Genomic DNA, 45,305 nt, shown 5'->3' with positions numbered 1-45,305 from the left:
ATACAAGGGTGGGCAAAGCGGAGCGTGCCCACGCGCCTGTCGCCGCCTCTCAGAGATCGTAGCACGGCGCAAGGGCGCCTTTGCCCAGCCTACGGCACCTGCGTCCGGGGCACGAGCACCAACGCTACCGCACCACGCCCGACGTGAATCCCGCCTTCCTTCGCGGTGGCTTGATTTCCTTTTTCAGGAAGCAACGCGCCTCGCGCCCGGTGTAGCCGGGGCGGGCATAGGTGAAGGCGCGGCATTTGTTGTCGGCGGTGCAGGCGGCCTTGCAGGCCTCTTCGCCCTCGCCGTCCTTGAGCTCGAAATTGCGCAGATCGCCACCGGGGCGGTCGATCGAGGTCTCCACGCCCTCGACCCGCGGCTCGATCACGCCGGCGCCGCGCACGCCCGAGATGCAGCAACTTCCAGGCACCCGCGCCGGCACGGTGTTCTTCAGCCAGCACACCGCCGCACCGCCTTCGACGTCGGGATAGCTGAAGCTCCACGAGCGGCAGCGGCGGTCGCGCTCGCACAGCAACGCACAATCCTCAGGATCGCCTGACGCAACCGGCGTGCTGAAATAGTCGCCGCCGGGCCGGTCGAACGCAGTCTGGGCGCGCGCCGGCACACTCGCGCATGCGAGCGAAAGCAGCGCGGCGCATGCCACGACTTTTGCCAAGACCTTTGCCATGACGGCGCCGGACAGGCGGCCCTTCCCCATCGGAACAGCTTTCGAGTTATTGACGACGCTCGGGTTTTTTCAGCCGGTCATTTGATCGCCGCAAACCTGTATGGGCGATGAACGGCTGAATCCCCGACCGGGGGCTGACCGGCTTAAAGCGCGATGCGATGAGGATGAATCGTCATCGCGCTTTAGGTTGTTGTTTAAGCATGATCTTTTCGGAAAACCGCTGCGCACTTTTCCGGATCAGGCTTTAGAACGCGTATTCCGCGTAGGCCGGTTCCACCGAGCCCTTCCAGGGACCGTTGAACTTCTCCAACATTTCCTCGGCCGGCGTCCGGCCGGAATCGATGATGCGATCGAGCGGCTCCAGATGCCGCGTTTCGTCGCGGCCGAGCTGGTCGATCTGGCCGCGCCGGCGCAGGCCGGCATGTGCCAGAACGAGGCATTCCTTGGCGATCTCGAACAGATAACGGTTCTTGATCCGCGCCTTGAAGCCGAAGCGCGTCACGTCGTCGCGCAGGGCCTGACGCTCGGGCGCGCTCCAGTGCTTGACGATCTCCCAGGCCGCATCGAGCGCGACGTCGTCATAGAGCAGTCCAACCCAGAACGCCGGCAGCGCCGGCAACCGGCCCCACGGGCCGCCGTCGGAGCCGCGCATCTCGAGATAGCGCTTGAGCCGCACTTCCGGGAAGATCGTCGAGAGATGGTTGGCCCAGTCCGACAGCGTCGGACGCTCGCCGGGAAGGTTGTTGTTGCGGCCGTCGAAGAACGCGCGGAACGAGGAGCCCGACACGTCGATGTATTCCTCGCCGCGCTTGACGAAATACATGGGTACGTCGAGCGCGTAGTCGACATAGCGCTCGAACCCCATGCCGTCCTCGAATGCCCACGGCATCATGCCCGACCGCGCATTGTCGGTGTCGCGCCAGATCTCGGAGCGGAAGGAGAGGAAGCCGTTCGGCTTGCCTTCGGTGAACGGCGAATTGGCGAACAAGGCGGTTGCGACCGGCTGAAGCGCGAGCGAAACACGGAGCTTCTTGACCATGTCGGCTTCTGAGGAGAAGTCGAGATTGGTCTGCACCGTGCAGGTCCGGTACATCATGTCGAGGCCGTACTGGCCGACCTTCGGCATGTAGTTGGTCATGATCTTGTAGCGGCCCTTGGGCATCACCGGGATATCGGCGCGCGACCAGGACGGCGTCATGCCGAGACCGAGGAAGCCGATGCCGAGCGGCGTTGCGATCTCGCGCACCTGCGCAAGATGCGCCATCAGCTCGCTCTGGGTCTGGTGCACGTTCTCGACCGGCGCGCCGGAGAGCTCGAACTGTCCGCCGGGCTCGAGCGAGATCGCTCCGCCCCCGGTGACGTCGTAGAGGCCGATGATGTTGCCCTTCTCCATGATCGGCTCCCAGCCGAGCAGGAGCTTCATGCCTTCGAGCAACGCACCGATGCCGCGCGCGCCTTCGTAAGGCACCGGGCGGTGGCCTTCGAGCGTGAACGGCGTCTTCTCGTGCTCGGTGCCCATGCGGAATTCGGACGGATCCTTGCAGCCTTCCTCGAACCACGAAACGAGCTCGTCGCGCGATTGCAGCGGCGTCATATCGATCTGGTCTCGCGCCATATCAAACTCTAATCAAAAGGGCGCTTCGATCGAACGCGCGCGGGTGGCGGGGATGGTCCGCGAACCCACCGGGCGCACGGACGAGATGGTGTGCCGCGCGATCATCGCGACGGCGAGGTTTCGTTGACGTTGGCTGCGGGCGGCAGTTTCATCTCGCCGCACGAGCAGCCCAGGCGGTCGAGCAGACCGCTGAGCTTGACGGCATCTGCGTCGGACAGTTTCGAACCGACATATTTCTCGATCGCAGCCGAATAGGCGCTCCACATCCGCTTCTGCAACTCGCGGCCGGCTTCCGTGATCTCGACGAACTGGCCGCGCTTGTCGATCTTGCATTCGCGCCGCGAGGCGAGGCCCTCGTCGACCAGGCGGTCGATCAGGCGCGAGGTGGAATATTGCGGGATCAGCATCTGCCGTTCGAGTTCCACCGGCCTCAGCTCGCCCGACGGCGCCCGCGACAATTCGAGCAGCGCGTCATACCATGCCAGCGGCGGGAAGCCGGCCTTCTTCAGGTCCTGCTCGACGCAATCGAGCACGCGGCTCTGCACCCGCATCAAGCGGATCCAGGCGGAAGTCGCCTCGGTCGATGGTTTGCGTTTCATGGTCCCGCTCAAGCTCGTCGCCCGTCTCTTACCCCATTTGATGCAGCTGCATCAATCTTGACTATTACAAGCAATTGCATGTAGTCGTTCTTTCGGCCGAACCAAGCGTCAAGAGGAGGAAATTCCATGAAACTGTACTATTCGCCCGGTGCCTGCTCGCTGTCCCCCCACATCGCGCTCCTGGAAGCCGGCCTGCCCTATGAGCTGGTCAAGGTCGATATCCGGGCCAAGAAGCTCGAAAATGGTGAGGACTATCTGAAGCTGAATCCCAAGGGTCAGGTCCCTGCCCTGGGCCTCGACAGCGGTGAGATCGTGACCGAAGGCCCGGTGATTGTCCAGATGATCGCCGATCAGGCTGCGGCCAAGGCGCTGGCGCCCGCCCACGGCAGTTCCGAGCGCTACAAGCTGCTCGAATGGCTGAACTTCCTCACCTCCGAGGTGCACAAGAGCTTTGGCCCGATGTTCGCGCCAGCGCTGAACGACGAGGCCAAGGCTTTCTTCAGGGATCGCGTCATGGGCAAGCTGAAATATATCGACAGCCAGCTCGCCGGCCGCGACTACCTCATGGGCAAGCAGTTCACGGTCGCCGACGGCTATCTGTTCACGATGCTGACCTGGGGCGACCGGATGAAGTTCGACCTCTCAGGCATGCCGAACCTTGCCGCCTACAAGGCCCGCGTCGCGGCGCGGCCGCAGGTGCAGGAAGCGCTGAAGAAGGAAGGCCTCGTGCAGGCGAAATAAGACCAGCGCACGACAATCGAGACGACGAAGAGCCGGATTGGCGATCCGGCTCCTTTTGCTTGGAAGCCCGGACGTTCGCGAGGTCCTGGGTATCAATTTTACGAGCATTGTCGGAGTTAACAATAACTCCGCCTTGTGTGTGCGGCAGAGATCACCATCGTTGTGAGAGCAATCCAGTTGGCTCAACTTCAGCCATGTACCGCGATGCGGCCTGAACTGGGAAGCTCTCGTGACAACCGTACTCCTCCTCTTGCTCGCGAGCACGATCACCGGCTTGGCGGCGGGACTGTTCTTCCGAGTCTGGAGTCTGTTGCTGGTCTCGCCGGCGACCGCGATCCTCGTCGCAACGGTCCTTCAGGCCTCGGGCTTCGGATTTTGGACGGGCATTCCCATCGTCGTCGGCTGCCTGATTGCCGGCCAGGTCGCCTATTTGGCGGCGACCCTCTTTGTGCACAGAGGCGAGCTCTCAATGCAGGACGACGTCGACGGCGACCCAGGCAAGCACGGCCATCGCCATGTCGATGAAGAGAACGAGTAGCGCCAGGCCGACCCAGGAGGGGATTTTTCTGCGCCGCCGGAGGAGCCTGCGGCGCGGCCACGGCTGCCCCAGCCGCAAGAAGGGGGCGTATCTCACGGCAACGCCGGCTGCGCTGTCTTGAAACACCGTGGGGATCATTGCGGGACACCTTCAATGCTAACGAGCCATCCGATGGATCGTCAGCAAGAGCGGTGCCAGGGCGGAGCGAGCGCGGCTGGGCGGGATTTGGAGCGGCGTTTTCTCGGCATTGGGCGACAGCAAATAGAAAGGCCGGATCGATGATCCGGCCTTTTGTTTCTGCGTAGCCCGACCCCGTCAGGCCGCCGCCTTCTTCGGCGCGAAGCGGCCGTAGAAGGTCTCGCCCTTCGCCGCCATCTCCTCGAGCAGCTTCGGCGGGGTGAAGCGCGAGCCGTACTTCGCTTCCAGCTTGTGGCACAGCTCGACGAACTTCTTGGTGCCCATGAAGTCGATATAGGACAGCGTGCCGCCGGTGAACGGCGCGAAACCGAAGCCGAGGATGGAGCCGACATCGGCCTCGCGCGGATCGGTGATGACGTGGTCCTCGACCGTGCGCGCGGCTTCCACCGCCTGCACCACCAGGAAGCGCTGCTTCAGCTCCTCGATGTCGAGCGTGTCAGGATCGAGCTGCTTCGGCTGCAAGGCCGAGAGGCCCGGCCACAGGCTCTTCTGGCCCTTGCCCTTTTCAGGGTAGTCGTAGAAGCCCTTGCTGTTCTTGCGGCCGAGCCGGCCCTGCTTCTCGACCAACTCCACCATCAGCTTCTTCTGATCGGGATTGATGGCGTTGGGGCCGAGATCGGCTTCCGTCGCCTTCATGATCTTGAGGCCGAGATCGAGCGCGACTTCGTCGGAGAGCGAGAGCGGGCCGACCGGCATGCCGGCCATCTTGGCGCAATTCTCGATCATCGCGGGCGGCACGCCCTCAAGGAACATCTCGTTGCCTTCGGCGACGTAGCGGCCGACGCAGCGATTGGCGAAGAAGCCTCTGGAGTCGTTGACCACGATCGGCGTCTTGCCGATCTGCCGGACGTAGTCGAGCGCGGTCGCGAGCGCGAGGTCGCCGGTGTTCTTGCCCTTGATGATCTCGACCAGCATCATCTTCTCGACCGGCGAGAAGAAGTGGATGCCGACGAACTTGCCTTGGTCCTTGAAGCTCTCGGCCAGGGAGGTGATCGGCAGCGTCGAGGTGTTCGACGCGAAGATCACCTCCGGCTTCATGTGCTCCTGCGCCTTGGCGAAGGTATCAGCCTTGACCTTGCGGTCCTCGAACACGGCCTCGATGACGAGGTCGACGTCCTTCAGCGCCGCATAGTCCGCGGTCGACGTGATGCGCGCGAGCAGCGCTTCGGCGTCCGCGGGCTTGGCGCGGCCCTTCTTGATCTGCTCCTCGATCACCTTCTGCGCGTGCGCCTTGCCCTTGTCGGCGCTCTCCTGGTCGCGGTCGATCAGCACGACGTCGAGGCCGGCGCGGGCCGAGACGTAGCCGACGCTGGCGCCCATGAAGCCGGCGCCGATCACGGCGATCTTCTTCACCTTGGTCGCGGGCACGTCCTTCGGGCGGCGCGCGCCCTTGTTGAGCTCCTGCATCGACAGGAACAGGCTGCGGATCATCGCGGCCGCTTCCTTCGAACGCAGCACCGAGGTGAAGTAGCGCGATTCGACGCGGAGCGCGGCGTCGATCGGCAACTGCAGGCCCTCATAGACGCAGCTCATGATGGCGCGTGCAGCCGGATAATTGTCATAGGTCTCGCGGCGATAGATCGCGTTGCCGGCCGGGAACATCATCATGCCGGCCTTGGAGAACACCGGGCCGCCGGGCAGCTTGAAGCCCTTCTCGTCCCAGGGCGCAACCGCCTTGCCGCCGCCCTTGATCCAGTCCTTCGCGGCCTTGACGAGGTCGGCGGCCGGAACGATGGCGTGGATCAGGTTCAGCGCCTTGGCCTTCTCGATCGTGACCGGGTCGCCCTTGAGCAGGATCGTCATCGCGTCCTGCGGCGGCACCAGGCGCGGCACGCGCTGGGTGCCGCCGGCGCCCGGGAACAGGCCGACCTTGACCTCGGGCAGGCCGAGGCGGGTCTTGGGATTCTCCGCGGCGACGCGATAGTGACAGCACAGCGTGATTTCGAAGCCACCGCCGAGCGCGAGCCCGTTGATCGCGGCTGCCCACGGCTTGCCTGACGTCTCGATCGAGCGCAGCACCAGCGAGAAGCGCCGGCTCTGGTCGAACAGCATCTGGTTCGCGGCGGTCTCGCCCTGCTCCTTGAACACCTTGGCGTAAGCCTGGTTCATGCCTTCGAGCATCGACAGGTCGGCGCCGGCGCAGAAGGCTTCCTTGGCGGAGGTGATCACGACGCCCTTCACCGCGGCATCCGCGGTGGTCGCCTTGACGATCGCATCGAGCTCGTTGGTCGAGGTCTCGTCGAGCACGTTCATCGAACGGCCCGGGATGTCCCAGGTGACGAGCGCGATGCCGTCTGCGTCGGTCTCAACCTTGAAGTTCTTGTAAGTCATGTTGGTTGCTCCTCGGTGCCGCAGCCGATCTCAGGCGCGGCGGTTGACTTGAGATCTCGTAGGGTGGGTTAGCGAAGCGTAACCCACCACGGTCTTTCGCTGCGGAGACAGAAGAGGTGGGTTACGCCTTCGGTTAACCCACCCTACGGACCTACACCCGCTCGATGATGGTCGCGGTGCCCATGCCGCCGCCGATGCACAGCGTGACGAGGGCGGTGGACTTGTTGGTGCGCTCGAGCTCGTCGAGCACGGTGCCGAGGATCATCGCACCGGTGGCGCCGAGCGGATGGCCGAGCGCGATGGCGCCGCCATTGACGTTGATCTTGGCGTTGTCGATGTCGAAGGCCTGGATGTAGCGCAGCACCACGGAGGCGAAGGCTTCGTTGAGCTCGAACAGGTCGATGTCCGACTTCTTCATGCCGGAGCGCGCGAACAGCTTTTCGGTGACGTCCACCGGACCGGTCAGCATCATCGCCGGCTCGGAGCCGATGTTGGCGAACGCGCGAATTTTGGCACGCGGCTTCAGGCCGTATTTCGCACCCGCCTCCTTGCTGCCGAGCAGCACGGCGCCGGCGCCATCGACGATGCCCGAGGAGTTACCGGCGTGGTGCACGTAATTGACGCGCTCGATCTCGGGGTGCGACTGCAGCGCGACACCGTCGAAACCGCCCATCTGCGCCATCATCGTGAAGGACGGCTGCAGCTGCGCCAGCGACTGCATCGTCGTCGAGGGACGCATATGCTCGTCCTTGGCCAGGATGGTGAGGCCGTTGATGTCCTTCACCGGGACGATCGACTTGTCGAAGCGGCCTTCCTCCCAGGACTTCGCCGCGCGCTGCTGGCTCTGCACCGCATAGGCGTCGACGTCGTCGCGCGAGAAGCCATACTTCGTGGCGATCAGATCGGCCGAGACGCCCTGCGGCATGAAATAGGCCGGCACCGCCATCGAGGGATCCATCGGCCAGGCACCGCCGGAGGCGCCGATGCCGACGCGGCTCATCGATTCCGCGCCGCCGCCGATCACGAGCTCATGCTGACCGCTCATCACCTGCGCGGCAGCGAAGTTCACGGCATCGAGGCCGGAGGCGCAGAAGCGGCTGATCTGCACGCCGGGCACGGCTTCGCCGAGGCCGGCCTTCAGCGCCGCGAAACGCGCGATGTCGCTGCCGGCTTCGCCGACCGGATCGACCACGCCGAGGATGACGTCGTCGACGGAATCCTGCGGCAGGTTGTTGCGGTCCTTCAGCGCCTTCAGCGGCACGGTGGCGAGCGCGAGCGCAGTCACCTCGTGCAACGAACCGTCAGCCTTGCCGCGGCCGCGGGGGGTGCGGACGTGATCGTAGATATAGGCATCTGCCATGGGAGCCTCCTGATTGCAGTTATGTTGGTGGCGACCGCGGCGCGGTCGCAATCATTGGTGAAGCGGGAAGCCTCAGAACGCTTCCGCCGGCAATTCCATGATGGTGGCGCAGCCGGCCTGGATGCGCGCGAGATTGGCGGCGGTCTCCGGCAGCATCCGCTCCATGAAGAAACGGCCGGTGACGAGCTTGGTGGAGAGATAGGGCGTTGCCCCGCTCTCGGCAATCTTGGCATTCGTCACCTTCGCCATCTTCGCCCACATGTAGCCGAGCGCGACGAAGCCGAACAGATGCAGGTAATCGGTTGCGGCGGCGCCGGCATTATCCGGCTTCGCCATCGCGTTCTGCATCAGCCAGGTGGTGGCCTGCTGGAGATGGCCGAGCGAGGCCGAGAGCGGGGCGATGAAGGGCTTGAGGGCCTCGTCGCCGCCGTTCTCCTTGGCGAAGGCCATGACCTCGCCGAAGAAGGCCATGATGGCGCGGCCGCCGTCGCGCGGCAGCTTGCGGCCGACGAGGTCGAGCGCCTGGATGCCGTTGGCACCTTCATAGATCATCGCGATGCGCGCATCGCGCACGAACTGCTCCATGCCCTGCTCGGCGATGTAGCCGTGGCCGCCATACATCTGCTGCGCCTGCACCGCGTTGGCGAAGCCATAGTCGGTGAGGAAGCCCTTCAGCACCGGCGTCATCAGGCCCATGTGGTCGTCGGCGGCCTGGCGGTCCTTGGGGTCTTCGGAGCGGTGGGCGACGTCGCTCTTCAGCGCGGTCCACATCACGAAGGCACGCGCGGCCTCGTTGAAGGCGCGGATCGAGAGCAGCGTGCGGCGCACGTCGGGATGCACGATGATCGGGTCGGCCTGCTTGTCCGGCGCCTTGACGCCGGTGAGCGAGCGGCCCTGGATGCGCTCGCGGGCATAGGCGACCGCGTTCTGATAGGCGACCTCGGATTGCGCGAGGCCCTGAACTGCGACGCCGAGCCGGGCCTCGTTCATCATCACGAACATGCCCTGCATGCCCTTGTTCTCTTCGCCGATCAGCCAGCCGGTGGCGCTGTCGTAGTTCATCACGCAGGTCGAATTGCCGTGGATGCCCATCTTGTGCTCGATCGAGCCGCAGACGACGCCGTTGCGGGCACCGACTGAGCCGTCCGGATTCACAAGGAACTTGGGCACCACGAACAGCGACACGCCCTTGATGCCGGCGGGTGCGCCCTCGATGCGGGCGAGCACGAGGTGGATGATGTTGGAGGCGAGGTCGTGCTCGCCGGCCGAGATGAAGATCTTGGTGCCGGTGATCTTGAAGCTGCCGTCGGCCTGGCGCACCGCCTTGGTGCGGAGCATGCCGAGATCGGTGCCGCAATGCGGCTCGGTCAGGTTCATGGTGCCGGTCCATTCGCCCGCCACCATCTTCGGCACGTAGGTCTTCTTCTGCTCGGGCGAACCATGAACGATCAGCGCCGCGGTCGCGCCCATGGTGAGGCCGCCATACATCGAGAACGCCATGTTGGCCGAGATCTGGAATTCGTTGACGGCCTGGCTCAGCGTCACCGGCAGGCCCTGCCCGCCGAACTCGGTCGGCGCCGACAGACCAAGCCAGCCGCCCTCGACGACCTGCTTGAACGCGTCCTTAAAGCCCTTCGGCGTGGTGACGCTGCCATCGTCGGCACGCTTGCAGCCCTCGAGATCGCCGACGCGATTCAGCGGCTGCAACACCTCTTCGGCGAGCTTGGCGGCTTCACCCAAAATGGCTTCGCGCACGTCGCTCGACGCATCGGAGAAGCCGGCGAGGTTGTCGTAGCGGTCGATCTGGAAGACGTCGTTGAGCAGGAAGTTCACGTCTTCGACGGGGGCTTTGTAGATCGGCATTGCGGTCTCCCGGCATGGGCTTGAAGTGGTGGAATTCTCTGAACGGTCCTGCGGCGCAGCTTTGCCCGCGAGCTTAGCGGGTTCTGCAACCTCAGGGCAGGGTCATGATTGGGCGGCAAGCTGCTCCGCCATCAGGCGGTGCAGCATGTTGATCGCCTTGAGCGGCCGCACCATCACCTTGAAATGCGTGATGCGTCCCTCGGCATCGAAGCTGATGATGTCGACACCGTTGATCTCGATGCCGTCGATCATGGTCTTGAATTCGAGCACGGCGCCGCGCTCGCGCGTCCACTCACCGACATAGGTGAAGCCGGGACCGCCGAGCACCTTCTCGGCGCTGGAAAGGTATTTGAATGTGATGTCGCGCCCGCGCTGCGGCGAATGCACGACGGGACTTTCGAAGACGGCGTCGGGATGAAGCAAGTCCCAAAGTGCGGTGCGGTCGTGGGACTTCATGTAGCCGTACCAGGAGTCGAGGCCGGTCATTCTCGGGTGCCTCCCTAAAGGCCTTGGCAAAAATCGCGAAAACAACCCCATGCACAGTAGCAAGGTGGCTGATTTCGCTGGGTTTTCGGCTCGGGCCTTTGGCCTGCTTTTGAGCCGCCTCATATGCACATTGACGCATATGCGCCAATGCGCATAAAGTCAAGCCGATTGGTTCGGGTCGAAGAGAAGAAGGAGGCCGGTCATGGCACTGGGCGACGCAATCCTCGCATGCCTGACGGAACGGCCCATGACGGGCTACGAGCTCGCCAAGACATTCGACTCCTCGATCGGCTTCTTCTGGAAGGCCGACCACCAGCAAATCTACCGCGAGCTCTCCAAGCTGCGCGACCGCGGCCACATCCAGGGCCGCGAGGTCGTGCAATCGGGCAAGCCCAACAAGCTGGTTTATACGCTCACTCCGGAGGGTCGAACAGCGCTGCGGCACTGGGCCGCGCGGCCGAGCACGCCCGCCTCGACCAAGGACGACCTCCTGGTCCGCCTCCATGCGCTCGACAGCATCGACATCGAGCCCCTGCGCACCGATCTGATGGCCCGCCTGGAGCACCACCGCGACCGCCACGCCAATTACGAACGCATCCTCAAGAAGCGTTTTCCGGACGGCACGGCGGAGGGCCGGCTGGACCTCGGAAACCTGCTCCTGCTCCGCTTAGGGGCCCGGCACGAGCAGATGGTCGCCGACTTCTGCGAAGAGACGCTCGAGGCGCTCTCGGCGATGACCGGCAAGGCCACGGTGGTGCCGCTGGAAGAGGGCAAGCGCGAGAAGAACTAGGGCTGAGCGGCATAGGCGGCGGCTGTTCACCTCTCCCGCTTGCGGGAGAGGGAGCGCCCTTGTTCCGTGGCTGGCATCCCCCGCCCAACTTTAAGACACCGGCGACGCGTTCCTTAACCCGTTATTTACCGTAACGGACAAAAGTCGGTTTTCGAGGCAGACGACCCGCGCCAAATCCGATTGTCTTTGCAACCGGCACGCGAGGGAAGGCTGGAGGCGCCGGGTGGGGCGCCGGAGTCGGAACCGGACAGAGTCATGAATTCGCGCGTATCGTGGAGTGTTGACGGCATCGATCCATCCGTCCGGGAGCGGGCCGAAGCTGCTGCGCGTCGTGCCGGCATGTCACTCAACGATTGGCTGAACTCCACCCTCGGCGAGACTGCGCCCCCGAACTTTCGCGAACCTTACGACCAGCGTCCGCAAGCCCCGAACGTTCCAACCCGGGGACCGAGTCAGGAAAGCCGCGAAGTCGCCGACATCCACCAGCGGCTCGACGCGATCACCCAGCAGATCGAACGGATCTCCAAGCCCGCGCAGCGCCAAGACTCTTCACGACAGGATCCGTCGCGACAGGATTCGTCGCGGCAGGACCCTTCGCGGCCAGACGTCGCGCGCGAGCAGGGCGTTGCGCGCCAGCTCAACGATGCGATCTCGCGGCTCGACGCGCGGCTGTCGCAAATCTCCCGGCCGCAGCAGCCTCAACCGCAGCAGCCGGCGGCTCCGCGCCCCGCGCCGGCCGAGGCACGCCAGCGCCAGGCCGATGCGGTCGAGCGCGCGGCAGCGCAGGTCTATCGCAATTCCCCGCCCCTCAGCCCCGCTTCGTTCGACGTCGCCGTCGCCGAGATCACCGCGCGGCAGAGCGAGCTCGACGGCTTTACGCCGCGGCAAATGCCGCCGCGCGCCGCGCCCTCGATCGCGCCCAATGCTGCTCCCTGGGCCGCTCCTGCCGCACCTCCGATGGCGCCACCCGCGCCTGCCTATGCTCCGCCGCCACCGCAGCCGGGGCCGGATTTTTCTGCGCTCGAGCGCCATCTGCTCAAGATCACGAGCCAGATCGAGTCGCTGCAGCGCCCCGACAATACCGAGCAGGCGATCAACGCGTTCCGCGGCGAGCTTGCCGAGATCCGCGCCGCCATCACCGAGGCGATGCCGCGGCGCGCGATCGAATCGATCGAGAACGAGATCCGCTCGCTGCACCGCCGGATCGACGAGACGCGTTCCAACGGCACCGACGGCCAGGTCCTGTCCGGCATCGAGCACGCGCTGTCCGACATCAAGCAGGTGCTGCGCACGCTGACGCCGGCCGAGCAACTCACAGGTTATGACGAGGCAATCCGAAATCTCGGCGCCAAGCTCGACCTGATCCTGCGCGCCAATGACGATCCCTCGACGGTGCGCCAGCTCGAAGGCGCGATCACCGCGCTGCGCGGCATCGTCTCCAACGTCGCGTCCAACGAAGCGCTGGCACGCCTGTCCGAAGATGTGCAGCTGCTGTCGTCCAAGGTCGATCAGGTCACCCGCGCCTCTGGCCAGGGCGACAGCTTCGCGGTGCTGGAGCAGCGCATTGCGGCGCTCACCGCGGCGCTGGAAACGCGCGAGCGGCCGCAAGCCACCGAGAGCACCGAGCACCTGGAATCCGCGATCCGCGCGCTGTCGGACCGCTTCGACCGCATGCAGGTCGGCAACGATTCGGCCTCGACCTTTGCGCATCTCGAACAGCGCGTCTCGTATCTGCTGGAGCGGATCGAAGCCGCCGCCGATCCCCGCAACGGCAATTTGAGCCGCGTCGAGGACGGGCTGCACGACATCCTGCGCCACCTCGAGCGGCAGCAGGCGACTTACTCTGCGCTGGCGGAGAGCCGCAGCTCCGCAGCCCCGGCCGATTCCGGAATGGTCGATCTGGTCAAGCGCGAGCTGTCCGACATCCGATTCAGCCAGGCCGAGACCAACCGCAGCACCCAGGACTCGCTCGACGCCGTCCATAGCGCGCTCGGCCATGTCGTCGATCGCCTCTCCATGATCGAGGGCGATCTGCGCGCGGTGCGCACCGCGCCGCCGGCCCCTGCGCCGCAGCCGATGCCCGCGCCGATGCCGATGGCCGCCCCCATGGAGCCCGCGCCGCCGATGGCGCGTGAGCCGCGGCCGCAAGCCCAGCAGCAGCCGAAATACGATCCGAAGCCGGAGTTGCCGAACCCCGCCGCGCAGCAACAGGCCCACGCGCAGCAACAGGCCCAAGGCGCCTTCGCCCAAGCCGCCTTCTCCGCCGCGCCGCGCGAATTCCATGCCGCTGCCCCTGCCGCGCCGCCGCCGGTGCCGTCGGCACCACCGGTGCCGCCGCGCGCGATCAGCGAGATCCTGGAGCCGCACACGGCGCCCGCGCGCTCCGCGCTCGCGCCGGAATTGCCGCCGGATCATCCGCTCGAGCCGGGCACACGGCCGGGTGGACGCGTCGCCACGCCGTCGGAGCGCATCGCCGCCTCCGAGAGCGCGATCAGCGACATTCCCGCTGCTGCGAAAGAGCCGGTCTCATCGTCGAGCTTCATCGCGGCCGCGCGCCGCGCCGCGCAGGCCGCCGCCGCGCAGCCGGAAAAGCCGGCCCGCGGTGCCAAGGGTAGTGCGAAGGCCGGGGCCGATCGCGGCAAGGACAAGGGCAAGGACGGCAGCTCGACCATCACCTCGAAGATCCGCTCGCTGCTGGTCGGCGCGAGCGTGGTCGTGATCGTGCTCGGCACCTTCAAGATGGCGATGAACCTGCTCGAGGGCAGCCCGCCGCCGGCGCCGCAGGCCATGGACAATACGTTGAGCCAGCCCGCGCCGCAGGCCCCGCCGCCGCCCGTGATCGAGAACAAGCCCGCCACGCCCGAGCAGGTCACGCCATCGATGACCTCGCCGACGCCGATCGGACGGCAATCCCAGAACAACCCCGCGCCGGCTGCTCCCGCGCCCGGCCCGGCCAGCTCGGCCTCGGTTGAGATTCCGCCGGCGCCCGCCGCATCCGTGCCGCCGCCTGCCGCGAGCAGCGACGTCACCGGCGCGCTGTCGGGCACGAGCCGCGCCAAGTTCGGCATGATCCAGGTGCCGCCGAGCGAAAAGCTGCCTGACGGCATCGGCGGCCCGGGCCTGCGCACCGCCGCGATGAAGGGCGATGCGACCGCGGCCTACGAGGTCGGCTTGCGCTTTGCCGAAGGCAAGGGTGTTGCCACCAATTACGACGAAGCGGCCAAATGGTACGACCGCGCGGCGCAGGCCGGCGTGGTGCCCGCGACCTTCCGCCTCGGCACGCTCTACGAAAAGGGGCTCGGCGTGAAGAAGGACGCCGACATCGCCCGCCGCTACTACACCCAGGCCGCCGAGCGCGGCAACGCCAAGGCGATGCACAATCTCGCAGTGCTCGACGCCGATGGCGGCGGACGCGGCGCCAACTACAAGAGCGCGGCGCAATGGTTCCGCAAGGCCGCCGATCGCGGCGTCGCCGACAGCCAGTTCAACCTCGGCATCCTCTATGCCCGCGGCATCGGCGTCGAACAGAACCTCGCCGAATCCTACAAATGGTTCAGCCTCGCAGCTGCGCAGGGTGACGCGGACGCCTCCGGCAAGCGCGACGACGTCGCCAAGCGCCTCGACCCGCAATCGCTCGCCGCCGCCAAGCTCGCGATCCAGACCTTCAGCGCCGAGCCGCAACCCGACGACGCCGTCAACGTTCCGGCTCCGAATGGCGGCTGGGACAGCGCGCCGCAGGCGAATGCAAAGCCGGCGCCGAAGCAAGTCGCGACCAAGCGCTCGGCCTCGGCGGCGCATTAAGGGCGGTTTAGTACGCTTTCTCTGTCGTCGCCCGGCTTGACCGGGCGACCCAGTATTCCAGAGACGCCGGTTGGATACGGAGACGCTGCGGCGTACTGGATGCCCCGGTCAAGCCGGGGCATGACAGCGGCGAATGTTGGCGGAATCCTCGCCTCACAGCGAAGCAGCGATCTGATCCCTCTTAGCTCATTCACCACGCCCGAAATTCCCCCTCCGCCCGCCAGCAAATTCCGCTATTGAGGGGCGCGGCAATCGTTCCGACCTTCCCGCGAGCATTCCGCCTTCGTCGATCCGTCTCGCCGGTGCGTGATTCAATGCAGCTCTATCTTCCGATCGCCGATCTTCCCGTCAACGTCTTCCTGGTGCTGGCGATGGGCGCCGCGGTCGGCTTCGTCTCGGGCATGTTCGGAATCGGCGGCGGCTTCCTGATGACGCCGCTGCTGATCTTCATCGGCATCACGCCGGCGGTCGCGGTCGCCTCGGTCACGAGCCATATCGCGGCCTCCTCCTTTTCCGGCGCGCTGTCTTACTGGCGACGGCGCGCGATCGATCCGGCGCTGGCGAGCGTCCTGCTCTGCGGCGGCGTGACCGGCACGGCGCTCGGCGTGTGGACCTTCACGCAGCTTCGCGCGCTCGGCCAGCTCGATCTGATGATCGCGCTGTCCTACGTGGTGCTGCTCAGCACCGTCGGCAGCCTGATGTTCTCGGAAGGCCTGCGCGCACTGATGCGGACCCGGCGCGGCGCGCTGCCGCCACGCCGCACCCACAACTGGATTCACGGCCTGCCGCTGAAGATGCGCTTCAAGCGCTCCAAGATCTATCTCTCTGTCATCCCCGTGGTGATCGTCGGCATCATGATCGGCTTCATCGGCGCCATCATGGGCATCGGCGGCGGCTTCATCCTGGTGCCGATCATGATCTATCTGCTGAGGGTGCCGACCTCGACGGTGATCGGGACCTCGATGGTCCTGACGCTCGTCACGATGCTGTTCGCGACCATGCTGCACGCGGTGACCAATCACCTCGTCGACGCCGTGCTGGCGCTGATCCTGATGGTCGGCGGCGTCACCGGCGCGCAGTTCGGCGTCCGCGCTGGGCAGAAGATCCGCGGCGAGCAGCTGCGGCTGCTGCTCGGCCTTCTGATCCTCTCGGTCGGAATCCGCTTCGCGATCGAGCTGGTGATCCGCCCGGAGGATCTCTTCACCATCCGCGAGCTGGGAGTGGGCGGATGATGCGCGCAGCTCTCGCACTCCTGCTCGTCCTGCTGCTCGGATCCGCCGCGCGCGCCGAGCGGCTGATCGTCTCGGTCTCCAACCATCGCGTCACGGTGACACCGAACTATTCCGGCGAGGAGCTGGTGCTGTTCGGCTCGGTCGAGAAGGACGCGACGACGCCCGCCGATCGCACCGCCTATGATCTCGTCGTCACCGTGATGGGCCCACGCGCCGACATGATGACGCGGCGCAAGGAGCGCACCTTCGGCATCTGGATCAACACCGATTACCGGCAGTTCCTGCAGGTGCCGAGCTATCTGGCGCTGTTCGCCAACCGCTCCTTCGACGCGATCACGTCGCCCGAGATCGCGCGGCGGCAGCAGATCGGGCTGAACAACGTGCTGCTGACGCAGCGGGTCGGCGGCGATTATGCCGACGTGGTGCCGAACGACGCGTTCCGCTCGGCCTTCATCCGCCTGCGCACCCAGCGCGGGCTCTATCGCGAGGATCCGAGCGCGGTGACGTTCCTGACGCCGACCCTGTTCCGCACCGGCATTCCGCTGCCGGCGGAGGTGCCGATCGGCACCTACGAAGTCGAGATCAGACTGTTTGCGAACGGCGCGTTCATCGGCAAGACCGAGACCGCGTTCGAGATCGTCAAGGTCGGCTTCGAACAGTTCGTCGCCACCACCGCGCGGCAGAACGGGCTGATCTACGGCCTCGTCACCGCCGCGATGGCGCTGATGACGGGGTGGATGGCGTCGATCGTGTTTCGGAAGGATTAGCCGCTGTCATAGCGGGGCGCGCCACGCTCTCCGCTCGCCGTCGCCCGGCTTGCCGTCTTCGCCAGAGCTTCGCCGGCCCAACACCGAAGAGGCCGGCGTTAGGCGCCTCGCTCTCACAGCAACCGCTGCGGCGTACTGGATGCCCCGGTCAAGCCGGGGCATGACAGTTGAGATTGTGGTGGCTTCCTCACGCCGCCTTCGCCGGCCGCGTCACCAGATAGATGCCGAGCGCGACCGGGATGATCCCGAGCAGATCGCGCGCCTCGACGTGCTCGCCGAGCACGAGATACGCGAACAGCATGCCGAGCGGCGGCATCAGGAAATGATAGGCGCTGGCGGCGGTGGCGCCGCACACTTTCAGGAGATGGAACCAGAGCCAGTAGGCGAGGATCGAGCCGCCCAGCACGAGGAACGCAAAGGCGCCGATCAGGCCCGGCGTATAGTCGATCGCGTGGATGTCGGCGAAACTGAACGCGACCGGCGTCAGCACGATGCCGGCGCTTAGGTTTTGCACGCCATTGCCGATCCACAGGCTTCCCTTCGGCGCGAGCAGCTTGAACAGGATGGTGCCGGCGACGATCGAGGCGAGCGAAGCCAGCGTGAAGACGATGCCGTGCAGGGAATCCGTGCCGACCGACAGCCGATGCCAGACGATCAGCGTCACGCCGGTGATGCCGAGAAAGAGGCCGCCGGCCTTGCGCCACGTCATGCCTTCGCCGAGCAGCAGGGCTGCGAGCGCCGCGGTGAAGACCGGATTGGCCGAGACGATCAGGCCGCCGAGGCCGGCCGAGACCGATTGCAGGCCGGTGTAGCCAAGGCCGAGATAAAGCGCGTTGTTGGCGATGCCGAGCACGGCGAAGATCGCGGCATCGCGCCACGACAACGACCAGTCGCCGCGGATCAGCGTGGCACCCAGAATCAAGATGCCGGCGAGCGAGAAGCGCGCGGCGAGCAGGATCAGCGGCGGGCAATGGGTGACGCCGATCTTGCCGGCGACGAAGGCGTAGCTCCAGAGCAGGCAGAACAGACCGATGGCGAGCGGCAGCGTGTTGAAGCGGGTGCGGGGGGCCGGAATCGAGCGGGCGAGCGACATGGGGGCATTCTCCTGAGCCTCGATCTAGGGACCCCGCTTGTCATTTGGAAATTAAATGATTAACTCGCGTCCAGTTGATTTTCGAATGGAGGCGGTCATGCTCGATCTCGAGCTGCTGCGCAGTTTCGTCTCGGTGGTCGAGGCCGGCGGCTTCACCCGCGCCGGCGAACGCGTCCACCGCACGCAGTCGACCGTCAGCCAGCAGATCAAGCGGCTGGAGGACGACGTCGGCCAGGTGCTGCTGCATCGCGACGGCAAGACTGTGCGCCCGACCGAGGCCGGCGAGCGGCTGCTCTCTTATGCGCGGCGCTTGCTCTCGCTCGCCGAGGAGGCCCGCGACGTGCTGCGCCAGCCTGACGGCGAAGGCGCGATCCGACTCGGCATCCCCGAGGATTTTGCGGCGTACCGACTGACCAAATTACTCGGCGCCTTCTCGCGCTCGCATCCCGGCCTTCGGCTCGACGTGCGCGCCGACCAGAGCAAGCACCTGGCGCGCGACCTCGAACGCGGCGAGCTCGACCTTGCGCTGTTCAAGCGTGCGGCCGGCGAGAAGGGCGCCATCGCGGTGTGGCCGGAGCGGGTGCACTGGGTCACGAGCAAGAGCCATCCGATCAATGTTCACGCCGCGTCCGTGCCGCTGATCGGTTTTCCGACCGGCTGCCTCTACCGTGCCGGCGCCATCCACGCGCTGGAAAGCGTCGGCCGCGCCTGGCACATGGCCTATTCCTCGTCGAGCCTCTCCGGCATCCAGGCCGCGGTCGCCGCCGGCATGGGCCTCAGCATCCTGTCGGAGATGTCGATCCAGTCCGACCACCGCGTGCTGACGGCGAAGGACGGCTTTGCGCCGATCGACAAGACCGAGGTCGCGCTGATGGCCTCGCCCGATGCAAGCCCGGCAACGCTGCGGCTTGCAGATCGTCTCGCCGAGTTTTGCGATGCGGTGCAGGCCAAGGCGGCTTGAAGGCGGCCCAGATTCGCGAGCGTTGCGGCCCGCCGCTCAGTTCGCCGCCGACATCAGCCTGTCGCCGCACGCATTCGCATGAAACTTGCCGCCGCATTGGCGCTTGATGGCGGCACAGCGGGCCGCCGGCGAGGCGTTCTGCGGGACCGTGAAGCCGCAGCTGAGACCATCGGCGCTGCGACCGGGCTTGCCGGCGGCAAAGGCGGCACTGAGCGTGCTGATGCAGACGACGAGCAGGGCCGCTGCGGCGATTTCGATCAGCAGTCGCGTCAGCAGTCTCATGGGAATGTTCCTCCACACTGATGGCTGAATTGATCCGCAATCTAGCACTGAATCCCGGTTTCTCCGTGCTCGCCCGGGTTCCCAAATCGGCCCGTTCCTTGCATAAATTTACGCCAGCGCAGTGCAAGGCCGCACCGGCGGCAGTTCCGGTGCAGGGGCAAGACGCGTAGGGTGAGTGGTGTTCGTTCGACCAGGAAGTGACGGCTTTGCAAGATCAATCGTTCCAGCCCAGTTTTCCCGCCCCCGGCCAGCCGATCGACGAACTCGCGCTGGCTGAGATCAAGGGCACGATCCTGGCGAAGCTGCGCCTTGCCATCGGCAAGGACGCGGGCATGGCGACCAAGCACGACTGGTACCAGGCCGCAGCGCTGGCGCTGCGCGACCGCGTCGTGCATCGCTGGCTCACGGCCGAGAAGCACAGCTACGACGCCGGGCGCAAGCGCGTCTATTATCTCTCGCTCGAATTCCTGATCGGCCGTCTCTTCACCGACGGGCTCAACAACATGGGCCTGCTCAAGATCTTCGAGGTCGCGCTCGGCGATCTCGGCGTGTCGCTGCCGGAGCTGCGCAAATGCGAGCCGGACGCCGCGCTCGGCAACGGCGGCCTCGGGCGCCTCGCCGCCTGCTTCATGGAGAGCATGGCGACGCTGTCGATCCCCGCGATCGGCTACGGCATCCGTTACGATTACGGCCTGTTTCGCCAGATCATCAATCAGGGCTGGCAGCAGGAATATCCGGACGAATGGCTGAGCTTCGGCAATCCCTGGGAATTGCAGCGGCCCGAGGTGATCTACGACATCAATTTCGGCGGCGGCGTCGAGCATGTCGACGACAAGGGGCGCGACCGCGCCATCTGGCATCCGGGCGAAACCGTGCAGGCGATCGCCTATGACACGCCGATCGTCGGCTGGCGCGGCCAGCACGTCAACGCGCTGCGCCTGTGGTCGGCGCGCTCGCCCGATCCGTTGAAGTTGGATGCCTTCAACAAGGGCGACTATGTCAGCGCCACCGCCGAACAGTCGCGCGCGGAAGCGATCTGCAAATTCCTCTATCCGAACGACGAGAGCCCGGCGGGCCGCGAGCTGCGCCTGCGCCAGGAATATTTTTTCGTCTCGGCCTCGCTGCAGGATCTCATCAAGCGCCATCTTGCGTCCGACGGCCAGCTGCGCAGCCTGTCGAGCAAGGTCGCGGTGCAGCTCAACGACACCCATCCGAGCCTTGCCGTCACCGAGCTGATGCGCATCCTCGTCGATTTGCACAATTTCCGCTGGGACGAGGCCTGGAAGATCACGGTCGCCACGCTCTCCTACACCAACCACACGCTGCTGCCCGAGGCGCTGGAGACCTGGCCGGTCGAGCTGTTCGAGCGGCTGTTGCCGCGGCATCTGGAGATCATCTACCGCATCAACGTGCAGCATCTGGCGCTTGCGGAGGCGCGCTGTCCCGGCGACATCGACTTCCGCGCCTCGGTCTCGCTGATCGACGAGAAGAGCGGGCGCCGCGTGCGCATGGGTCAGCTCGCCTTCGTCGGCTCGCACCGCATCAACGGCGTCTCGGGGATGCATTCGGACCTGATGCGCGAGACCGTATTCCACGACCTCAACCATCTCTATCCCGGCCGCATCACCAACAAGACCAACGGCATCACCTTCCGCCGCTGGCTGATGCTGGCGAACCCGAAGCTGACCGACCTGCTGCGCGAGACCTGCGGCGAGGCCGTGCTCGACGATCCGACCCAGCTCTCGCTGATCGAAGCCCGCGCCAGCGACGTCGAATTCCAGAAGAAGTTCCGCAGCGTCAAGCTTCACAACAAGACGGCGCTGGCACGCCTGATCGGCGAGCGGCTCGGCATCAAGGTCGACCCGAGCGCGCTGTTCGACGTGCAGATCAAGCGCATCCACGAATACAAGCGCCAGCTGCTCAACGTCATCGAGACCGTCGCGCTGTACCAGGCGATCAAGGACGATCCCACCGGCAATTGGGTGCCGCGGGTGAAGATCTTCGCGGGCAAGGCGGCGGCGAGCTACCGCTACGCCAAGCTGATCATCAAGCTGATCAACGACGTCGCGGAGGTCGTCAACAACGATCCCGCGATCGGGGGCAAGCTCAAGGTGGTGTTCCTGCCCGACTACAATGTCAGTCTCGCCGAAGTGATCATTCCCGCGGCCGACCTGTCGGAGCAGATCTCGACCGCCGGCATGGAGGCCTCCGGCACCGGCAACATGAAGCTGGCGCTGAACGGCGCCATCACCATCGGCACGCTCGACGGCGCCAATATCGAGATCCGCGACCATGTCGGCGCCGAGAACATCGCGATCTTCGGCATGGAGGCCGGCGACGTCATGATCCGGCGCAAGCAGGGGCTGGACGCCTCCGACCTGATCCTCAATTCGCCGAAACTGCAGCGCGCCATCAATGCGATCGGCACCGGCGAGTTCTCGCCCGGCGACCCCGGACGTTTCGAGTCGATCGCGCACGCGCTGCGCTATCTCGACCATTACATGGTCAGCGCCGATTTCGATTCCTATTACGAGGCGCAGCGCAGCGTCGATGCGCGCTGGCTGGTCTCGCCGGCCTGGACCCGTGCCTCCATCCTCAACGTCGCGCGCATGGCCTGGTTCTCCTCGGATCGCACCATCCGCGAATACGCCGAGGAGATCTGGAACGTGCCGGTGAACCCGACCACGCCGCTGCTGCCGAACCTGCGCGACGCCGCGGGCTGATTTTTCCGCGGCGTGGAAGTGCGGTTACTCGATACGTAATTGCGCATCCGGGCAATGGCTGTGATATGACGACCGTCATTCCGGGGCGGCTCACAGAGCCGAACCCGGAATCTCGAGCTTCCGGGTTCGATGCTGCGCATCGCTCCGGAATGACAGACGGAAACACACATGCACGCCAAGCTCCCGCACCCCTTCGACGACGCCACCCGCGTCACGGCCGGCGACTCCAGCTGGCAGGGGCACACCAGCGACGATTACTGGGCCTTTGTCGGCCCGTTCGGCGGCGTCACCGCCGCGACCATTTTGCGCGCGCTGATCGACCACCCGGAACGCGCCGGTGACCCGCTGGCGCTGACCGTCAACTACTGCGCGCCGATCGCCAAGGGGCCGTTCGATCTCGACGTGCGGCTGGTGAAGGCCAACCGCTCCAGCCAGCACTGGAGCGTCGAACTGTCGCAAGGTGGCGGCGAGGTCGCGACGCTCGCCACCGCCGTGTTCGCCGAGCGCCGTCCGTCCTGGGAGCACCGGGTGGCGCAATATCCCGATGCAAAGCCGTTCGAAGCGACGCTGCCGTTCCCGAAGATCGCGGCGACCTGGGCCAACCAGTACGAATTCCGCTTCGTCGAGGGCGAGATGCGGATCGGCCCGCCGACGGCGGACCTCGCCAGCACCTATTCGAAGCTCTGGATCAGCGATCGCGAGCCACGCAAGCTCGACATGCCCTCACTGATGTCGATGTCGGACGCCTTCTTCGGCCGCATCTTCCACGCGCGGCGCGAACTGGTGCCGTTCGGCACGGTGTCGCTGACGACGTATTTTCACACCGACAGCGAGGAGCTCGCGGCTGAGGACATCACGCGCGTGCTGGCGACGGCCGATTCGAAGATCATGCACAAGAGCTACGCCGACCAGAACGCCGAGCTGTGGTCGCCGAACGGCCGGCTGCTCGCGACCACGACGCAGATCGCCTATTTCAAGGCGTAGGATTTCGCTCCGCTGTCGTCCCTGCGAACGCAGGGAGCCATAACCACAGGGAGTGGTTTGGCGAAGACTCGTGATGGTCATTCTTTGCCGATACTCGCACTGCGCTCTCTCGATAGATCACGCGGTATGGGTCCCTGCGTTCGCAGGGACGACGGCGAGGGTGTGGTAAGCGGCGTGGCCACAAACAGAAAGGGCGGCCTCGCGGCCGCCCTTTTGCATTAAAGGCGAGAGCGCTTACTCTGCCGCGAGCTTCACGTCCGGCGCGGCGGCGCGCACTTCGGCATCCACCTGAGCCTCGAACTTGGCGAAGTTCTTCTGGAACATGCCGACCAGCGCGCGGGCGGTCTTGTCGAACTCGTCCTTGTCCTTCCAGGTGTTGACCGGGTTGAGGATCTCGGCGGGCACGCCGGGCAGCGCGGTCGGGACCGCGAAGCCGAAATACTTGTCGGTGCGGAATTCGACGTTGCGAAGCGAGCCGTCGAGCGCGGCGGTGAGCAGCGCACGCGTCACCTTGATCGGCATGCGGCTGCCTGTGCCGTACTTGCCGCCGGTCCAGCCCGTGTTGACCAGCCAGCAATCGGCATTGTGCTGGGCGATGAGGTCGCGCAGCATGTTGCCGTAGACGGACGGATCGAGCGGCAGGAAGGGCGAGCCGAAGCAGGTCGAGAATTCCGGCTGCGGCTCATTGCCGAGACCGCGCTCGGTGCCGGCGACCTTGGCGGTGTAGCCGGACAGGAAGTGATACATCGCCTGCGCCGGCGAGAGCTTCGCGATCGGCGGCAGCACGCCGAAGGCGTCGGCGGCGAGCATCACCACGTTCTTCGGCTGCGGCGCGCGGCCGGTGCGCGAGGCGTTGGGGATGAAGTCGAGCGGATAGGCCGAACGGGTGTTCTCGGTCTTGGAGCCGTCGTCGAAATCCACCACGCGGGTGTCCTCGTCGAGCACGCAGTTCTCGAGCACCGCGCCGAAGCGCGTGCTCGCTGCATAGATCTGCGGCTCGGCTTCCTGCGACAGCTTGATGCACTTGGCATAGCAGCCGCCTTCGAAGTTGAAGACGCCGTTCGGGCCCCAGCCGTGCTCGTCGTCGCCGATCAGCGTGCGGTTCGGATCGGCCGACAGCGTGGTCTTGCCGGTGCCGGAGAGGCCGAAGAAGATCGCGGCATCGCCCTTGGCGCCGACATTGGCCGAGCAATGCATCGGCATCACGCCGCGCTCGGGCAGATAGTAGTTCAGCGTGGTGAAGACCGACTTCTTCATCTCGCCGGCATAATAAGACCCGCCGATCAGGACGATCTTGCGGGCGAAATCGATCGCGACGACGTTCTCCGACTTGCAGCCGTGACGTTTGGGATCGGCGCGGAAGCTCGGCATGTCGATGATGGTGAGCTCCGGCACGAAGGTCGGCAGCTCGATCGCCTCGGGGCGAATCAGCAGCGTACGGATGAACAGCGAGTGCCAGGCGAGCTCGGTGAAGACGCGCGTCTTGATCCGGTAGGCCGGGTCGGCGCCGCCATAGAGATCCTGCGCGAACAGCTTCTTGCCTTCGGCGTGCTTGAGGAAGTCCTGATAGAGCGTCTCGAACTGCTCTGCGGTGATGGACTGGTTGCCGGCCCACCACATCTTCTTGTCGGTGGTGGCGTCACGCACCGTGAACTTGTCCTTCGGGCTGCGCCCGGTGAACTCGCCGGTGTCGGCACAGAGTGCGCCGTCAGCGGACAGCACCGTCTCGCCCGCAGCGAGTGAGTATTGATAGAGCTGCGGCGCACCGAGGTTCCAGTGAACCTGCTTGAGATTCTTTAAACCGAATTTGTCGGCGCCGAAGGCACCGTTGCGCACGCCCGTCTCTTGCACGAAAAATCCTCCTAGAACCCGCGACATTCAACGCGACCAAAACTTCGGCACCATCGCGGTCACCGTGATTTATAGGCCAACCGGCCTCGGCTCGACGACCTAATAATGATGAACGCTGGCGTTGCCAAGCCGATCCCGCAGGATTTGGTTTATTCAAGGACCGCGCCAAACGTCGCGCATGTCAGCTCTGAGCAGCTGCATCAAAAAATCACCAATGATCGCGCAACCAAACACGGAATTCGACGTTGATCATGGTTTTTGCGACGCACAATTCCGGCTGCCGGCTTATCGGACCTCGCCTTCGCCAATGAGCGCGAACGGCCCCCACATCGCGGGATAGGCGTTGCGCGGTGACGAGGTGTCGTCGACAAACGTTAACATCGCGCGGCGCAAGGCTTCGGCGCGACCGATTTTCGGTTCGTTCTTGAGCAGCTCGAACGTCGACGTGGTCAGGCGGGTGGCCGCTTCCGAATCCACGGCCCAGTGCGAGACCAGCAGCGCACGGGCACCGGCATAGAAGAACGAGCGCGCCAATCCCGACAGCGCTTCGGCGCCGGGCTTGTCGCCGGCGATGGTGTTGCAGGCGGACAGCACCACCCAATCGGCGTTGAGCTTGAGCTGGGCCACCTCGCTCGCGGTCAGAAGACCGTCGTCGAGCTCCGACGGCTGATCGGGAATGGACAGCGCAAGCGAGGGCTCGCCCAGTCCCTTGACGTCGCCGGCAACGAGGCCGTGGGTGGCAAAGTAGATGATGCCGTATTGAGCAAGCGCTGCACGCTTCAGCGTCGTTTCGCTGGCGTCGCGTCCGAGATGGATGTCGGCATCAGCCGCGCCGACATCCCTCGCCACGGCGTTCAGCTCGTCGGCGGTGTCAGGCAGTTGCGGCAGCGCCTGCGCCAGCCGGGCGCGATCGACGCCGGCGCCGCGCCAGAAATCGGTATAGGCAATCGTCGCAATGCTGCGCGCGGCGACCTTGCCGCCTGCGGCGCGGCGGTCGGCGGGCCCTTCGGCTGCGGGGTTGAAGACGGGATCGCCGAAGCCGGTCATCGGCTTCACGCCCTGATCCCTGCGCGCGAAGGCGCGCAGCGATTTCAGGCTGACCACCGACGGCAGCACCGAGACGGCCTGACGCCGCAGCAGCCAGGCGGCGTCGCGATAACCTTCGAGCCTGTCCGGGATCGCAGCCTGCGGCTTCTCCGTCACCAGCAGATGGAACGGCAATGCGGTCAGCGCCGCCGATGGCACGACCAGGAGGTTGCGCTTGTCCTTTGTCAACGCCTCGACCGGGCCGAGCAGCGCGACATAGAGCTCGTTCGCGAGCGCGAGATCGAACAGCCCCGACTTGCCGGAGGCATCGCGCGCCTTGCCGACATCCAGCCCCCTGCGGAAGGCCGAGACTTTCCGCGCCATCGCGTCCGCGCCGAGCGAAATCTCCTTCCAGTCGGCGCCATCGCGCGTGATCGCGATGACATAGCTCTGTTTGTCGACGACGGAATAGATCACCATCGCCTCCTCGGTCGACAGCAGCGGCTGGATGTCCTTCACCGCCAGCGGCAGCGGGTTGGAGAGCGAGGCGTAGTCGGGAAACTCGAGCGTGAGCGTCTTCTGCAGGCCTGCGCGTTCGTTCGCAATCGCGGCGATCCGCGCGCGGCTGCGCTGCTCGGCCGCGGTGTCTCGCTGCGCCGACAGCTTCGACACCGCGGTGATGATCGCCTTGTCGAGCGCCTCGGCCTCGGCCGCGAGATCCTGGTCCCGGCGCACCAGCTCGGCGAGCCGGTCGCTGCCGGCGGCAAGTCGTACCGCGAGCTTGTTCACGGCAGAGGCGGCGGAGGATTGCGTGCCGCGCTGGATCGCGCCGAGCGCGTCGTCGAGCGCCTTGTCGCTCGCCAGGAGCGCTTGCTGCCGCGCAGCAAGCAGAACCGGCAGCACGACGCGCAGCTGCGCGCGGTTGGCGGCAAGCGTCTTCTGCGCGAACGGCAAAGCCTCGGCGGTCCGGCCCGAGACCTGAAGGAAATGAGCGAGATTGTTCGTCGAGGTCGCGACATCGGGGTGATCGGGTCCAAGCGCACGCTCCCGAATCGACAGGGCGCGGCGATAGAGCGGCTCGGCCTCGGTATAGCGCTGCTGGTGCTCGTAGAGCCCGGCGAGATTGTTGAGCGAGCGCGCCACGTCGGGATGATCCGGGCCCAGCACCTTTTCGCGGATCGCGAGCGAGCGCTTGATCGGCGCTTCGGCATCCGCATCGCGGTTGAGGTCGCGATCGACCTGGCCGATGTTGTTGAGGACGGTGGCAACCGCGGGATGCTCGGGCCCGGCGGCCTTCTGATAGATGGCGAGCGCACGCTGGAACAGCGGCTCGGCGTCGGCAAAATGCTCCTGCTTCACGTAGAGCGTGGCGAGATTGTTGAGGGCCTGGCCGACATCGGGATGCTCGCGCGACAGCGCCTTTTCGCGAATGGCCAGTGCGCGCTTGAATAGCGGTTCGGCTTCAGTGAAGCGGCTCTGGCGCTGATACAGCGCGGCGAGATTGTTCAGTTCGGGCGCGATCAGGACGGTGTCGAGGCCAAGCGACTTCTCCATCAGCGCGATGGCGCGCTTGTAGATCGGCTCAGCCAGATCGTCGCGGCCCTGGCCGGCATGGACCTGGCCGAGGTTGTTGAGCGCGGCAGAGAGTTCCCGGCCGTCGTTGCCCTTCTCCAGGCTCGCCACCATGGCCTGCGCCAGCGGTAGCGCTTCAGCATATTTGCCAGCCTGGTTGAGCGCGTTGATCCGCGCGCCCTGCGCGGCGAGATCGCTCTTCTGGGCAAGGCCGGGCGAGGCAAGCGACGTGGTGATCGCGAGCGCCAGACCCGCAGCCAATGCCAAACGACGACGCGTCATGAACCCTCTCGCTGCGAGCCTTAAGACCTGACCGTCTTGGGTCGCAGCGATGGGTCGCGGCGTTCAAATTGTTGCGTTCTAGTCCACCTTCGTGCGCGCTTCGCCAGCGAGGCGGACAAGCATCTTGCGCAGCGACGTGCCGTCCGTCACCCGCTCCGGGAAGTCCAGCCGCAGCGCGGTCTGGCCGTCCTGCATGTCGAGGCCTTCCGGATCGCAGCCGGTGCAGCGCCAGTCACCCGCGGCAGCGCCGAGGAGCTTTGTCGCATAGAGGCCCATGGCGTCGCGATGATCGGCATTCATATGCGCGACTGCCCCCTCCTCCGCCGCCAGCAGGTCCTCGGCGCCGGTGAGGTCCGTGAGGAACTGCGCGGGCTTGAGATCGACGATCCGGCCGAAACCGGCGACCAGATGGGTTCCCGTGGGGCGGATCCGGAAGAAGGAGAAATCCTTAAAGGAAACAAAGCCTTCCGCCGACGGATGCGCATTGAGATACCGCCGCTGGAGTAAATCCTTCTCGGCATCTGCCTGCTCCGCCCGGCCGGACAGCATGATCCGGGCGCCTTCCAGCGGATCGCCCGCCGCCCGCTCGTCCAGCATCAGCGAGACCCTGCTGTCGGCGAGAAGGTTCCTAGTATGCACGGCGAGGCCCGAGATCAGCAGGATGGGCGAGCCGTCGGGATGGCTGGCCAGATTGACCAGGGAACAATAGGGGTCGCCGCTGCCGGCCATCAGGGTTGCCAGCGCCCCCTGCCGCGATCGCCGCAGCAGGGATTTGGCGAGCTTTGCAGGGTCGAAATCAGGGGTCGGTTGCATCGGCTTTCTCGGCTCAGGTGGTTGCAAGGGGGGCCTTTTTTCGGGTAAACGGGGGCCTGGTTATGGGTCGACATGCGGCGAATCTGCCGTGTTTCGTGGAACTTGGTCACACTTCAGCCCAGCTTGCATTGCTCGGTGACAAGGTTCGAACGCCGACATCGGCACCCATGTATGCGGCGCATCAGTGGATTGCTCGCCGTTTCAAGCCACGACCCAAACGGAAAGCAGAAAGCAGAGGCTCATGCCCACAATCGCTTTGGTCGACGACGACCGCAACATTCTCACATCCGTCTCGATCGCGCTGGAAGCCGAAGGCTACCGCATCATGACCTACACCGACGGCGCTTCCGCGCTTGACGGTTTCCGCACCACCCAGCCCGATCTCGCCATCCTCGACATCAAGATGCCGCGCATGGACGGCATGGAGACGCTGCGCCGGCTCCGGCAGAAGTCCGACCTGCCGGTGATCTTCCTGACCTCCAAGGACGAGGAGATCGACGAACTATTCGGCCTCAAGATGGGCGCCGACGACTTCATCCGCAAACCGTTTTCGCAGCGCCTCCTGGTCGAGCGCGTCAAGGCGGTGCTGCGCCGCTCGGCGCCAAAGGACCCGACCGTCGCGCCGAAGGAGAACGATGCCAAGGCGCTCGACCGCGGCCTGCTGCGCATGGATCCGGAACGGCATACCTGCACCTGGAAGAACGAGCCGGTGACGCTGACCGTCACCGAATTCCTGATCCTCCAGGCGCTCGCGACCCGGCCCGGCGTGGTGAAGAGCCGCAACGCGCTGATGGACGCCGCCTATGACGACCAGGTCTATGTCGACGACCGCACCATCGACAGCCACATCAAGCGGCTGCGCAAGAAGTTCAAGGTGGTCGACAACGAGTTCGAGATGATCGAGACGCTCTACGGCGTCGGCTACCGCTTCAAGGAAGCCTGAGGCGCGATGCGCCTTCACGAAAGACGAGAGCATCGCCGGTTCTGATTTCATCGGGACCGGGATGGCTCCAAAGCGCGACGAGATCGGGGGAATCGTCATCGCGCTTTGGTTTATCGTTTGAGCATGATCCATTCGGAAAACCGCTGCACACTTTTCCGGATCATGCTCTAGAATGCGGGGACCATTGCCACGAGCTGTCCTAACGCGGGCGTAAGCATTGCTGGACCGAACGCAGCCTGACGAGAACCAGAGCGCCGGGGAGATCGCATCCGACGGCGTTTCGGAGCACGTCGTCCAAGATCAGGCCCAAGATGCGGCCGAAGACAAGCCGCAGGGCTTCCGACCGCTGAACTGGCTCAAGCGCGCCGGGCAGTTCTTCTTCGCGCTGTCCTTCTCCAGCCTGACCCGCCGCATCGTCTCGCTCAACCTCGCCGGCCTCGTCGCGCTGGTGGCGAGCATCCTGTATCTGTCGCAATTCCGCGCCGGCCTGATCGACGCGCGGGCGCAGAGCCTGCTGGTGCAGGCCGAGATCATCGCCGGCGCGATCGCGGCCTCCGCCACGGTGCAGACCAACGCCATCACCATCGACCCCGACCGGCTGCTCGACCTCAAGCCGGGGGAGACCTATGGCGGGACGGACGAGTATTCGCCGCTGGACTTCCCGATCAACCCGGAGCGCGTGGCGCCGGTGCTGCGCACACTGATCTCGCCGACCAAGACGCGCGCCCGCATCTACGATCCGAACGGCAGCCTGCTGCTCGACAGCCGCAACCTCGAAAACGTGCTGCGCCTCGACCTGCCGCCGCCGGCCGAGAAGCCTGGCTTCGTCGAGCGCGGCATGGTCGCGGTGCGCACCTGGCTGAACCGCGGCGACCTGCCGCTCTATCGCGAGCTCGGCCCCGAGAACGGCAACGGCTATGCCGAGGTGGGTGATGCGCTCCAGGGCCAGAAGCGCTCGATGGTGCGGGTCAATGCCCGCGGCGAGGTGATCGTCTCGGTCGCGGTCCCGGTGCTGCGCTCGCGCGCGATCCACGGCGCGCTGATGCTGTCGACGCAAGGCGACGACATCGACCAGATGGTCACGGCCGAACGCCTCGCCATCCTGAAGGTCGGCGGCGTCGCGGCCGCCGTCATGATCATGCTGTCGCTGCTGCTCGCGAGCACGATCGCCGGGCCCGTGCGCCGGCTCGCCGACAGCGCCGAGCGCGTCCGCCGCCGCATCAAGGCCCGCATCGAGATCCCCGATTTCACCCGCCGCCGCGACGAGATCGGCCATCTCTCCGGCGCCCTGCGCGACATGACGAGCGCGCTCTACAGCCGCATCGAGGCGATCGAGATGTTCGCCGCCGACGTCGCCCACGAATTGAAGAATCCGCTGACCTCGCTGCGCTCGGCGGTCGAGACGCTGCCGCTGGCGCGCAACGAGAACAGCCGTGCGCGCCTGCTCGAGGTGATCGAGCACGACGTCAAGCGGCTCGACCGCCTGATCTCCGACATCTCCGACGCCAGCCGCCTCGATGCCGAATTGCAGCGCCAGGATGCGATCCCGGTCGACCTGCGCCGCCTGCTGACGACGCTGGTGTCCGTCGCCAACGAAACCAAGCTCGGCCACGACGTCGCGGTCGAGACGCGCTTCGAGGGCCGCAGCCCGACCGACAATTTCGCCGTGAGCGGCCACGATTCGCGGCTCGGGCAGGTGGTCTCCAACCTGCTCTCCAACGCGCAGTCGTTCTCCGAACCCGGCAGCAAGGTGCGCCTCACCTGCCGCCGCGTGCGCTCCGAGATCGAGATCGTGGTCGACGACGACGGCCCCGGCATTCGCGACGACGCGCTGGAACGCATCTTCGAGCGCTTCTACACCGACCGTCCGCATCAGGGTTTTGGCCAGAACTCCGGCCTCGGCCTGTCGATCTCCAAGCAGATCATCGACGCCCATGGCGGGCGCATCTGGGCCGAGAACCGCGCAGGCCCGCCGGATGACGAGAGCGTCCCGACGGTCGCGGGCGCGCGCTTCGTGGTGAGGCTGCCGGCGCTATGAACGACGGCGGGCCCAGCGTTCACGCCACCGCAGTCAAGGTCGGACATCGGGCGGTGCTGATCCGCGGTCCCTCGGGCTCCGGCAAGTCGCGCCTTGCCTTTGATCTGATCATGGCCGGGCGCTCGGGCGTGGTCGAAAGGGCCGTTCTGGTCGGGGATGACCGTGTCCATCTGGCGACAGTCGGCGATGAAATTGAAGTCCGCCCCGCGCCGGTCTTGGCTGGCCTGATCGAGATCCGCGGCCTCGGGATCCGCCGCTGCGACTTCGTGGAGCATGCGACCGTCGGTCTCGTGGTCGATCTGGATGCCGCGGACGCGGAGCGTCTGCCTGCGGCCGAATCGCTCAAAACCAGCATTTCCGGTGTCGAAATACCGCGAATCCCGGTCGGGCGTGGATATTCACCCCTCCCTTTGGTTGTCGCGGCCTTGACCACTACCAAGAGTTCATCTTCGGTTAACCCCTCAGGCGATTGTTTGAAGGGAAATGGTAACCATATGAGCCCCACTATCGCGACCGAATAGACCGGCGCAGCTCCCCTCATCCATCCGTCTAGATTCAGGGAGATACGCAACATCCCCTCTTGCGCAGGGGCTCTGGATGGTCAAAGTGGCGCGTTCGTGCGGTGCACCAAAAGCGCCCGCGAGGAGTTTTCCGATGATTGGTCTAGTACTTGTGACCCACGGGCGCCTTGCCGACGAATTCAAGGCAGCGCTTGAACATGTCATGGGCCCACAAAAGCAAATCGAAGCGATCACGATCGGCGCCGAAGATGATTCCGATCTCTGCCGAAGCGACATCATCGAGGCGGTTAACCGCGTCGATTCCGGCGACGGCGTTGCGATCCTCACCGACATGTTCGGCGGCACGCCGTCGAACCTTGCAATATCCTGCATGAGCCGGCCCAAGGTCGAAGTGCTCGCGGGCATCAACCTGCCCATGCTGGTCAAGCTCGCCAAGGTGCGCGAGGAGCGTCCCCTGCCCGACGCGATCGCGATGGCGCAGGAAGCCGGCCGCAAATACGTCACCATTGCCAGCCGCGTGCTCGCCGGCAAATGAGCGACGAGGCGCCACAAGCGGGGACAGGCGTGCCCGCGGGCGCGATCTCCAAGGACCTCCTGATCATCAACAAGCGCGGCCTGCATGCGCGGGCCTCCGCGAAATTCGTCCAGGCGGTCGAGCGCTTCGAAGCGCAGGTCTGGGTAACGCGCGGCGGCGAGACCGTCGGCGGCACCTCGATCATGGGCCTGATGATGCTCGCCGCCGGCCCCGGCACGACGATCACCGTGGCTGCCGCCGGCACGGATGCGGAAGCCGCGCTCGCGGCGATCACCGAGCTCGTTGAAAGCAAGTTCAACGAGGAAGGGGTTTAGGCCCCTCTCGCGCTACACGCTCAGTGCCGTAGGGTGGGCAAGCGAAGCGTGCCCACGGCTTTTCTGCGATGAGTGCGAGATGGTGGGCACGGCGCTTCGCGCCTTTGCCCACCCTACGAGACCGAGCACATCACTTCGCCGGCGGCACGATGTAGACGTTCCAGCTCATCGACGGGCCGGCCTTGCCGTGGGTGAAGCGGCGCGTGGTCATCACCACGCGCTCGGCGTTGGGCGCGACCTCCGAAACCCACTTCTCGAACTTGGGCAGGCGTTCGTCGGTCGCATCGACCACGCCGATGAAGCCGTATGTCTTGACGTCGTCGAGCGAGGTCAGCCCGGAGGCCCAGGCTTCGTTCGGCGTGAACGGGCTGGGGTGATCGGGGCTGTAGAACACCATCGGCTGGATCGTTTCCATCGTCCCCGCAACGACCGCCCAGCGCGAGGCGAAGCGCGCGTGCCAGGCCTGGGTCAGCTCGCGCGCGAGATCCGAGCGCGCGCCATAGGTCGCGGTGTTGCCGGCATTGGCCGCCATCTCGCGCGCGGCGATCCAAGGCGAGGCGGCGAGCGTGGCAACGCTGAGCACGAGCCAGATCGCGGCTATGTTGAACAGCACCGCGCCCTGCACCCGCAGCGCCGGAATCGCGACCAGCGCGAGCGGCACCAGGAAGAACAGCGAGATGCCCCAATCGGTCTTCAGGTAGACGCCGAAGACCAGCGCGCCGAGCGGCGGGCCGAATGCGACGATGATCTGGATCATCCACACGTTCAGCGCCTGCGAGACATTGACGCCCGGATTGGCGCCGCGCGCCCAGGCGCGGGTGACGATGCGCAAGGGCGCGCGCAGCAGCAATGTGAACCACGGCGGCACCAGCGCCATCGCGAGCCCGGCCAGCGCCACCGGCAATGCCAGCAGTCCGAAATTATGCAGCATGTAGCCGGTGACGAGCTGATGCACCTGGCTTTTGTCCTGGAGGCTGTAGGTGTCGCCGGCATAGGTCAGCGGCACGAAATGCGCATCCGCCAGCCAGACGATGTGCGGGATCATCGCCACCACCATCGTCACGATCGCGACCCACGGCGCCGGCGAGGACAGGAATTTCAGCCGCTCCGGATGGATCAGCGCGGCGAGCCCGATGGCGCCGATCATGGTCAGCACCCAATATTTGGTCATCAGCGCCAGCGCGCCGGCAAGGCCGAACAGGACGCCGGACTGCCAGCTCCGCTTCTCGAACGCGTTGAGATAGGCGAGCACCAGCAGCGGCAGCGTGACGAGCTGGAGCAGATCCGGGTTGTACTTGAAACCCTTGAAATTGAAGATCGGGTAGAGCGCGACCATCACCACGACCAGGAACGCGCGCCGCGCATCCACCACGCGCAGGGCAACCAGCCAGCAGATCACCATGCCGGCGCTGACCGTCGCCATCGCCAGCGCATAGGTCGCCCAGTCCGCGGCCGGGAACGCTGTGAACCAGAGCCCGGCGACCCAGCCCGACAGCGGCGGGTGCTTGCCGTAGCCCCACAGGAATTTCTGGCCCCAGCCATAGGCCTCTGCGACGTCCATGTGAACGTCCTGCGCGGCCTTCAGATTGATCAGGATGAAGGTCCAGAGCACCGCATGGAGGATGGCGAGCTGGATCACCAGCCACAATCTCGCCTCGGGGCGGACCGCGCAGGCAACCAGCCAGGCCCGGAAGCGGCCAAAGCTCAGGCGGGCCTTCGTGCGCGTTCTGGCGATAGGTAGAGCAGTGGTCGACATGGGCGCTTGCCTAGCGCGTTTTGGCCCATCTTGGAATCAGCTTGGCGTGAACAAAGGCCCTGAAATTACAGCAATATGGTTGCCGCACGGGGATGTGAGTGGTATCCCGCGCCCATGACGACCGTCCCCATTTCCAACATCCGCAATTTCTCCATCGTCGCCCATATCGACCATGGCAAATCGACGCTGGCCGACCGCCTGATCCAGATGACCGGCGGCCTCACCGACCGCGAAATGGCGGGCAAGGAGCAGGTGCTCGATTCCATGGACATCGAGCGCGAGCGCGGCATCACCATCAAGGCGCAGACGGTGCGGCTCGCCTACCACGCCAAGGACGGCAAGGACTACATCTTCAACCTGATGGACACGCCCGGCCATGTCGACTTCGCCTACGAAGTCTCGCGGTCGCTGGCGGCCTGCGAAGGTTCCCTGCTGGTGGTCGACGCCAGCCAGGGCGTCGAAGCGCAGACGCTCGCCAACGTCTACCAGGCGCTCGACAACAATCACGAGATCGTCCCGGTCCTGAACAAGGTCGACCTGCCCGCGGCCGAGCCCGAGAAGATCAAGCAGCAGATCGAGGACGTCATCGGCATCGACGCCTCCGACGCGGTGATGATCTCGGCCAAGACCGGGCTCGGCGTGCCCGACGTGCTGGAAGCCATCGTCACCCGCCTGCCGCCGCCGAAGGGCGACCGCAGTGCGACCTTGAAGGCGCTGCTGGTCGACAGCTGGTACGACGTCTATCTCGGCGTCGTCGTTCTCATTCGCGTCGTCGACGGCGTCATGAAGAAGGGCAGCCGCGTGCGCATGATGGGCACGGGCGCCGCCTATGACGTCGAGCGCGTCGGCTTCTTCACGCCGAAGATGCAGCAGGTCGACGAGCTCGGTCCCGGCGAGATCGGCTTCATCACCGCCGCGATCAAGGAAGTCGCCGACACCCGGGTCGGCGACACCATCACCGACGACAGGAAGCCGGTGACGGAGATGCTGCCGGGCTTCAAGCCGGCCATCCCGGTGGTGTTCTGCGGCCTGTTCCCGGTCGACGCCGACGATTTCGAAACGCTGCGCGGCGCCATGGGCAAGCTTCGCCTCAACGACGCCAGCTTCTCGTTCGAGATGGAAACCTCGGCCGCACTCGGCTTCGGCTTCCGCTGCGGCTTCCTTGGCCTCTTGCACCTCGAGATCATCCAGGAGCGGCTGTCGCGCGAGTTCGATCTCAATCTGATCGCGACCGCACCGAGCGTCATCTACAAGATGAAGCTGACCGACGGCACCGAGATCGAGATCCACAATCCCGTCGACATGCCCGACGTGGTCAAGATCGCCGAGATCCAGGAGCCCTGGATCGAGGCCACGATCATGACGCCCGACGAATATCTCGGCAGCGTCCTGAAACTGTGCCAGGACCGCCGCGGCTCGCAGAAGGAGCTGACCTATGTCGGCTCCCGCGCCATGGTGAAATACGATTTGCCGCTCAACGAAGTCGTGTTCGACTTCTACGACCGCCTCAAGTCGGTCTCCAAGGGCTACGCCTCGTTCGACTATCATCTGACCGACTACAAGCCGGCCGACCTCGTCAAGATGCAGATCCTCGTCAACAACGAGCCGGTCGACGCGCTCTCGATGCTGGTCCACCGCACCCGCGCGGAGGGGCGCGGCCGCGCCATGGTGGAGAAGATGAAGGAGCTGATCCCGCCGCACATGTTCCAGATCCCGATCCAGGCGGCGATCGGCGGCAAGGTGATCGCGCGCGAGACGGTGCGCGCCCTGCGCAAGGACGTCACCGCAAAATGCTACGGCGGCGACATCACCCGTAAACGAAAACTTCTGGAGAAGCAGAAGGAAGGCAAGAAGAAGATGCGGCAGTTCGGCAAGGTCGACATCCCGCAGGAAGCCTTCATTGCCGCGCTGAAGGTGGATAGCTGAGGCGTGGGCTTAAAGCCATTCCGACCTGAGGGGATCGGGTTCGGCCCGGACCATTGGGGGCCGACAAACAAAAAACGCGAAAACAACCCCATGCACAGTAGCCGCCCCCTTGGCGGGATTGCGGTTTTTCGATTTTTCGAAATCGATTTGCCCCGTCGGGCAAAACAGGGGTAGAATGTCGTCGTTGCGCCGCCCGTGACAGGCTGCCATCAGCGGCGGCCGGATCGGCGGTACCTTTAATGCGGCGTCTAGGCCCGCTCTACTGTCAGGTAAATTCAGCCACCGGAAACCCGTCATGGCCGACATCACGGTACATCTTGACGATGAACTTTACGACAAGGCTTTGCGCGTCGCCCGGCTGGACAATGTGAGCGTGAAAGAACTCGTCGAGGACGTCATGCGCCGCCATCTGGACTACGTCGAGGTGGTGCAGGATTTTTCGAAAATGCCGCCGCTCTCGCTGGAGAACTACGAGCTTCACCGCGATGCCGACCAGAGCGATGAGGACTATGCACTCAGGCGCTCACTTTGCGCGGGTCAACGAGCGTGCGCGAGAGCAAATCGTAACCGTAGGACCGCTTCGGCCGCGCTGAGACGTGGATGATTGAGGCCAACAAGCAAGGAAGCACGCTCAGCCACTGAGCCTTGCCCTCTTCCGGCAGATAGGCCACCATCCCTCCCGCGCACCACCAACAAAACCAAAAGCGCCAGGGAAACGCATGAACAAGCCGTCACGCTTCGACTATGGCTGGGTCGTGGTCGCTGCAGGCGCGCTGATGACCTGTGTCGGGTTCGGCACGATGCTGTCGCTGGCGGTGTTCCTGCAGCCGATCTCGGAAGCGATGGGTTGGTCGCGCGCCGGGGTGTCGGCGGCGGCGACGCTGGATTTTCTGTGCATGGGATTTGCCGCGTTCCTGTGGGGCGCGCTGTCGGACCGGTTCGGCACGCGCATCGTGGTGCTCGCGGGAAGCGTTCTGCTGGGACTTGGTCTCGTCACGGCGAGCCAGGCGACAAGCCTGTGGCAATTCCAGCTTTGCTTCGGCGTGCTGATCGGCATCGCGGCCGGCAGCTTCTACGCACCGATGATGGCGCTCGCGAGCGCGTGGATCGAAAAGAACCGCAGCCTCGCGGTGGCGCTGGTCTCTGCCGGCATGGGCGTGTCGCCGGTGACGATCGCGCCGACCGCGAGCTGGCTGATCACGGCTTATGACTGGCGCACCGCGATGCTGGTGATCGGCATCGCTTCGTGGGCGCTGCTGATCCCGGCCTGCTTCCTGGTGCGTCCGGCGCCGGCCCCGGCAGGCGGCACCGCTGCAGACGCAGCACCGGAGGTCGAGCTGACCGCGGCGCAGGCGCTGCGCACGCCGCAATTCATCGCACTCGCCGCGGCGCATTTCGCCTGCTGCGCGGCGCATTCCGGCCCGATCTTCCACATGGTGTCCTATGCGATGGTCTGCGGCATCGCCCCGCTCACGGCCGTGACGGTCTACAGCGTCGCCGGCGTCTCCGGGCTCGGCGGACGCCTGCTGCTGGGTGCGGCGGCCGATCGCATCGGCGCAAAGCCGGTGCTGGTCGGCGGACTGCTCGTGCAGGCGATGTGCATCGCGACCTATCTTGCAGTGGCGCAGCTCGGCGAGTTCTACGCGCTGTCGGTGGTGTTCGGCCTCGCCTATGGCGGGGTGATGCCGCTCTACGCGGTGCTGGTCCGCGAGTTCTTCGGCGCGCGCATCATGGGCACCGTTTTCGGCGCGGTGTCCGCGTTTGCCAGCCTTGGCATGGCGCTGGGGCCCTGGGCGGGCGGGCTCGTGTTCGACAATTTCCAGCGCTACACATGGCTGCACGCCGGCTCCTTCGCGATCGGGCTCGCCGCCGTCGCGGTGGCACTGAGCTTCCCGACCAAACGCAGGCCATCGCTCGGTCCATACTACGAGCCGGGGTCATCCGCGCTCCCCACCCGTTGACGAAGCCGCGATCGCAACGCTAAATGGCCAGGTCGGAAAAGGCAGACTTAGTCTGGTAAGCCCAAGTCCTTTCGGTAACGAAAGCTCTGGTCTTTGGCCTCGCGCCCGAGATCCCCACGACGAACAACGGTCGCTGTTCGAGCGGCCCATCGTTCGTCCGTGAGGCTCTCGGGTTTGGGAAACGCTCCGGTCGAATCTCGACAACGGAGCATTTCATGCAACCCCCCGACCCTGTCCTTTATCCCAACCCTGTCCTTTATGATGTCATCGTCGCCGGCGCCGGTCCCGTCGGCCTGTTCCTGGCTTGCGAACTGCGGCTTGCGGGCTGTTCGGTACTGGTGCTCGAGAAGGCACAAGATCCGCATTCGCCGCTCAAACGCCTGCCGTTCGGGCTGCGTGGTCTTTCGGTGCCGACTATCGAAAGCTTCGACCGCCGCGATCTGCTGAATGATCTCAAGCTCCGCGCGGCCAGCCGTGACATGCCGGCAGCCGCGCACTGGATGCAGCAGCGGCGCCGCCCGGGCGGGCATTTCGCCGGCATCCCGTTCTTCCACGATCAGATCGACGGCACGCAATGGCCCTATCGCTTGCCGGGCCAGATCGGCAGCATCGCAACCGACATGGCGAGCTTCGAGGCGGTCCTCGCGATCCGGGCCGCGGCGCTGGGCGTCGAGATCCGGCGCGGCTGCGGCGTCGAGACTCTCGCGCAATCAGGCGATGGCGTCACCGTTGCAGCGGGCGGCGGAAGGGTGCGGGGCCGCTGGCTCGTTGGGTGCGACGGCGGGCGTAGCCTTGTGCGAAAGGCGGCCAGTATCGGTTTCACCGGCACCGATGCCGAGTTCACCGGCTATTCGGCGCAAGTCGAGCTGGCCGATCCGGCCGCGCTCACGGCGGGTCGCCATTACACGGCGTCGGGCATGTACACCTATGCGGCGCCCGGCACGATCGCGATGGTCGATTTCGACGGCGGCATGGCTCATCGCAGTGAACCGCAGCGCGACCAGATCGAGACGGTGCTGCGCAAGATCTCGGGCCTCGATGTCACGGTGACGCGCCTGCTGCTCGCCACCACCTGGACCGATCGCGCCTGTCAGGCCACCGACTACCGCGCGGGCCGTGTGCTGCTGGCGGGCGATGCCGCGCACATCCATTCGCCGCTGGGCGGCCAGGGCCTGAACCTCGGCCTCGGCGACGCCATGAACCTTGGCTGGAAGCTCGCCGCGACCGTTCGTGGCGACGCGCCAGCCGGCCTGCTCGACACCTATTCGGCCGAGCGGCGGCAGGTGGGCGCACAAATCCTCGACTGGTCGCGGGCCCAGGTCGGGCTCATGCGTCCCAGCCGAAGCTCGCGCGCGCTCGAAGCCATCATCCGCGATCTCATCAACACGCGCGATGGCGCGACCTATTTCGCCGAGCGGGTCTGGGGCATTTCTCTCCGCCATGACCTCGGCGATCCCCATCCATTGGCGGGGCGCAGCGTGCCCGACTTCGCATTGGTCGATGGAACGCGACCAAGCGAGTTGCTCAGGACAGGAAGAGGGCTGCTGCTGGACTTCGACGCCCGGCCATCGCTCCAAGCGCTTGCGCGCGGCTGGAGCGGCCGGATCAGCTATGTCGCAGCCGACGCCCGGGATCGATTGGGCTTGACGGCTTTGCTCGTGCGTCCCGACGGCATGGTGGGTTGGGTCAGCGAGGGGACGCCGGACCTCGAGGAGGCGGCCCGCGCAGCTGTGCGATGGTTCGGTGAACCCGCTTGAGGCGTGAAACATGAAAAAAGGCGTGTCCAATCTTTCGACACGCCTTCGACACGTCGGACATAGGGTTGAACTCTCGCGAAGCCCATCCCTTGTGCTCGACATGCGAATTGAAATCTCACGCCTGCGCCGCGGGACCGGCCATCAGCTTGTCACGCAACCGAGCTCAATGCTACCATTGGTAGCATAGTCGTCGCAAGCCGCCCGAGAGGACACGATGGACCAGCCGATCCGCGGCGATGCGAAGGCGCCGGCCGCGCTGACGCCCGAGCACGCACCGTTGAGCGAGATCATCGACGCTTTGGCCGGCGGGCAGCTCACCGCCACAGCGCTGACGAAATCCTATCTCGCGTACATCCAAGCCTACGACCGCAACGGGCCCGCGCTCAATTCGGTCCGCATGCTCAATCCCGATGCGCTCACGATCGCAGGCGAGTGCGACGGCATCAAGCCGTCGGTCGGGCAGCCGCTGGCGGGCGTGCCTATCCTGCTGAAGGACAACATCGCCACCGGCGACAAGCAGCCGACCACGGCAGGCTCGCTGGCGCTGGAAGGTGCGCACGCCAGGGACGACGCCACGATCGTCAAGCTGTTGCGCGACGCCGGCGCGGTGATCCTTGGCAAGGCGAACCTGACCGAGTTCGCCAACATGCTCGCAGTCGACATGCCCTCGGGCTATTCGTCGCTGGGCGGCCAGGTGAAAAACCCTTACGCGCCGAATTTGACCGGCGAACACGGCATTCCGGTCTTGCAGCCAGGCGGATCGAGCTCGGGGTCGGCGGTCGCGGTGGCGGCCGGCCTGTGTGCGGCATCGATCGGCACCGAGACCTCGGGCTCGCTGCTGTTCCCCGCCAGCCTGAACGGCCTCGTCACGGTGAAGCCGACGGTCGGACTGATCAGCCGTGCCGGCATCCTGCCGCTCGCGCACAGCCAGGACACCGCAGGGCCGATGACGCGCACCGTGCGCGACGCGGCGCTGCTGTTGAATGTGCTCGCTGCGAGGGACCCGCTCGACCCGGCGACGCAGAAGCAGCGGCGGCCCGCCGACTTCACCGCGGGCCTTGCCGCCGACGCTATCAAGGGGGTGCGCATCGGCGTGCCGAGCGACCCCAGCGACCCCTTGAACGATTGCTATTACGGCAAGCTGCTGCCCAACAGGGTCAAGGTGATGAGCGAGACGATCAAGGTGCTGGAGGATCTCGGCGCAATCATCGTGCGCGCCAACATGCCGACGCTGGGCTGGATCGGCGGGCCGGGCACGACCATGGCCGTGCTCAACCGCAATCCGCTGAGCGAGCACAAGGGCACCATCGCAAGGCCGCCTGTCGTCTTCCTCTACGAGCTGAAGCGCGATCTCAACCTCTATTTGAAGGACTGGGCGACCGGCACCGACATCAAGACCATCGCCGACATCGTGGCCTTCAACGAAGCCAACGCGGGGAAGGCGCTGCGTTTCGGGCAGGATTTTTTCCTCGCCGCTGACATGACCAGGGGCGATCTGAGCGAGCGCGAGTACAAATCCGCGCGTGCCATGGACCTGCTCTCGGCCAAGACGCGCGGCATGGATGCCTACATGAACCAGCACAAGCTGGACGCAGTGCTGTTCGCCGGCGCGACGGGCGCCGCGATTGCCGCCAAGGCCGGCTATCCCAGCGTCATGGTGTGCGGCGGCTTCATCTCGGGAACGTTCGACGGCAAGGACACGCCCGACTATCCGCTCGGCGTCGCCTTCGCGGGGAGAGCCTGGAGCGAGCACAAGCTGCTGCGGCTGGCCTATGCGTTCGAACAGGCAACGCGCGCCCGCAAGCCGCCGTCGGGGCTTGCCGGCGCTGTAGGGCCGCAAGCTTGATCCTCAGCGCCAAATAGCCCACCATCACATCCTCACCGCTCACGGCAGAAGGGGCGAGGAAACACAGCAATGAACGCAACTGACGCAGCTGGTCTGGTCGAACGTGCCCGCGCCATCGTACCGATCATCGCGCGCGAGGCGGACGAGATCGAGCGGACGCGTCGGCTGACGCCTGTCGTCGTGAACGCCCTGATCGATAATGGGCTCTATCGCGCGCTGCTACCACAGAGCCTCGGCGGTGCCGAGGCGCCGATCGACATCTTCATGCAGATGCTCGAGGAGATCGCGAAGGCCGATGCCTCGACCGCCTGGTGTCTCGGCCAGTGCAGCGTCTGCGCGATGATCGCGGCCTCGCTCGATCGCGACGCCGCGCAGGAGATCTTCAACGAAGGCCGCGGCATCCTGGCCTGGGGCGCGATCGCGCACGAGGCGCGCGCGGTCGCAGGCGGCTATCGCGTCACGGCGCGCTGGGATTTTGCCTCGGGCTCGCGGCAGGCGAGCTGGCTGGGGGCGCATGTGCGCATCCTCAGCGCTGACGGGGCGCCGCGCAAGAATGCCGATGGCTCGCCGGAGGTGCGGACCATTCTGTTTCCTGCCGCAAGCGCAACGTTGCACGACGTCTGGCAGGCGATCGGGCTTGCCGGCACCGGCACCGATTCCTACGAGGTGAACGACCTCTTCGTCCCCGAGCGCTTCACGGCGTTTCGCGACGTGCCGTCAGGCTTGCGCGAGACCGGCCCGCTCTACAGGATCGGCACCGGCGCGGCCTTTAGCTTGGGTTTTGCCGCGGCGTCGCTCGGCCTGGCACGCGCCACGCTGGATGCAGCGATTGCACTTGCACGCGAAAAGCGCCCATCGCTGGCGGCCGGCGCCATGCGCGACAACGGGGCGGTGCAGGGGCTGATCGGCCGCACCGAGGGCGACCTTCGCGCCGCGCGCGCCTATCTCTATGCGACCGCGACTGCGATGTGGTGCGACCTCTGTGCGACCGGCGAATTCGGCGCAGCGCACCGCAGCGCGGTTCGCTTAGCCGCGACCTGGACCATCCATCAATCAACAAAGGTGGTCGACACCGCCTATCACATGGCCGGGGCGACCGCGGTGTTTCGCAGCAACCCGTTCGAGCGGCGGTTTCGCGACATGCACGCCATCGCCCAGCAGATCCAGGCGCGCGACACGCATTACGAGGACGTGGGGAAGGCGATCTTAGCCGGGGGCTGATGGCAGCCGCAACGACGGTCTGCTCCCTCCCCCGCTTGCGGGGCGCAACGAGCTCCGCTCGCGCTGAGAGGGCTGGGGAGAGGGTGTCTCCGCAAGCGGGAGAGGTTAATCGAGAGAGCGGTGCGTCCCTTACTTCGGTATCCGCATCACGCCACCAGCGCGGCGTCCTCGCCGTCGATGCCGCGCTGCGCGGCCAGCAGGCTGATGATCTCGGCGTTGGGCCGGGCCTTGCTGAACAGGAAGCCCTGGCCCTCGTCGCAGCCCTCGGTGCGGAGGCAGCTGAGCTCGGCTTCGGTCTCGACGCCTTCGGCGGTGATGGTGACCCCCAGGCCCTTGCCGAGGCTGACGATGGAGCGGATGATCGCCTGGGCCTCGCGGTTGGCGCCGAGATCGCGCACGAAAGACTGGTCGATCTTGATCTTGTCGAAGGGAAAACTGCGCAAATAGCTGAGGCTGGAATAGCCGGTGCCGAAATCGTCCATCGAGATGCGCACCCCGAGCGCGCGCAAGGCATGCAGCGTCGCCAGCACCTGCGCGCTCTTCTCCAGCAGCAGCGTCTCGGTGATCTCGAGCTCGAGCCGGCGCGGCGGCAGGCCGGAATGCTTCAGCGCGTCTGTCACGATCGAAAGCAGATTGCCGCTGCGGAACTGAAGCGGCGACAGGTTGACCGCGACGCGGACGTCGTCCGGCCAGGTCGCGGCGTCGAGGCACGCCCGGCGCAGCATCAACCCGCCGAGCGGATTGATCAGGCCGGTGTCCTCGGCGACCGGAATGAACTCGGCCGGCGAGATCATGCCGCGCTCGGCATGCGGCCAGCGCACCAGCGCCTCGAAGCCGGTGATGCGGCCGCTCTGCAAATCGATCAGCGGCTGGTAATAGGGGCGCAGCACGTCGTTCTGGATCGCGTCGCGCAGCTCGACCTCGATCTTGCGGCGGCTCTGCGCTTTCGCGTCGAGCGCGGCCTCGAAGAAGGCAAAGGTGCCGCGCGCATCCAGCTTGGCGCGCGACAGCGCCATGTCGGCGCTCTTGAGCAGCTTCTCGGAATCATCGCCGTCGCCCGGCGCCATGGCGATGCCGATCGAGGCGCCGATCACCACGGAATGGCCGTCGAGCAGATAGGGATCGGCGATCGCCGCGAGCAGACGTTTGGCCAGCATCACCGCGTCCTCGGGACGCGTCAGGCCGCTCTGCACGATCGCGAACTCGTCGGAATTGAGCCGCGCCAGCGCGTCTTCCTCGCGCAGCGTCGAGCGCAGCCGCTTGGCGACGCCGCGCAGGAGCTTGTCGCCGACCGCATGTCCGAGCGTGTCGTTGACCGACTTGAAACTGTCGAGCCCCAGCATCAGCAGTGCGACCTTGTCGGTGTTGCGCCGCCTATGCAGCAGCATCTCGTCGACCTGCTGGCGCAGCAGGCTGCGGTTGGGCAGGCCGGTCAACCCGTCGTGCTGGGCCATGAAGGCGAGCCGCGCCTCGGCGCGCTTGCGTTCGGTGATGTCCATCAGCGCGAGCAGCACAGCCGGCCGCTCGGCATAGGTCAATTCGCGGGAATAGATCGCAAGGTCGATCAGCGCACCGTCGGCCTTGACGTGCTTCCAGGTGCGGCCGGCCTGCTCCTCGCCGGTCGGATCGGCGGTCCAGGGCGGCTCGCTGTCGAAGGCCTGCAGGGAGCGGATCTTCAGTCGCTCGAACTCGGCGCGGCTGTAGCCGTAATGCGCGATCGCGGCGTCGTTGACGCCGAGGATGCACTCGTCGTCCAGCGCGCAGACGATCATGGGCACGGGATTGCCATCGAACAGCAGGCGGAAAGAGGCCTCGCGCTGCTTCAGCTCGGTGATGTCGACGCGCAGGCCGACGACGCCGCCATCGTCGGTCAGGCGCTCGTCGATCAGGATGACGCGGCCGTCCG

At 65.7% G+C, this 45,305-nt stretch carries 34 protein-coding genes (1 of these 34 running past the window's edge); 20 read left to right on the top strand and 14 right to left on the bottom strand.

The window, feature by feature from the left end; translation table 11 throughout:
- Positions 1 to 124 precede the first annotated feature (124 nt).
- The 3 genes from AABA84_RS24975 to AABA84_RS24965 form a co-directional block, all read right to left on the bottom strand.
- Positions 125 to 703, bottom strand: coding sequence for a PAN domain-containing protein (locus AABA84_RS24975; RefSeq protein ID WP_038971874.1), 579 nt, complete (start codon positions 701 to 703; stop codon positions 125 to 127).
- A 214-nt stretch (positions 704 to 917) separates the two neighbouring features.
- Positions 918 to 2,288 (bottom strand): glutamate--cysteine ligase, encoded by a 1,371-nt coding sequence (locus AABA84_RS24970; protein ID WP_212247361.1) that lies wholly within the window; start codon positions 2,286 to 2,288, stop codon positions 918 to 920.
- A gap of 101 nt (positions 2,289 to 2,389) precedes the next feature.
- Positions 2,390 to 2,887 carry a MarR family winged helix-turn-helix transcriptional regulator gene (locus AABA84_RS24965; RefSeq protein WP_212247363.1) on the bottom strand — a complete coding sequence of 166 codons (498 nt, stop codon included), beginning with the start codon at positions 2,885 to 2,887 and terminating at the stop codon, positions 2,390 to 2,392.
- 126 nt (positions 2,888 to 3,013) lie between these two features.
- Here AABA84_RS24965 and gstA point away from each other — a divergent pair, with 126 nt between their 5' ends.
- Together gstA and AABA84_RS24955 are read left to right on the top strand one after the other, a co-directional pair.
- Positions 3,014 to 3,628, top strand: a complete 615-nt coding sequence (gene gstA / locus AABA84_RS24960; RefSeq protein WP_212247365.1) for a glutathione transferase GstA — start codon at positions 3,014 to 3,016, stop codon at positions 3,626 to 3,628.
- 229 nt (positions 3,629 to 3,857) lie between these two features.
- Entirely contained in the window at positions 3,858 to 4,166 is a 309-nt protein-coding gene (locus tag AABA84_RS24955; protein ID WP_338307663.1) for a hypothetical protein, read from the top strand.
- Between the two features lie 315 nt (positions 4,167 to 4,481).
- Here the strand turns inward: AABA84_RS24955 and AABA84_RS24950 are convergent, their stop codons facing one another.
- The 4 genes from AABA84_RS24950 to AABA84_RS24935 form a co-directional block, all read right to left on the bottom strand.
- Complete coding sequence (locus tag AABA84_RS24950) at positions 4,482 to 6,695, bottom strand: FAD-dependent oxidoreductase (protein ID WP_338313534.1); 2,214 nt, start codon at positions 6,693 to 6,695, stop codon at positions 4,482 to 4,484.
- Between the two features lie 151 nt (positions 6,696 to 6,846).
- Positions 6,847 to 8,055, bottom strand: coding sequence for an acetyl-CoA C-acetyltransferase (locus AABA84_RS24945; RefSeq protein ID WP_028139827.1), 1,209 nt, complete (start codon positions 8,053 to 8,055; stop codon positions 6,847 to 6,849).
- A gap of 72 nt (positions 8,056 to 8,127) precedes the next feature.
- Positions 8,128 to 9,918, bottom strand: a complete 1,791-nt coding sequence (locus AABA84_RS24940; protein WP_338313533.1) for an acyl-CoA dehydrogenase C-terminal domain-containing protein — start codon at positions 9,916 to 9,918, stop codon at positions 8,128 to 8,130.
- Positions 9,919 to 10,020: 102 nt separating this feature from the next.
- Positions 10,021 to 10,404 (bottom strand): nuclear transport factor 2 family protein, encoded by a 384-nt coding sequence (locus tag AABA84_RS24935; protein WP_028139825.1) that lies wholly within the window; start codon positions 10,402 to 10,404, stop codon positions 10,021 to 10,023.
- A 202-nt stretch (positions 10,405 to 10,606) separates the two neighbouring features.
- Here AABA84_RS24935 and AABA84_RS24930 point away from each other — a divergent pair, with 202 nt between their 5' ends.
- From AABA84_RS24930 to AABA84_RS24915, 4 genes are all read left to right on the top strand, one after another.
- Entirely contained in the window at positions 10,607 to 11,194 is a 588-nt protein-coding gene (locus AABA84_RS24930) for a PadR family transcriptional regulator (protein ID WP_212247378.1), read from the top strand.
- 255 nt (positions 11,195 to 11,449) lie between these two features.
- Positions 11,450 to 14,995 (top strand): tetratricopeptide repeat protein, encoded by a 3,546-nt coding sequence (locus AABA84_RS24925; protein ID WP_212247379.1) that lies wholly within the window; start codon positions 11,450 to 11,452, stop codon positions 14,993 to 14,995.
- A 314-nt stretch (positions 14,996 to 15,309) separates the two neighbouring features.
- The gene (locus AABA84_RS24920; RefSeq protein WP_212247380.1) at positions 15,310 to 16,227 is read left to right on the top strand and encodes a sulfite exporter TauE/SafE family protein; all 918 of its coding nucleotides are present in this window, start codon (positions 15,310 to 15,312) and stop codon (positions 16,225 to 16,227) included.
- A complete protein-coding gene (locus tag AABA84_RS24915; protein WP_212247381.1) occupies positions 16,224 to 16,994 on the top strand; it encodes a TIGR02186 family protein in 771 nt (256 codons plus the stop codon). The genes AABA84_RS24920 and AABA84_RS24915 overlap by 4 nt, the downstream gene beginning before the upstream one ends.
- A gap of 187 nt (positions 16,995 to 17,181) precedes the next feature.
- Here the strand turns inward: AABA84_RS24915 and AABA84_RS24910 are convergent, their stop codons facing one another.
- Positions 17,182 to 18,087: a DMT family transporter gene (locus AABA84_RS24910; protein WP_338313532.1), complete on the bottom strand. Its 906-nt coding sequence runs from the start codon at positions 18,085 to 18,087 to the stop codon at positions 17,182 to 17,184.
- Between the two features lie 97 nt (positions 18,088 to 18,184).
- On the opposite strand from AABA84_RS24910, the gene AABA84_RS24905 reads away from it, so the two are divergent.
- Positions 18,185 to 19,048, top strand: a complete 864-nt coding sequence (locus AABA84_RS24905; protein WP_338313531.1) for a LysR family transcriptional regulator — start codon at positions 18,185 to 18,187, stop codon at positions 19,046 to 19,048.
- A gap of 36 nt (positions 19,049 to 19,084) precedes the next feature.
- On the opposite strand, the gene AABA84_RS24900 is transcribed toward AABA84_RS24905, so the two are convergent.
- Positions 19,085 to 19,330, bottom strand: coding sequence for a hypothetical protein (locus AABA84_RS24900; RefSeq protein ID WP_212247390.1), 246 nt, complete (start codon positions 19,328 to 19,330; stop codon positions 19,085 to 19,087).
- 206 nt (positions 19,331 to 19,536) lie between these two features.
- Here AABA84_RS24900 and AABA84_RS24895 point away from each other — a divergent pair, with 206 nt between their 5' ends.
- The gene (locus AABA84_RS24895) at positions 19,537 to 22,053 is read left to right on the top strand and encodes a glycogen/starch/alpha-glucan phosphorylase (protein WP_338307670.1); all 2,517 of its coding nucleotides are present in this window, start codon (positions 19,537 to 19,539) and stop codon (positions 22,051 to 22,053) included.
- Between the two features lie 168 nt (positions 22,054 to 22,221).
- Positions 22,222 to 23,037, top strand: a complete 816-nt coding sequence (locus tag AABA84_RS24890) for an acyl-CoA thioesterase (RefSeq protein ID WP_338307671.1) — start codon at positions 22,222 to 22,224, stop codon at positions 23,035 to 23,037.
- Positions 23,038 to 23,271: 234 nt separating this feature from the next.
- Here AABA84_RS24890 and AABA84_RS24885 read toward each other — a convergent pair whose 3' ends face one another.
- From AABA84_RS24885 to AABA84_RS24875, 3 genes are all read right to left on the bottom strand, one after another.
- Positions 23,272 to 24,888 carry a phosphoenolpyruvate carboxykinase gene (locus AABA84_RS24885; RefSeq protein ID WP_338313530.1) on the bottom strand — a complete coding sequence of 539 codons (1,617 nt, stop codon included), beginning with the start codon at positions 24,886 to 24,888 and terminating at the stop codon, positions 23,272 to 23,274.
- Between the two features lie 285 nt (positions 24,889 to 25,173).
- Entirely contained in the window at positions 25,174 to 27,768 is a 2,595-nt protein-coding gene (locus AABA84_RS24880; RefSeq protein WP_338313529.1) for a CHAT domain-containing tetratricopeptide repeat protein, read from the bottom strand.
- 78 nt (positions 27,769 to 27,846) lie between these two features.
- Positions 27,847 to 28,581: a HugZ family pyridoxamine 5'-phosphate oxidase gene (locus tag AABA84_RS24875; RefSeq protein WP_091959898.1), complete on the bottom strand. Its 735-nt coding sequence runs from the start codon at positions 28,579 to 28,581 to the stop codon at positions 27,847 to 27,849.
- Between the two features lie 241 nt (positions 28,582 to 28,822).
- On the opposite strand from AABA84_RS24875, the gene AABA84_RS24870 reads away from it, so the two are divergent.
- The 5 genes from AABA84_RS24870 (at position 28,823) to AABA84_RS24850 (ending at position 32,932) form a co-directional block, all read left to right on the top strand.
- Positions 28,823 to 29,524: a response regulator transcription factor gene (locus AABA84_RS24870; RefSeq protein WP_008542552.1), complete on the top strand. Its 702-nt coding sequence runs from the start codon at positions 28,823 to 28,825 to the stop codon at positions 29,522 to 29,524.
- A gap of 217 nt (positions 29,525 to 29,741) precedes the next feature.
- A complete protein-coding gene (locus AABA84_RS24865; RefSeq protein WP_212247400.1) occupies positions 29,742 to 31,562 on the top strand; it encodes a sensor histidine kinase in 1,821 nt (606 codons plus the stop codon).
- A complete protein-coding gene (locus tag AABA84_RS24860) occupies positions 31,559 to 32,083 on the top strand; it encodes an HPr kinase/phosphorylase (RefSeq protein ID WP_212247401.1) in 525 nt (174 codons plus the stop codon). The genes AABA84_RS24865 and AABA84_RS24860 overlap by 4 nt, the downstream gene beginning before the upstream one ends.
- A 133-nt stretch (positions 32,084 to 32,216) precedes the next feature.
- Positions 32,217 to 32,618, top strand: a complete 402-nt coding sequence (locus tag AABA84_RS24855) for a PTS sugar transporter subunit IIA (protein WP_007597752.1) — start codon at positions 32,217 to 32,219, stop codon at positions 32,616 to 32,618.
- The gene (locus tag AABA84_RS24850) at positions 32,615 to 32,932 is read left to right on the top strand and encodes an HPr family phosphocarrier protein (RefSeq protein WP_212247403.1); all 318 of its coding nucleotides are present in this window, start codon (positions 32,615 to 32,617) and stop codon (positions 32,930 to 32,932) included. The genes AABA84_RS24855 and AABA84_RS24850 overlap by 4 nt, the downstream gene beginning before the upstream one ends.
- Positions 32,933 to 33,062: 130 nt before the next feature.
- On the opposite strand, the gene AABA84_RS24845 is transcribed toward AABA84_RS24850, so the two are convergent.
- Complete coding sequence (locus AABA84_RS24845) at positions 33,063 to 34,688, bottom strand: glycosyltransferase family 39 protein (protein ID WP_338313528.1); 1,626 nt, start codon at positions 34,686 to 34,688, stop codon at positions 33,063 to 33,065.
- 114 nt (positions 34,689 to 34,802) lie between these two features.
- Here AABA84_RS24845 and lepA point away from each other — a divergent pair, with 114 nt between their 5' ends.
- From lepA to AABA84_RS24815, 6 genes are all read left to right on the top strand, one after another.
- Complete coding sequence (gene lepA / locus AABA84_RS24840; RefSeq protein WP_212247407.1) at positions 34,803 to 36,614, top strand: translation elongation factor 4; 1,812 nt, start codon at positions 34,803 to 34,805, stop codon at positions 36,612 to 36,614.
- 295 nt (positions 36,615 to 36,909) lie between these two features.
- Positions 36,910 to 37,218 (top strand): hypothetical protein, encoded by a 309-nt coding sequence (locus AABA84_RS24835; RefSeq protein ID WP_338313527.1) that lies wholly within the window; start codon positions 36,910 to 36,912, stop codon positions 37,216 to 37,218.
- 115 nt (positions 37,219 to 37,333) lie between these two features.
- On the top strand, positions 37,334 to 38,575 hold the full coding sequence (locus AABA84_RS24830; RefSeq protein WP_338313526.1) for an MFS transporter: 1,242 nt from the start codon (positions 37,334 to 37,336) through the stop codon (positions 38,573 to 38,575).
- 215 nt (positions 38,576 to 38,790) lie between these two features.
- Positions 38,791 to 40,332 (top strand): FAD-dependent monooxygenase, encoded by a 1,542-nt coding sequence (locus AABA84_RS24825; RefSeq protein ID WP_338313525.1) that lies wholly within the window; start codon positions 38,791 to 38,793, stop codon positions 40,330 to 40,332.
- Positions 40,333 to 40,546: 214 nt separating this feature from the next.
- On the top strand, positions 40,547 to 42,178 hold the full coding sequence (locus tag AABA84_RS24820; protein ID WP_338313524.1) for an amidase family protein: 1,632 nt from the start codon (positions 40,547 to 40,549) through the stop codon (positions 42,176 to 42,178).
- Positions 42,179 to 42,247: 69 nt separating this feature from the next.
- On the top strand, positions 42,248 to 43,399 hold the full coding sequence (locus AABA84_RS24815; protein WP_338313523.1) for an acyl-CoA dehydrogenase family protein: 1,152 nt from the start codon (positions 42,248 to 42,250) through the stop codon (positions 43,397 to 43,399).
- Between the two features lie 146 nt (positions 43,400 to 43,545).
- Here the strand turns inward: AABA84_RS24815 and AABA84_RS24810 are convergent, their stop codons facing one another.
- A protein-coding gene (locus AABA84_RS24810) for a putative bifunctional diguanylate cyclase/phosphodiesterase (protein WP_338313522.1) crosses the window boundary here: on the bottom strand, positions 43,546 to 45,305 show its 3' portion. Its footprint extends 403 nt past the window's final position; only the last 1,760 of its 2,163 coding nucleotides appear in the window; the start codon falls outside the window, past its right edge; its stop codon occupies positions 43,546 to 43,548.

It is taken from the genome of Bradyrhizobium sp. TM239 (genome assembly GCF_036247985.1).
Classification (GTDB): Bacteria; Pseudomonadota; Alphaproteobacteria; order Rhizobiales; family Xanthobacteraceae; genus Bradyrhizobium; species Bradyrhizobium ottawaense.
This window is presented reverse-complemented; position numbering and strand designations above follow the sequence as displayed.

Bases quoted from the DNA above. Each gene is read 5' to 3' on its own strand.
- AABA84_RS24875 (WP_091959898.1), bottom strand. From the start codon at position 28,581: ATGCAACCGACCCCTGATTTCGACCCTGCAAAGCTCGCCAAATCCCTG.
- AABA84_RS24950 (WP_338313534.1), bottom strand. From the start codon at position 6,695: ATGACTTACAAGAACTTCAAGGTTGAGACCGACGCAGACGGCATCGCG.
- AABA84_RS24880 (WP_338313529.1), bottom strand. From the start codon at position 27,768: ATGACGCGTCGTCGTTTGGCATTGGCTGCGGGTCTGGCGCTCGCGATC.
- AABA84_RS24915 (WP_212247381.1), top strand. From the start codon at position 16,224: ATGATGCGCGCAGCTCTCGCACTCCTGCTCGTCCTGCTGCTCGGATCC.
- AABA84_RS24850 (WP_212247403.1), top strand. From the start codon at position 32,615: ATGAGCGACGAGGCGCCACAAGCGGGGACAGGCGTGCCCGCGGGCGCG.
- AABA84_RS24820 (WP_338313524.1), top strand. From the start codon at position 40,547: ATGGACCAGCCGATCCGCGGCGATGCGAAGGCGCCGGCCGCGCTGACG.
- AABA84_RS24835 (WP_338313527.1), top strand. From the start codon at position 36,910: ATGGCCGACATCACGGTACATCTTGACGATGAACTTTACGACAAGGCT.
- lepA (WP_212247407.1), top strand. From the start codon at position 34,803: ATGACGACCGTCCCCATTTCCAACATCCGCAATTTCTCCATCGTCGCC.
- AABA84_RS24870 (WP_008542552.1), top strand. From the start codon at position 28,823: ATGCCCACAATCGCTTTGGTCGACGACGACCGCAACATTCTCACATCC.
- AABA84_RS24925 (WP_212247379.1), top strand. From the start codon at position 11,450: ATGAATTCGCGCGTATCGTGGAGTGTTGACGGCATCGATCCATCCGTC.
- AABA84_RS24855 (WP_007597752.1), top strand. From the start codon at position 32,217: ATGATTGGTCTAGTACTTGTGACCCACGGGCGCCTTGCCGACGAATTC.
- AABA84_RS24905 (WP_338313531.1), top strand. From the start codon at position 18,185: ATGCTCGATCTCGAGCTGCTGCGCAGTTTCGTCTCGGTGGTCGAGGCC.
- AABA84_RS24935 (WP_028139825.1), bottom strand. From the start codon at position 10,404: ATGACCGGCCTCGACTCCTGGTACGGCTACATGAAGTCCCACGACCGC.
- AABA84_RS24815 (WP_338313523.1), top strand. From the start codon at position 42,248: ATGAACGCAACTGACGCAGCTGGTCTGGTCGAACGTGCCCGCGCCATC.
- AABA84_RS24890 (WP_338307671.1), top strand. From the start codon at position 22,222: ATGCACGCCAAGCTCCCGCACCCCTTCGACGACGCCACCCGCGTCACG.
- AABA84_RS24965 (WP_212247363.1), bottom strand. From the start codon at position 2,887: ATGAAACGCAAACCATCGACCGAGGCGACTTCCGCCTGGATCCGCTTG.
- gstA (WP_212247365.1), top strand. From the start codon at position 3,014: ATGAAACTGTACTATTCGCCCGGTGCCTGCTCGCTGTCCCCCCACATC.
- AABA84_RS24900 (WP_212247390.1), bottom strand. From the start codon at position 19,330: ATGAGACTGCTGACGCGACTGCTGATCGAAATCGCCGCAGCGGCCCTG.
- AABA84_RS24930 (WP_212247378.1), top strand. From the start codon at position 10,607: ATGGCACTGGGCGACGCAATCCTCGCATGCCTGACGGAACGGCCCATG.
- AABA84_RS24845 (WP_338313528.1), bottom strand. From the start codon at position 34,688: ATGTCGACCACTGCTCTACCTATCGCCAGAACGCGCACGAAGGCCCGC.
- AABA84_RS24920 (WP_212247380.1), top strand. From the start codon at position 15,310: ATGCAGCTCTATCTTCCGATCGCCGATCTTCCCGTCAACGTCTTCCTG.
- AABA84_RS24825 (WP_338313525.1), top strand. From the start codon at position 38,791: ATGCAACCCCCCGACCCTGTCCTTTATCCCAACCCTGTCCTTTATGAT.
- AABA84_RS24860 (WP_212247401.1), top strand. From the start codon at position 31,559: ATGAACGACGGCGGGCCCAGCGTTCACGCCACCGCAGTCAAGGTCGGA.
- AABA84_RS24975 (WP_038971874.1), bottom strand. From the start codon at position 703: ATGGGGAAGGGCCGCCTGTCCGGCGCCGTCATGGCAAAGGTCTTGGCA.
- AABA84_RS24910 (WP_338313532.1), bottom strand. From the start codon at position 18,087: ATGTCGCTCGCCCGCTCGATTCCGGCCCCCCGCACCCGCTTCAACACG.
- AABA84_RS24830 (WP_338313526.1), top strand. From the start codon at position 37,334: ATGAACAAGCCGTCACGCTTCGACTATGGCTGGGTCGTGGTCGCTGCA.
- AABA84_RS24970 (WP_212247361.1), bottom strand. From the start codon at position 2,288: ATGGCGCGAGACCAGATCGATATGACGCCGCTGCAATCGCGCGACGAG.
- AABA84_RS24945 (WP_028139827.1), bottom strand. From the start codon at position 8,055: ATGGCAGATGCCTATATCTACGATCACGTCCGCACCCCCCGCGGCCGC.
- AABA84_RS24940 (WP_338313533.1), bottom strand. From the start codon at position 9,918: ATGCCGATCTACAAAGCCCCCGTCGAAGACGTGAACTTCCTGCTCAAC.